52 protein-coding genes and 4 tRNA genes (2 of these 56 only partly in view) are annotated in these 55,932 nt (G+C 67.4%); 15 read left to right on the top strand and 41 right to left on the bottom strand.

All coding sequences use genetic code 11. From position 1 onward, the window contains the following. Positions 1 to 1,909 carry the 3' portion of a phosphocholine-specific phospholipase C gene (locus B7P44_RS06040; protein ID WP_084901769.1) on the top strand. 251 nt of this gene lie to the left of the window's left edge, so 1,909 of the gene's 2,160 nt are visible here — the last part of the coding sequence; its start codon lies beyond the left edge, outside the window; the stop codon is at positions 1,907 to 1,909. A 316-nt stretch (positions 1,910 to 2,225) separates the two neighbouring features. Next, positions 2,226 to 3,374: a branched-chain amino acid ABC transporter substrate-binding protein gene (locus tag B7P44_RS06035; RefSeq protein WP_084901767.1), complete on the top strand. Its 1,149-nt coding sequence runs from the start codon at positions 2,226 to 2,228 to the stop codon at positions 3,372 to 3,374. Between the two features lie 154 nt (positions 3,375 to 3,528). On the opposite strand, the gene B7P44_RS06030 is transcribed toward B7P44_RS06035, so the two are convergent. Then, entirely contained in the window at positions 3,529 to 4,290 is a 762-nt protein-coding gene (locus tag B7P44_RS06030) for a FadR/GntR family transcriptional regulator (protein WP_084901764.1), read from the bottom strand. A 339-nt stretch (positions 4,291 to 4,629) separates the two neighbouring features. On the opposite strand from B7P44_RS06030, the gene gudD reads away from it, so the two are divergent. After that, positions 4,630 to 5,982, top strand: coding sequence for a glucarate dehydratase (gene gudD, locus B7P44_RS06020; RefSeq protein WP_084901758.1), 1,353 nt, complete (start codon positions 4,630 to 4,632; stop codon positions 5,980 to 5,982). Between the two features lie 41 nt (positions 5,983 to 6,023). Here gudD and B7P44_RS06015 read toward each other — a convergent pair whose 3' ends face one another. The 3 genes from B7P44_RS06015 to B7P44_RS06005 all read right to left on the bottom strand — a co-directional run bounded on the left by B7P44_RS06015 (position 6,024) and on the right by B7P44_RS06005 (position 8,663). Next, the gene (locus B7P44_RS06015; RefSeq protein ID WP_084901755.1) at positions 6,024 to 6,503 is read right to left on the bottom strand and encodes a DUF2214 family protein; all 480 of its coding nucleotides are present in this window, start codon (positions 6,501 to 6,503) and stop codon (positions 6,024 to 6,026) included. A 40-nt stretch (positions 6,504 to 6,543) separates the two neighbouring features. Next, positions 6,544 to 7,359, bottom strand: a complete 816-nt coding sequence (locus B7P44_RS06010) for a hypothetical protein (protein WP_084901753.1) — start codon at positions 7,357 to 7,359, stop codon at positions 6,544 to 6,546. A gap of 239 nt (positions 7,360 to 7,598) precedes the next feature. Continuing rightward, entirely contained in the window at positions 7,599 to 8,663 is a 1,065-nt protein-coding gene (locus tag B7P44_RS06005; protein ID WP_084901750.1) for a glycosyltransferase family 4 protein, read from the bottom strand. Positions 8,664 to 9,238: 575 nt separating this feature from the next. Between B7P44_RS06005 and B7P44_RS06000 the strand changes: the two genes are divergently transcribed. Beyond that, positions 9,239 to 11,071, top strand: a complete 1,833-nt coding sequence (locus tag B7P44_RS06000) for an ABC transporter ATP-binding protein (protein ID WP_084901748.1) — start codon at positions 9,239 to 9,241, stop codon at positions 11,069 to 11,071. A gap of 86 nt (positions 11,072 to 11,157) precedes the next feature. Here B7P44_RS06000 and otsA read toward each other — a convergent pair whose 3' ends face one another. Continuing rightward, on the bottom strand, positions 11,158 to 12,546 hold the full coding sequence (gene otsA, locus B7P44_RS05995) for an alpha,alpha-trehalose-phosphate synthase (UDP-forming) (protein WP_084901745.1): 1,389 nt from the start codon (positions 12,544 to 12,546) through the stop codon (positions 11,158 to 11,160). After that, on the bottom strand, positions 12,543 to 13,295 hold the full coding sequence (otsB, locus tag B7P44_RS05990; protein WP_084901743.1) for a trehalose-phosphatase: 753 nt from the start codon (positions 13,293 to 13,295) through the stop codon (positions 12,543 to 12,545). Before otsB ends, otsA begins: the two co-directional genes overlap by 4 nt. Positions 13,296 to 13,563: 268 nt before the next feature. Between otsB and B7P44_RS05985 the strand changes: the two genes are divergently transcribed. Genes B7P44_RS05985 through B7P44_RS05975 form a run of 3 tightly spaced genes read left to right on the top strand, consistent with a single transcriptional unit; the run spans position 13,564 to position 15,555 of the window. Then, complete coding sequence (locus tag B7P44_RS05985) at positions 13,564 to 14,217, top strand: SCO family protein (RefSeq protein ID WP_084901740.1); 654 nt, start codon at positions 13,564 to 13,566, stop codon at positions 14,215 to 14,217. 9 nt (positions 14,218 to 14,226) lie between these two features. Then, positions 14,227 to 14,667, top strand: a complete 441-nt coding sequence (locus B7P44_RS05980) for a copper chaperone PCu(A)C (RefSeq protein WP_059757352.1) — start codon at positions 14,227 to 14,229, stop codon at positions 14,665 to 14,667. Positions 14,668 to 14,676: 9 nt separating this feature from the next. Next, positions 14,677 to 15,555: a cytochrome c oxidase assembly protein gene (locus tag B7P44_RS05975; protein ID WP_084901737.1), complete on the top strand. Its 879-nt coding sequence runs from the start codon at positions 14,677 to 14,679 to the stop codon at positions 15,553 to 15,555. Between the two features lie 19 nt (positions 15,556 to 15,574). On the opposite strand, the gene B7P44_RS05970 is transcribed toward B7P44_RS05975, so the two are convergent. Beyond that, positions 15,575 to 16,069, bottom strand: a complete 495-nt coding sequence (locus B7P44_RS05970; protein WP_084906450.1) for a GNAT family N-acetyltransferase — start codon at positions 16,067 to 16,069, stop codon at positions 15,575 to 15,577. A gap of 125 nt (positions 16,070 to 16,194) precedes the next feature. After that, positions 16,195 to 17,067 carry a pirin family protein gene (locus B7P44_RS05965; RefSeq protein WP_084906448.1) on the bottom strand — a complete coding sequence of 291 codons (873 nt, stop codon included), beginning with the start codon at positions 17,065 to 17,067 and terminating at the stop codon, positions 16,195 to 16,197. A 109-nt stretch (positions 17,068 to 17,176) separates the two neighbouring features. Here B7P44_RS05965 and B7P44_RS05960 point away from each other — a divergent pair, with 109 nt between their 5' ends. Then, complete coding sequence (locus B7P44_RS05960; RefSeq protein ID WP_084901735.1) at positions 17,177 to 18,094, top strand: LysR family transcriptional regulator; 918 nt, start codon at positions 17,177 to 17,179, stop codon at positions 18,092 to 18,094. A 140-nt stretch (positions 18,095 to 18,234) separates the two neighbouring features. Then, complete coding sequence (locus tag B7P44_RS05955) at positions 18,235 to 18,738, top strand: GAF domain-containing protein (protein ID WP_084901733.1); 504 nt, start codon at positions 18,235 to 18,237, stop codon at positions 18,736 to 18,738. A 278-nt stretch (positions 18,739 to 19,016) separates the two neighbouring features. On the opposite strand, the gene B7P44_RS05950 is transcribed toward B7P44_RS05955, so the two are convergent. From B7P44_RS05950 to uvrC, 7 genes are all read right to left on the bottom strand, one after another. Further along, the gene (locus B7P44_RS05950) at positions 19,017 to 20,960 is read right to left on the bottom strand and encodes a collagenase (RefSeq protein ID WP_084901731.1); all 1,944 of its coding nucleotides are present in this window, start codon (positions 20,958 to 20,960) and stop codon (positions 19,017 to 19,019) included. Positions 20,961 to 21,376: 416 nt separating this feature from the next. Next, positions 21,377 to 21,450: transfer RNA gene (locus tag B7P44_RS05945), tRNA-Cys, on the bottom strand. A gap of 98 nt (positions 21,451 to 21,548) precedes the next feature. Beyond that, positions 21,549 to 21,624, bottom strand: a tRNA-Gly gene (locus tag B7P44_RS05940). Between the two features lie 49 nt (positions 21,625 to 21,673). Then, a tRNA-Gly gene (locus B7P44_RS05935) sits at positions 21,674 to 21,749 on the bottom strand. A 48-nt stretch (positions 21,750 to 21,797) separates the two neighbouring features. After that, positions 21,798 to 21,873, bottom strand: a tRNA-Gly gene (locus tag B7P44_RS05930). 135 nt (positions 21,874 to 22,008) lie between these two features. Beyond that, positions 22,009 to 22,596: a CDP-diacylglycerol--glycerol-3-phosphate 3-phosphatidyltransferase gene (gene pgsA / locus B7P44_RS05925; protein ID WP_084901730.1), complete on the bottom strand. Its 588-nt coding sequence runs from the start codon at positions 22,594 to 22,596 to the stop codon at positions 22,009 to 22,011. Between the two features lie 81 nt (positions 22,597 to 22,677). Continuing rightward, a complete protein-coding gene (gene uvrC, locus B7P44_RS05920; RefSeq protein WP_084901727.1) occupies positions 22,678 to 24,690 on the bottom strand; it encodes an excinuclease ABC subunit UvrC in 2,013 nt (670 codons plus the stop codon). A gap of 78 nt (positions 24,691 to 24,768) precedes the next feature. Here uvrC and earP point away from each other — a divergent pair, with 78 nt between their 5' ends. From earP to B7P44_RS05905, 3 genes are all read left to right on the top strand, one after another. Continuing rightward, positions 24,769 to 25,962: an elongation factor P maturation arginine rhamnosyltransferase EarP gene (gene earP, locus B7P44_RS05915; protein ID WP_084901725.1), complete on the top strand. Its 1,194-nt coding sequence runs from the start codon at positions 24,769 to 24,771 to the stop codon at positions 25,960 to 25,962. Between the two features lie 130 nt (positions 25,963 to 26,092). Beyond that, positions 26,093 to 26,650, top strand: a complete 558-nt coding sequence (gene efp / locus B7P44_RS05910) for an elongation factor P (RefSeq protein WP_084901722.1) — start codon at positions 26,093 to 26,095, stop codon at positions 26,648 to 26,650. A gap of 270 nt (positions 26,651 to 26,920) precedes the next feature. Continuing rightward, on the top strand, positions 26,921 to 28,306 hold the full coding sequence (locus tag B7P44_RS05905; RefSeq protein WP_084901720.1) for a sigma-54-dependent transcriptional regulator: 1,386 nt from the start codon (positions 26,921 to 26,923) through the stop codon (positions 28,304 to 28,306). Positions 28,307 to 28,417: 111 nt separating this feature from the next. On the opposite strand, the gene nagZ is transcribed toward B7P44_RS05905, so the two are convergent. The 22 genes from nagZ to B7P44_RS05790 form a co-directional block, all read right to left on the bottom strand. Beyond that, a complete protein-coding gene (gene nagZ / locus B7P44_RS05900; RefSeq protein WP_084901717.1) occupies positions 28,418 to 29,446 on the bottom strand; it encodes a beta-N-acetylhexosaminidase in 1,029 nt (342 codons plus the stop codon). A 15-nt stretch (positions 29,447 to 29,461) separates the two neighbouring features. Then, on the bottom strand, positions 29,462 to 29,911 hold the full coding sequence (acpS, locus tag B7P44_RS05895) for a holo-ACP synthase (protein WP_084901714.1): 450 nt from the start codon (positions 29,909 to 29,911) through the stop codon (positions 29,462 to 29,464). A gap of 84 nt (positions 29,912 to 29,995) precedes the next feature. Continuing rightward, positions 29,996 to 30,769: a pyridoxine 5'-phosphate synthase gene (gene pdxJ / locus B7P44_RS05890; protein ID WP_076481645.1), complete on the bottom strand. Its 774-nt coding sequence runs from the start codon at positions 30,767 to 30,769 to the stop codon at positions 29,996 to 29,998. Beyond that, entirely contained in the window at positions 30,766 to 31,605 is an 840-nt protein-coding gene (gene recO, locus B7P44_RS05885) for a DNA repair protein RecO (RefSeq protein ID WP_084901712.1), read from the bottom strand. Before recO ends, pdxJ begins: the two co-directional genes overlap by 4 nt. Then, entirely contained in the window at positions 31,592 to 32,491 is a 900-nt protein-coding gene (era, locus tag B7P44_RS05880; RefSeq protein WP_059757398.1) for a GTPase Era, read from the bottom strand. Before era ends, recO begins: the two co-directional genes overlap by 14 nt. Positions 32,492 to 32,551: 60 nt before the next feature. After that, positions 32,552 to 33,763: a ribonuclease III gene (gene rnc / locus B7P44_RS05875; protein WP_084901709.1), complete on the bottom strand. Its 1,212-nt coding sequence runs from the start codon at positions 33,761 to 33,763 to the stop codon at positions 32,552 to 32,554. Positions 33,764 to 33,917: 154 nt separating this feature from the next. Continuing rightward, positions 33,918 to 34,811 carry a signal peptidase I gene (gene lepB, locus B7P44_RS05870; RefSeq protein WP_084901708.1) on the bottom strand — a complete coding sequence of 298 codons (894 nt, stop codon included), beginning with the start codon at positions 34,809 to 34,811 and terminating at the stop codon, positions 33,918 to 33,920. A 16-nt stretch (positions 34,812 to 34,827) separates the two neighbouring features. Beyond that, positions 34,828 to 36,621 carry a translation elongation factor 4 gene (lepA, locus tag B7P44_RS05865; protein ID WP_084901705.1) on the bottom strand — a complete coding sequence of 598 codons (1,794 nt, stop codon included), beginning with the start codon at positions 36,619 to 36,621 and terminating at the stop codon, positions 34,828 to 34,830. A gap of 134 nt (positions 36,622 to 36,755) precedes the next feature. After that, complete coding sequence (locus B7P44_RS05855; RefSeq protein ID WP_084901700.1) at positions 36,756 to 36,992, bottom strand: glutaredoxin family protein; 237 nt, start codon at positions 36,990 to 36,992, stop codon at positions 36,756 to 36,758. A gap of 10 nt (positions 36,993 to 37,002) precedes the next feature. Next, the gene (locus B7P44_RS05850; RefSeq protein WP_084901698.1) at positions 37,003 to 38,475 is read right to left on the bottom strand and encodes a DegQ family serine endoprotease; all 1,473 of its coding nucleotides are present in this window, start codon (positions 38,473 to 38,475) and stop codon (positions 37,003 to 37,005) included. A 17-nt stretch (positions 38,476 to 38,492) separates the two neighbouring features. Further along, a complete protein-coding gene (locus tag B7P44_RS05845) occupies positions 38,493 to 39,548 on the bottom strand; it encodes a MucB/RseB C-terminal domain-containing protein (RefSeq protein WP_084901695.1) in 1,056 nt (351 codons plus the stop codon). Between the two features lie 4 nt (positions 39,549 to 39,552). Continuing rightward, positions 39,553 to 40,173, bottom strand: coding sequence for a sigma-E factor negative regulatory protein (locus tag B7P44_RS05840; protein ID WP_084906446.1), 621 nt, complete (start codon positions 40,171 to 40,173; stop codon positions 39,553 to 39,555). Between the two features lie 84 nt (positions 40,174 to 40,257). Further along, positions 40,258 to 40,857, bottom strand: coding sequence for an RNA polymerase sigma factor RpoE (rpoE, locus tag B7P44_RS05835; RefSeq protein ID WP_010091835.1), 600 nt, complete (start codon positions 40,855 to 40,857; stop codon positions 40,258 to 40,260). A 91-nt stretch (positions 40,858 to 40,948) separates the two neighbouring features. Continuing rightward, entirely contained in the window at positions 40,949 to 41,350 is a 402-nt protein-coding gene (locus tag B7P44_RS05830) for a hypothetical protein (RefSeq protein WP_407924011.1), read from the bottom strand. A 74-nt stretch (positions 41,351 to 41,424) separates the two neighbouring features. Beyond that, positions 41,425 to 42,657 carry a beta-ketoacyl-ACP synthase II gene (fabF, locus tag B7P44_RS05825; protein ID WP_084901690.1) on the bottom strand — a complete coding sequence of 411 codons (1,233 nt, stop codon included), beginning with the start codon at positions 42,655 to 42,657 and terminating at the stop codon, positions 41,425 to 41,427. 150 nt (positions 42,658 to 42,807) lie between these two features. After that, positions 42,808 to 43,047, bottom strand: coding sequence for an acyl carrier protein (gene acpP / locus B7P44_RS05820; protein ID WP_004197638.1), 240 nt, complete (start codon positions 43,045 to 43,047; stop codon positions 42,808 to 42,810). Between the two features lie 143 nt (positions 43,048 to 43,190). Then, positions 43,191 to 43,940 carry a 3-oxoacyl-ACP reductase FabG gene (fabG, locus tag B7P44_RS05815; protein ID WP_084901688.1) on the bottom strand — a complete coding sequence of 250 codons (750 nt, stop codon included), beginning with the start codon at positions 43,938 to 43,940 and terminating at the stop codon, positions 43,191 to 43,193. Positions 43,941 to 43,979: 39 nt separating this feature from the next. Further along, positions 43,980 to 44,912 (bottom strand): ACP S-malonyltransferase, encoded by a 933-nt coding sequence (gene fabD, locus B7P44_RS05810; protein ID WP_084901685.1) that lies wholly within the window; start codon positions 44,910 to 44,912, stop codon positions 43,980 to 43,982. Between the two features lie 96 nt (positions 44,913 to 45,008). Beyond that, on the bottom strand, positions 45,009 to 45,998 hold the full coding sequence (locus B7P44_RS05805; RefSeq protein ID WP_084901682.1) for a beta-ketoacyl-ACP synthase III: 990 nt from the start codon (positions 45,996 to 45,998) through the stop codon (positions 45,009 to 45,011). After that, positions 45,999 to 47,105, bottom strand: coding sequence for a phosphate acyltransferase PlsX (gene plsX, locus B7P44_RS05800; RefSeq protein WP_084901680.1), 1,107 nt, complete (start codon positions 47,103 to 47,105; stop codon positions 45,999 to 46,001). It abuts the gene before it with no gap. 124 nt (positions 47,106 to 47,229) lie between these two features. Next, positions 47,230 to 47,409 (bottom strand): 50S ribosomal protein L32, encoded by a 180-nt coding sequence (gene rpmF, locus B7P44_RS05795; RefSeq protein ID WP_084901677.1) that lies wholly within the window; start codon positions 47,407 to 47,409, stop codon positions 47,230 to 47,232. Positions 47,410 to 47,504: 95 nt separating this feature from the next. Continuing rightward, the gene (locus B7P44_RS05790; protein ID WP_084901674.1) at positions 47,505 to 48,140 is read right to left on the bottom strand and encodes a DUF177 domain-containing protein; all 636 of its coding nucleotides are present in this window, start codon (positions 48,138 to 48,140) and stop codon (positions 47,505 to 47,507) included. A gap of 185 nt (positions 48,141 to 48,325) precedes the next feature. On the opposite strand from B7P44_RS05790, the gene B7P44_RS05785 reads away from it, so the two are divergent. Next, a complete protein-coding gene (locus B7P44_RS05785) occupies positions 48,326 to 48,955 on the top strand; it encodes a Maf-like protein (RefSeq protein WP_084901671.1) in 630 nt (209 codons plus the stop codon). Then, positions 48,952 to 49,674 carry an SAM-dependent methyltransferase gene (locus tag B7P44_RS05780; RefSeq protein WP_084901668.1) on the top strand — a complete coding sequence of 241 codons (723 nt, stop codon included), beginning with the start codon at positions 48,952 to 48,954 and terminating at the stop codon, positions 49,672 to 49,674. Before B7P44_RS05785 ends, B7P44_RS05780 begins: the two co-directional genes overlap by 4 nt. A gap of 124 nt (positions 49,675 to 49,798) precedes the next feature. Here the strand turns inward: B7P44_RS05780 and B7P44_RS05775 are convergent, their stop codons facing one another. From B7P44_RS05775 to B7P44_RS05760, 4 genes are read right to left on the bottom strand one after another with little or no spacing between them, the layout of a single operon-like run. After that, the gene (locus B7P44_RS05775) at positions 49,799 to 50,788 is read right to left on the bottom strand and encodes a S49 family peptidase (protein ID WP_084901666.1); all 990 of its coding nucleotides are present in this window, start codon (positions 50,786 to 50,788) and stop codon (positions 49,799 to 49,801) included. 12 nt (positions 50,789 to 50,800) lie between these two features. After that, the gene (locus B7P44_RS05770; protein WP_084901664.1) at positions 50,801 to 51,202 is read right to left on the bottom strand and encodes a Rieske (2Fe-2S) protein; all 402 of its coding nucleotides are present in this window, start codon (positions 51,200 to 51,202) and stop codon (positions 50,801 to 50,803) included. Next, complete coding sequence (locus B7P44_RS05765) at positions 51,199 to 51,858, bottom strand: HAD-IA family hydrolase (RefSeq protein WP_084901662.1); 660 nt, start codon at positions 51,856 to 51,858, stop codon at positions 51,199 to 51,201. Before B7P44_RS05765 ends, B7P44_RS05770 begins: the two co-directional genes overlap by 4 nt. A 5-nt stretch (positions 51,859 to 51,863) precedes the next feature. Next, a complete protein-coding gene (locus tag B7P44_RS05760) occupies positions 51,864 to 52,868 on the bottom strand; it encodes an RluA family pseudouridine synthase (RefSeq protein WP_084901659.1) in 1,005 nt (334 codons plus the stop codon). 719 nt (positions 52,869 to 53,587) lie between these two features. Between B7P44_RS05760 and B7P44_RS05750 the strand changes: the two genes are divergently transcribed. After that, positions 53,588 to 55,932: the 5' portion of an Rne/Rng family ribonuclease gene (locus tag B7P44_RS05750; protein WP_084906444.1), read on the top strand. Its footprint extends 808 nt past the window's final position; only the first 2,345 of its 3,153 coding nucleotides appear in the window; it begins with the start codon at positions 53,588 to 53,590; the stop codon falls past the right edge of the window.

Raw genomic sequence — 55,932 nt, 5'->3', positions numbered from 1 at the left:
CAAGTCGGTGTTCCACCAGCCGGTCGGCCTCGGGGAACTGCTGCCGTTCCATCCGCGCGCCGACAAGCTCGGCATGCAGTTCCTGCAGGACCTGCCGCACGGCTGGCAGGACATGCACGCCGCATGGAACAAGGGCCGCTATGACCAGTGGGTGCCGAACAAGGGCACGACGACGATGGCGTACCTGAAGCGCGACGACATCCCGTTCCACTACCAGCTCGCCGACGCGTTCACGATCTGCGACGCGTACCACTGCGCGATCCCGAGCTCGACCGATCCGAACCGCTACTACATGTGGACCGGCTACGTCGGCAACGACGGCGCCGGCGGCGGCCCGGTGCTCGGCAACGAGGAGAAGGGCTACGGCTGGAGCACCTATCCGGAAGTGCTCGAGCAGGCCGGCGTGTCGTGGAAGATCTATCAGGACGTCGGCACGGGCCTCGACGCGAACGGCTCGTGGGGCTGGACGCAGAACCCGTACATCGGCAACTACGGCGACAACGCGCTGCTCTACTTCAACCAGTACCGCACCGCGCAGCCCGGCTCGCCGCTCTACGAGAAGGCGCGCACCGGCACCAACATCAGCGCGGGCGGCACGCTGTTCGACGTGCTGCAGCAGGACGTGACGAACGGCACCCTGCCGCAGGTGTCGTGGATCTGCGCGCCGGAAGCGTATTCGGAGCACCCGAACTGGCCCGCGAACTACGGCGCGTGGTACATCGAGCAGGTGCTGAAGGCGCTCGTGTCGAACCCGGAGGTGTGGAGCAAGACCGCGCTCTTCATCACCTACGACGAGAACGACGGCTTCTTCGACCACGTGCCGCCGCCGTTCGCGCCGCAGTCGCGCGACAACGGGCTGTCGACGGTCGCGACCACCAACGAAGTGTTCCCCGGCGACGCGTCGCACATGGCCGGCCCGTACGGCCTCGGCCCGCGCGTGCCGATGCTCGTCGTGTCGCCGTGGACGAAAGGCGGCTGGGTCTGCTCGCAGACGTTCGATCACACGTCGCTGCTGCAATTCATCGAGGCGCGCTTCGGCGCGCAGTACGCGGTGACGGCCGGCAACGTGTCGCCGTGGCGGCGCACGGTGTGCGGCGACCTGACGTCCGCGTTCGACTTCGGGTCGTCCGACGCGAGCTGGCCGCAACTGCCGGACACGAGCGGCTACGCGCCGCCCGACCGCAACCGCCATCCCGACTACGTCCCGGTCCCGCCGCTCGCGCAGAAGCTGCCGAAGCAGGAGCCCGGCCTGCGGCCGGCGCGGGCGCTGCCGTACGAGCTGTTTGCGTACGGCCGGATCGACAACGCGAGCGGCCAGTTCCGGCTGACCTTCGCGAACACCGGCCGCGCGGGCGCGGCGTTCCAGGTCCAGGCGCGCAATCGCGTCGACGGCCCGTGGACCTACACGGCGGAAGCCGGCAAGCGCATCTCCGACACGTGGAGCCCCGCGCCGTCGCTCGGCCTGTACGACCTCGACGTGTACGGCCCGAACGGCTTCTACTGCCACTTCCGCACCCCGGCGGCGCCGGCGGTCGGCCCGGCGAGCGTCAACCCCGAAGTGATCTACGGCTACGACGTCGCGAACGGCAACATCACGCTGCGCCTGATGAACCGCGGCCACCGGGCGGTGCGCCTCAAGGTGACGAGCGCCTACGGCCACGCGCATCCGCGCGTGTTCGACCTGGCGCCCGGCGCGCGCGTCGACGACTACTGGGACCTGCGCGGCAGCCACGGCTGGTACGACCTGACCGTCAGCGACGGCAAGCCGCTCGGCTTCGTGCGCCGCTTCGCCGGCCACGTCGAGACAGGCCGCCCGAGCACGAGCGATCCGCTGATCCGCACCGAGCCGGCATCCGTATCCGCCGCGGACGACGCGGCCGTGGCCGAGTCCGAGTCCGAGTCCGAGTAACGCCAACGCCATCGCGCTGCGCCGGCCGTTCGATGCGGCCGGCGCCCGCTTCCCACCGCTGCGGGCGCGGCATCTGCCGCCGCGCCCGCCCCGCCGCCGCCCGGCGCGGGAATTCCCTCATCGCCGCTTTCCCTTGTCGCGCCGATGCTGTGCGGAAATCCGCATGTTTCGTGCGCCAAATCGACAAGACTCGTCCAATTTGGCCCCCTATAACTCGTCGTCAGACGCTCGGACCGGCCTTCGGCCGCGCTCGCAGAAGCGTCGCCCGCGCGCGCCGTTGCGCGCGTTTTCGTGTCTCGCCGCCCAAGGAATGAATATGAAATTCCGCCCATCGCTGCTGTCCGTCTCGCTCGCCGCGGCACTTGCCGTCCTCTCGCATCAGGCCGCGCAGGCGGCCGGCGACGCCGACATCAAGGTCGGCTTCGCCGCCCCGCTCACCGGCGTCAACGCCGGCTACGGCAAGGATCTGCAGAACGGCGTCCAGCTCGCGCTCGACGACGCCGTCGCGCAGAAGATCCAGATTGCCGGCAAGCCGGCGCGCTTCGATCTCGTCGTGCAGGACGACCAGGCCGACCCGCGGATCGGCGTGCAGGCCGCGCAAAGCCTCGTCGACCAGAACGTGTCGGTCGTCGTCGGCCACTTCAACTCGGGCACGACGATTCCGGCGTCGGTCGTCTACGACAAGGCCGGCATCCCCGTGATCGATCCGGCCGCGACCAACCCGACGCTGACCGCGCGCGGGCTCGCCAACATGTTCATGGTGATCGCGACCGACGGCCAGAACGCCGGCAATGCGGGCCGCTATGCGGTCGACGTGACGAAGGCGAAGCGCATCGCGATCGTCGACGACCGCACCGCGTTCGGCCAGGGCGAAGCGGACGAATTCGAGAAGGCGGTGAAGGCGGCCGGCGGCGCGATCGTCGCGCGCGAATTCACGAGCAACCAGGCGGTCGACTTCCGCGCGCAGATCACCAGCCTGAAAGGCAAGAACCCCGACCTGATCTTCTTCGGCGGCCTCGATTCGCTCGCCGCCAACTTCATCAAGCAGATGCGCCAGCTCGGGCTGAACGCGCAGTTCGTCGGCGGCGGCGGCGTGAAGGACAACGAGTTCATCAAGATCGCCGGCCCCGCCGCGGAAGGTGCGATGGCGTGGGAATACGGCCGGCCGCTCGACGAGCTGCCGCAAGGGAAGGATTTCGAGCAGCGCTTCAGGAAGCGCTTCGGCGTCGACGTGCTGTCGTATGCGCAGTTCGGCTACGACGCGACCTGGGCCGCGATCAAGGCGATGCAGGCGGCCGGCTCGACCGATCCGAAGGTCTATCGGCCGGCGCTCAAGAAGGTCGACTTCGAGGGCATCACCGGCCGCATCTCGTTCGCGAACGACGGCTCGCTGAAGAGCGGCATGTCGACGCTTTACCAGGTGAAGAGCGGCGCCTGGAAGACGATCGTGACGAAGGGGGGTTGAGGCGGTTGATTGCAAAACGCCCGCGCCGGCCTTGCGTCGGCGGCGCGGGCGTCGTCATTCCATGGGATGCGCGACGCAATCATACGATGACTGATATTTGACGGAACCACCGACGCGCCGAACCCTGACGGCGCGCGTCGGCGGAAAGGCGGGCCTACCCGGCGTGCGCGTCCCGCTCCGCTTCAGCCGCCTCGTGCGCGCGGCGCAGCCGCTCCCGGCTGTTGGTCAGGTGCGTGCGCATTGCGGCACGCGCCGCTTCCGGGTCGTGGCGCGCGATCGCCTCGTAGATGTCCTCGTGCTCGTGGTTCAGCCGGCCCACGTAGCGCTCCAGATCGTCGCCCGCGAAACGCGCGGAATTCACCCGCGTGCGCGGAATGATCGACGTGCCGAGCTGCGTCATGATGTCGACGAAATAGCGGTTGCCGGTCGATTGCGCGATCTGCAGGTGGAACTGGTAGTCGAGTTGCGCGGTGTCGCGGCCGCCGCCCGCCCCCGTCGCGATCGCGTCGAGCGCGCGCCGCAGCGCCGCGAGGTCCGCGTCGTTCGCGCGCTGCGCGGCAAGGCTCGCGCACTCGCTCTCGAGGCTGATGCGCAGCTCGAGCACCGCGAGCACGTCGCGCAGCGTCGTGATCGTCGCGGGATCGATGCCGAGCGCCTGGCGGCGCGACGGCTCGAGCACGAAGCTGCCGATGCCGTGGCGCGTCTCGACCAGGCCGCTCGCCTGCATCCGTGAGATCGCCTCGCGCACGACCGTGCGGCTCACGCCCTGCGTCGCCATCACTTCGGTTTCGGTCGGCAGCTTGTCGCCGGGACGCAACGTGCCGTTTTCGATCTGCGCGGTCAGCGCGTCGACGACATCTTGTGCGAGGCTGCGCGCGCGACGACGCGGCGCTGCGGGGAGCGTGGGCACGGACATGAGGCCGGTTCCTTTTTGAATATCGTATCGGTAAGCCGAGGGTTTACGCGGGGTTTGAGCGAAAGCCGTCGATTCATTATACTGCGTCACAAGTCATCCGACGACTGATGATCGCTCGATTTGTCTCCTGTGGCGATCGGAGCTGGCGCTTCAGCGCCGACTCTGATCCCATCCAACGCTGGCATCGGACGATTCGCACGGCTATCGTGGATTCATCGCGTCGCTGCCGCGGCCGTTGCCGTTCCGCGCACGTCGGTTGTCGAATGATCGCACCTCCTGCCGCGCCCGGCAAAGCTTTTGCGGGGCGCGGCGCCGCCCACCCATTTGCCATCGCCGCCCATGAACGCCGCCACTTCCACGCCCCGACACGACACGCCGCGCATCGTCGACCTGCAAGCGATCCCGGTTGCCGGCCACGACAGCATGCTGCTCAACCTGAGCGGCGCGCACGGTCCGTTCTTTACCCGCAACCTGGTGATCCTGAAGGACAGCGCGGGGCGCACCGGCGTCGGCGAAGTGCCGGGCGGCGAGAGCATCCGCCGCACGCTCGACGACGCGCGCGCGCTCGTCGTCGGCCAGCCGGTCGGCAATTACCACGCGGTGCTCAACGACGTGCGCCGCCGCTTCGCGGACCGCGACGCGGGCGGCCGCGGCCTGCAGACCTTCGACCTGCGCACGACGATCCACGCGGTCACCGCGCTCGAAGCCGCGCTGCTCGACCTGCTCGGCCAGCATCTCGGCGTGCCCGTCGCCGCGCTGCTCGGCGAAGGCCAGCAGCGCGAGCGGGTCGAAATGCTCGGCTACCTGTTCTACGTCGGCGACCGCACGCAGACCGCGCTGCCCTACCGCGACAGCAGCAGCGCGACCGACGACTGGACGCGCGTGCGCAACGAGCCCGCGCTGACGCCGGAGGCCGTCGTGCGGCTCGCCGAGGCCGCGCACGCGCGCTACGGCTTCAACGACTTCAAGCTGAAAGGCGGCGTGTTCGAGGGCGCGCGCGAGATCGAGGCGGTGACCGCGCTGGCCGAGCGCTTCCCCGACGCGCGCGTGACGCTCGACCCGAACGGCGCGTGGTCGCTCGACGAGGCCGTGCGGCTGTGCCGCGACCTCCATCACGTGCTGGCGTATGCGGAAGACCCGTGCGGTGCGGAACACGGCTACTCGGGCCGCGAGGTGATGGCGGAATTCCGCCGCGCGACGGGGCTGTCGACGGCGACCAACATGATCGCGACCGACTGGCGGCAGATGGGCCACGCGGTGCAGTTGCACGCGGTCGACATCCCGCTCGCCGATCCGCATTTCTGGACGATGCAGGGCTCGGTGCGCGTCGCGCAGATGTGCCGCGACTGGGATCTGACGTGGGGTTCGCACTCGAACAACCACTTCGACGTGTCGCTCGCGATGTTCACGCACGTCGCGGCCGCGGCGCCCGGCAAGGTCACGGCGATCGACACGCACTGGATCTGGCAGGATGGCGAGCGGCTCACGCGGGAACCGCTGAAGATCGAGAACGGGTTGGTGGACGTGCCGAAGCGGCCGGGGCTCGGGGTCGAGATCGACATGGACGCGGTCGCGGCTGCGCATGAGCTGTACAAGCAGCACGGCCTCGGCGCGCGCGACGATGCGGCGGCGATGCAGTACCTGATTCCAGGCTGGACGTTCGACAACAAGCGTCCGTGCCTGGTGCGCTGAGCGGCGGGCGGGCGCTGCCCGCCAGACCTGGCCGGCCGCGCCTACGCGGCCGCACCTACCCGGCCGGCCCAATCCCCCTCGCCATCCCCGGACGCGGCGAACACGATCAGGATCACGAGCACCGCCTGCAGATGGCCGATGTGGACATACGTGCGGGCTCGGCCCAGGTCCGGCATCTGCCGCTGGCGCGCAGCGACGCGCCAGCGGATCAGCCCGATCATCGGCACGAGTTCGAGCAGCAGGATCAGCACGAGCGCAGCCATCTTGACGTGAAAGAGCGGCTCGTGAAGGTAATACGCGCTGCCCTTCTCGAAGCCGCCGAAGGCGCGCGCGAGCCCGGTCGCGATCAGCACGAGCGCCGACAGCCCCCATATCGCGTCGGCCTTGAACAGGCCCGGCAGGTCGGCCGCCTGGGCCGACGCGATGACCCGGCGCAACGCGCGATTGCGCGCGGCGACCGCCGCGAAAGTGGCCCCGAACGCGCTTAAGTGGATGGCGGCCAGCAACCAGCGGACGATCATCGGTTCTCTCCGGTGTCGTCCGCGTGCTGCGCCGGACGTATCAGACGATCTGCTTGAGCGCCGCGTCGAGCGCGAGCACCGCGACGCGGTCACCCTCGGTCGCGAGCGGCGCGCGCATCACGATCTGCCGGTTATGGCCGACGGCCGCCGGCGAATCCCACAGCAGCTCGACCTTCGGCCGCTTGAACCAGTTGCCGCGGGGCAGCGTGACGGGCGGCGGGCAATCCTGCGGCGGGTCGCCCTGAACCGGGCCCGCCGCGCCGGCGCGGCGGCCGGGCCAGCGCACCGACAGCTCGCGCGCGTCGTATTGCCCGACCTTGCGGCTTTCCATCCAGACAATCACGGTGCGCGTGAGCGTATCGAGGGAGATCGCGTAGCGGCCGACCGCGAACCGCCGCGCGGCGACGTTGGTGCGCCACAGCGGCCGGGGCCGGCAGATCCAGACGATGGCCGCGTACAGCGCCGGCGCGGCGACGAGCCAGCCGTTGGTCGCGGTCACCGCATGCATCGCCCGGCGCCAGCCGGCCGCCCACACGTAGGCGCCGATCGACCAGACGGCGAACAGGAAACCGATCAGCGCGAAGAAACGAAGCGCCTGGCGCAGCCATTGCGGCAGCGGATGAAACGGACGCTCGGCGCGCGCCGCCGCGCCCGGCAATGCGAGCAGCAGGAAGATCAGCACCAGGTAGACGAACGCCCACGGCGACGACGCCATCGCCGACAACGACTCGCGGTAGCCCATCTGCGACATCGAGAACAGCCACCGCGCGAGCAGCACGAGACCGATCGCGCGCAACGCGAAGATCACGCCGGCGCCGGGGGCCGGGGCTGCGCGCGTGGGTTTCGTTCTCGCCAAGACTGCTCTCCTCTCGATGATCTGCGGGGCCGGATTTTACGGCACGGCCATTATAGGGACATTACCGGCTGGACAGACGAACAGCACGCGTGCGCGGACGCGTTCCGGCCCGTCGCGGCCGCCGGGCGCGGCGAGAATACAACAAATCGGCCATCGGCGCCGCAAATGCGACGACGCCCCGCCGGAAGACCCGGACGGGGCGTCGCCGTGAAGCCGGCCGCCGAGGCGGCCGGCCGGATTCAGCCTGCGTTGACTTCGCGCAGCACGGTGCGGCGCTTCTGGCGCAGCAGCTCTTCGTAGCCCTTCACGTAGTTCCGCGCCATCACCTTCGACGAGAAGCGCGCTTCGAACGCGGCGCGGACCTTCTCGCGCGGCAGCGTGTCCAGGCGCTTGAGCGCCGCGACGGCCGACAGCTCGTCCTCGACGACGAAGCCCGACACGCCGTTCTCGATGACTTCCGGCACCGAGCCGCGCTTGAACGCGATCACCGGCGTGCCGCATGCCATCGCCTCGATCATCACCAGGCCGAACGGCTCCGGCCAGTCGATCGGGAACAGCAGCGCATGCGCATTGCCGAGGAATTCGGTCTTTTCGGATTCGCTGATTTCACCGATGTACTCGACGTGCGGAAGCGAGAACAGCGGCTTGATCTTTTCTTCGTAGTACGCGCGGTCGGCCTTGTCCAGCTTCGCGGCGATCTTGATCGGCAGGCCGGCCTGCTCGGCGATGCGGATCGCCGTGTCGACGCGCTTCTCCGGCGAGATGCGGCCGAGGAACGCGAGGTAGCTCGGCTTCACGTTCGGGATCGGCGTCAGCAGGTTTTCCGGCAGGCCGTGGTAGACGGTCGACAGCCAGTTCGCCTGCGGCAGCGGGATGCGCTGGTTGTCGGAGATCGACACGACCGGCACGTCGCTGAACGCGTTGAAGATCGGCTGGAGTTCCGGCAGGTCGAGGCGGCCGTGCATCGTCGTCAGATGCGGCACCGGCTGGCGCGAGAACAGCGAGAACGGGTAGTAGTCGATGTGGCAGTGCAGGACATCGAATTCTTCCGCGCGGCGGCGCACCTGCTCGAGGAGCAGCATGTGCGGCGCCATCACGTCGCGGATCGTCGGGTCGAGGCGCAGCGCCTGCGGCCAGCAGGCTTCGAGCTTCGCGGAGGTTTGCGAATCGCCGCTCGCGAAGAGCGTGACGTCATGCCCCATCTCGACGAGTGCTTCGGTCAGGTAGGACACCACCCGTTCGGTACCACCATACAGCTTCGGGGGAACCGCTTCGTGCAACGGAGCGATTTGGGCGATTCGCATGCGTAACTCCTAAAAAATCGGCAATAAACCAAGCGTTGGGTCAGCAGCCTGCCGGCGATCCTGGCTGGACGCATCTCGTCCGACAATCGGACGAATCGGCCTGCTGGCGGCGTCGGACCCGCGCTGCTCAAGGAGCGTCGGCGACGCGACAGGCATAGAACGTTTGAAACGAAGACCCGTTGACAGGGGTTCGTAAAAATAGCAAGGCGCGAACCCGGAGCCGATTATCTAGGGTTAATCCTGATACGGCGCACAACATTTCAAACTCTTTACTTTGTTACAAAGCGGCAACACTTTGCAACCCGCGGACTTTGGTGTCCGTTCTAGAGTGGAAGGCCCGTTTTTGGCATTCCTCGCCGCCATTCGCACGACCGGGACCGCGAACACGGTCCCCGCCGCACGGCGCGGGATGCCGGATTCTATCCCAAAATTAACGGGGTATCCCCCGCCTTCGGCAAGATTCGCGCAGCGCGAGGCACGGCCTTGTTTACAATGCCGGATTACGTTGCGTCCGGCCGCAGGTCGGCATCCGGTCCGGCCGCGACGTTCAACCACCGATTCACCGCACGCATATTTTGGAAGCTCTCACCCCTGCCCAGCGCAACGCCTACAACGCGAAGCTGTCGAGCTACGCGCACCGGCCACTCGCGTTCCTGTTCCGTTACATCCGCCTGCATCCGGTCGCGCACCTCGTCGTGCTCGTCAGCGTGCTGGCCGCCGTCGGCTGCGCGCTCGGCTCGCAATACGCGATCAAGCACCTGATCGACGTCCTCGCGACCGGCCGCCACCACCCGGGCCCGCTGTGGAGCGCATTCGCGCTGCTCGTCGGCCTGATCGCCGCCGACAACCTGCTGTGGCGCGTCGGCGGCTGGTTCGCCGCCCACACGTTCGTCGCGGTCACGGGCGACCTGCGGCGCGACCTGTTCCAGTACCTGATCGGCCACTCGCCGACGTACTACGCGGAAAAGCAGCCCGGCACGCTCGCGAGCCGCATCACCGCGACGTCGAACGCCGTCTACACGTCGGAGAACACGATGGCGTGGAACGTGCTGCCGCCGTGCATCGCGGTGATGGGCGCGATCCTGATGATCATCGTCGTCAACCCGCTGATGGCGGCCGGCCTGCTCGGCTGCTCGGCGGTGCTCTCCGTCGTGCTGTTCAAGCTCGCCGGACGCGGCTCCGCGCGCCATCACACCTTCGCGGCGAAAGCCGCCGCGGTCGACGGCGAGCTCGTCGACGTGATCGGCAACATGGGCCTCGTGCGCGCGTTCGGCATGACGCTGCGCGAGCAGAAGCGCTTCGGCGCGACGGTCAAGGCCGAGATGGACGCGCGCCAGCAGAGCCTGCTCTATCTTGAAAAGCTGCGGCTGCTGCACGCGGTGATCACCGCGATGCTGTCCGCCGGCCTGCTCGGCTGGGCGCTGTGGCTGTGGGACCAGGGCAAGGCGACGTCGGGCGACATCGTGCTGGTCAGCTCGCTCGGCTTCACGATCCTGCACGGCACGCGCGACCTCGCGGTTGCGCTCGTCGACGTCACGCAGCACATCGCGCGCCTCGCCGAAGCCGTGAAGACGCTGCTCGAGCCGCACGGGATGCCGGACCGCTCCGATGCGGTGCCGCTCGCCGCATCCGGCGGCCGCGTCGACTTCGAGCGCGTGACCTTCGCGTATCCGCACCGCCGCCCGATCCTCGACCACTTCGAGCTGCACATCGAGCCGGGCCAGCGCGTCGGCCTGATCGGCAAGTCCGGCGCCGGCAAGTCGACCGTGCTCGCGCTGCTGCAGCGCTTCTACGACACGCAGGACGGCGTCGTGAAGGTCGACGGCCAGGACGTGAAGTCGATCACGCAGGACAGCCTGCGCCATGCGATCGCGCTCGTTCCGCAGGACATCTCGCTGATGCACCGGTCGATCTACGACAACATCGCGTACGGCCGCCCCGACGCGTCGCGCGACGAAGTGCTCGCCGCCGCGCGCGACGCGCGCTGCGCGGAGTTCATCGAGGCGATGCCCGAAGGCTACGACACGATCGTCGGCGACCGCGGCGTCAAGCTGTCGGGCGGCCAGCGCCAGCGCATCGCGATCGCGCGCGCGATCCTGAAGAACGCGCCGATCCTGCTGCTCGACGAGGCGACGTCCGCGCTCGACAGCGCGTCAGAGGAAGCGATCCAGAGCGCGCTCGACCGCCTGATGGTCGGCCGCACGGTGATCGCGATCGCGCACCGCCTGTCGACGCTGCGCAATTTCGACCGGATCATCGTGATGAGCAGCGGCAAGGTGATCGACGACGGCAGCCCGGAAGTCCTGCGCAACCGCCCCGGCCTGTACCGCGACCTGCTCGCGAAACAGCACGGCCGCCATCATGCGGCGCCCGACGGCGGCCCGGCGCCCGGCGAACGCGTCGCCTGACGCGCGGCGCATCCGCCCAAAAACAAAGCCGCAGTGCATCGCGCACTGCGGCTTTTTTCATTTCCGGCGCCGCCGCGGGCGGCGGCTCAAGCGCGCTGCAGGTCGCGCAGGAAGTTGTCGCGCCACACCGACACGTTGTTCTCGCGCAGTTGCGCGATCATGTCCGCATAGCGCGCGCGCCGCTCGGCGAGCGGCATCGACAGCGCCCGCGACAGCGCTTCGGCCATCCCCGCGATATCGATCGGATTGACGATCAGCGCGCCCGTCAGCTCGCGCGCGGCGCCCGCGAAACGCGACAGCACCAGCACGCCGGGATCATCGGGATCCTGCGCGGACACGTATTCCTTCGCGACGAGGTTCATCCCGTCGCGCAGCGGCGTCACGTAGCCGACGCGCGCGAGCCGGTACAGCGCAGCGAGCAGCTGGCGGTCGTACTGGCGGTGGATATAGAGGATCGGCGCCCAGTCGAGCTCCGCAAAGCGTCCGTTGATGCGGCCCGACTCCGCTTCGAGCTGCAGGCGGATGTCCTGGTACGCGCGCAGTTCCGCGCGGGTCGACGGCGCGATCTGCAGGAACGACACGCGGTTGCGGTGCGACGGTTCGTGCTCGAGCAGCTTTTCGAACGCGCGGAAACGCTCGACGAGCCCCTTCGAGTAATCGAGCCGGTCGACGCTCATGATCAGCTGGCGGCCGCGCAGCGACGTCGCGAGCGTGCGCACCGCCTTGCCGTGCTCGCCCGCCTGCGCGAGCGACGCGATCTCGTCCGGATGCACACCGATCGGGTACGCGGCCGCGCGCAGCGTCTGGCCGAATGCACGCACGGTCACCGCGCGAGCGTCACGCCCATCGCGCTCGACCGCACCGTCCGCCTCGGATTCGATGTAATCGCAGAACGCGCGCAGGTCGGGTTCGGTCTGGAAACCGAGCAGGTCGAACGCGCACAGCGCCTCGACGAGCTCGCGATGCGGCGGCACGTTGACGAGCACCTGCGCCGCCGGAAACGGAATGTGCAGGAAAAAGCCGATGCGGTTCTTCACGCCGGCCGCGCGCAGTGCACGGGCGAACGGGATCAGGTGATAGTCGTGCACCCAGATCACGTCGTCGTCCTGCAGCAGCGGCACCAGCTGCTGCGCGAGCCACACGTTCACGCGGCCGTAGCCTTCGAACTCGTGGCGGTCGTACTGGATCAGGTCCGCGCGGTAGTGGAACGCGGGCCACAGCGTCGCGTTCGAGAAGCCGCGGTAGTACTGGTCATAGTCGCGGCGCGACAGGCCGACCGTCGCGAACGTGACCGGCCCGTGCTCCTCGACGCGGATCTGCGGCGCGCCGGACGCGACGACCTCGCCGCTCCATCCGAACCACATGCCGCCGGTTTCCTTCAGCGCGTCGTACACGCCGATTGCAAGCCCGCCCGCCGCCGGCTCGCCTTCGGAAATCGGCGCGACGCGGTTTGAAACGATGATGAGACGGCTCATGCGTGCTGCGGCTCCACGTCGAGCCAGCGGCGGATTTGCGCGTGCAGCGCATCGACCGAGTCGAGCCGCACGCGCGCCGACGTCTCGCCCGCGCCGACCTTGATCGACAGGCCGCCGCGCGCATTGACGACCGCGAACCCCTTCTCGTCGGTCAGGTCGTCGCCCGCGAATACCGGCGTGCGGCCCGCGAACGGCGGCTCGTTGAGGAAGGCCGCGAGCGCGCGCCCCTTGTCGACGCCCTTCGGCTTGATCTCGAACACCATCTTGCCCGGCTGCAGCACATAGGCGTCCGCATATTCGGCGACGAGCCGCTCGGTCGCCTCGCGCGCGATCGCCTCGCGCTCGGGCGCGTTGCGGTAATGCAGCGCGACCGCCGCGCCCTTGATTTCGAGCAGCATGCCCGGATAGCGGTCGACGACGTCCGCGAGCTCGCGCTCGATGCGCAGCAGGCGCGCGTCGTTGAAGCCGACGCGCTGCGTGTCGCCGTTGGCGTCGCGCCGCTCCGCGCCGTGCAGGCCGGCGACCGGCAGGTCGGGCATCTTCAGGTACTGGTCGATGTTGTCGATGGCGCGGCCGGACAGGATCGCGACCGCGCCGTGCGAGCGGCGCCGCAGCGCGTCGAGCAGCGCGAGCAGCGATGGCGGCACCTGAATGCTGTCGGGCGTCGGCGCCAGTTCGACGAGCGTGCCGTCGAAGTCGAAAAAGAACGCGGTATCGGTCAGGGACAGGGAAGCCGGGACGGATTGCATCGAGTCGATTAGTCTGAGCGGTGGCCCGCAAGACCGCCGCTGCACGAGAGGAATTGTGCGCATCTTACCGCGCCTTGGCGTCCGGATGGGCGAAACCGGCGCGCGGCGCGAACGATGCGGCCTCTGCGACATATTGCCCCGCCCCGGCGCGTCGCCCGCGTTTCGCCGGGACGATCGCGGGCGAATTGCGCTACAGTCGCAACCGCCGGCCGCGCGACGCTTGGCGTCGCGTCGGCCGTGCGTCCGTTCCGTCCGATCGAGCCCCTGGATGTCGCCTGCCCCGCCAGTCCCGCCTGCCCATTACGCCCCGCACCGGCGCCTCTCCCGCGTCGCCCGCACGGCCGCGGCACTCGCCGCCGCCGTGGCGCTCGCCGCCTGCACGCGCGGCGAACCGCCCTGGCGCCTGACCGACGTCACCGGCCACCTGCCCGACCTGTCGTTCACGCTGACGGGCGGCAACGGCCGGCCGGTCGACGCGTCCGCGTTCCGCGGCCGTGTCTCGCTCGTCTATTTCGGCTACACGCACTGCCCGGACGTCTGCCCGGAAACGATGGCGCGGCTGATGGAAGTCCTCGCGCAACTCGGCCCGCAGGCGCGCGACGTGCGCATCCTGTTCGTGTCGGTCGACCCCGCGCGCGACACGCCGCAGGCGATGCAGTCGTATGTGGCCGCTTTCGACGCCGAGCACGCGCGCGGCCTGACGGGCACCGACCGCCAGATCGAATCGCTCGCGAAACGCTATCGGGTCGCGTACCAGATGGAACAACGCGATCCGTCGGGCGGCTACGAAGTGACGCACAGCTCGGCGGTCTACATCTTCGACGCGAACGGCCGCGCGCGTCTGCTCGCGACCGACCGCGACAAGCCCGACGCCATCGCCGCCGATGTGCGCCGGATCCTCGACTCCGCTTCCTCCACCTGAGCCCGACTCATGACAACGAAACTCAAGACGCTCGCCCTCCTCGCCGCACTGTCCGTCGGCGCCCACGCCTACGCCGCCGGCGCGATCTCCGCGCAGAACGGCTGGGTGCGCTGGCTGCCGAACAAGCTTCCCGCGGGCGGCTACGTGACGCTCGTCAACACGAGCGACAAGCCGGTCGACCTCGTCGACGTCGACAGCCCCGACTATGGAATGGCGATGCTGCACCAGACCGTCTCGAACGGCTCGACGCAAAAGATGGAGATGGTCGACAAGCTGACGATTCCCGCGCGCGGCAAGGTCGACATCGCGCCGGGCGGCTACCACTTCATGCTCGAGGAGCCGAAGCACGCGATCAAGCCCGGCGACACGGTGCGCATGCGCCTGAAATTCTCCGACGGCGAGACGCTCGACACGCCGTTCGCGGTGAAGTCGCCGGCCCAGGCGAAGTAACGCCGCGCGATGGATCTCCTGTACTGGCTCGATCCGTGGGAACCGTCGCCGACCGTGGTCGTCGCGGTGCTGGCGGCCGGCGTGCTGTTCGCGCGCGGCGTGAAGAAGGCCAAGGTCACGCCGCTGCGGCAATTCTCGTTCTGGCTCGGGCTGACGGCGCTGTACGTCGCGCTGCACACGCGGCTCGACTACTTCTTCGAGCACGAGTTCTTCCTGCATCGCGCGCAGCACCTCGTGCTGCACCACCTCGGGCCGTTCTTCATCGCGCTCGCCTATCCGGGCGCGGCGATCCGCGCGGGCATTCCGTTCCGCTGGCGGCAGCGCTTCGTGCGCCCCGCGCTCGCGTGGCGGCCGGTGCGCGCGACGCTCGACGTCGTGTTCAACCCGGTCGTCGCGGTCGTGCTGTTCGTCGGGCTGATCTATTTCTGGCTGCTGTCGCCGATCCACTTCGTCGCGATGCTCGACTGGCGCCTCTATCGCGTGATGAACTGGAGCATGGTGATCGACGGCCTGCTGTTCTGGTGGCTCGTCGTCGATCCGCGCCCGGCGCCGCCCGCGCGGCTCGCGCCGGGGCGCCGGATCCTGATCGTCGTCGCGGCGATCCCGCCGCAGATCGTGCTCGGCGCGATGATCTTCTTCACGCCGCAGGAGCTGTATCCGATCTACTCGATCTGCGGACGCGCTTTCACGTGGCTAAGCCCGCTGCGCGACCAGCAGATCGGCGGCCTGCTGCTGTGGATTCCGGGCTCGATGATGAGCGTGATCGGCGCGGTGATTGCACTGCGCCACTGGCTGAGGCTGTCCGCGCGCGGACGGCTGCTGGACGAACGCGCGGCGAAGCGCGAGGCCGGCCAGGCGGTCGCGCACCCCGTGCACACCGCTCCCTGACGCGGCGCGCGCCGCCGCGTCAGGCGCGCGCGCTGCGCATCCACACGTGCGGGATGCCGTCCTCGTCGTGCACGTCGGAACTCGGCGCGAAGCCGAACGCACCGTAGAAGCGCTGCAGGTGGGCCTGCGCATGCAGGCTGACCGCCGTATCGGGCCATTGCGCGCGGATGTGCTCGAGCGCGCGCGACAGCAGCGTATTGCCGAGGCCCGCGCCGCGGAACGCGGCGGTCGTCAGCACGCGACCGATCCGGATGTCGGGATCCTGCGCATCGGGCAGCAGTACGCGCAGGTAGCCGGCCAGCCGGCCCGCTTCGTCATACGCGGCCAGGTGCCACGCCGCCTGGTCCGCGTCGTCGATGTCGCGGTACACGCAATTCTGTTCTACGACGAACACCGCGCTGCGTGCGTCGAGGATCGTATAGACCTCGCGCGCCGACAGCGCGTCGAAGGCTTTCCAGCGCCATTCGAGCGCGTCGGTGGCGGACGGGTTTGCGGCGGTTACGGGTGCATTCATGTGCGGTCCTGATTCGGGCGCGCCGGCGGGCGCGCGGCAATCGACGATTATGCCTTGAAGCGCAAGCATCGCGCGACCGCCCTGCACGCACGAAAACGGGCCCCGCATCGCGCGGGGCCCGTCCGTCACGCCGGCATCCTGCCGAAGCGGCCGCTGTTGAAGTCGTCGATCGCTTCGCGAATCTCCGCTTGCGAGTTCATCACGAACGGCCCGTAGCCGACGACCGGCTCGTCGATCGGTTCGCCGCTCAGGATCAGCAGCTTCGCGTCGCCGTTCGCTTCGAGCTCGACGTCACGACCGTCGCGGCTCAACTGCACGAACTGCGCTTCGCGCGCGACCGTTTCGCCGTTCACGAGCACCGCGCCGCTCAGCACGACCACCGCGAGCGTGCGCCCTTCCGCGACCGGAAACCGCGCGCGACCGCCCGCCGCGAGCCGCACGTCCCACACGTCGATCGGCGTGTGCGTGCGGGCCGGACCGCGCCGCCCATCGAGTTCGCCCGCGATGATCCGCGCACGACCCGCGCCTTCCGGCAGCTCGACCACCGGGATGTCGGCGTTCAGCAGTTCCTGGTAGCCGGGCGCGCCCATCTTGTCAGCAGCGGGCAGGTTCACCCACAGCTGCACCATTTCGAGCGGCCCGCCGCGCTTCGTGAACGCCTCCGAGTGGAACTCCTCATGCAGGATCCCGCTCGCGGCCGTCATCCACTGCACATCGCCGGGACCGATCACGCCGCCCGCACCCGTCGAGTCGCGGTGTGCGACCTCGCCGTCATAGACGATCGTGACCGTCTCGAACCCGCGGTGCGGATGCTGGCCGACGCCGCGTGGCGCCGAGGACGAACCCGGCTCGAACGTCGCCGGGCCGGCGTAATCGAGCAGCAGGAACGGACTCAGATGCGCGCCATGCGACTGGTAGCTGAACATCGAGCGCACCGGAAACCCGTCGCCGACCCAATGGCCGCGCGGCGCACTGTACACACCCTGGATCTTCTTCATCATCCTCTCCGAATTGCGGCGAAACCCGTGTTTCGCATCATGGATAGGAATATAGAATCAGAACGATCGATCCGGTAGACTGCGAAAATCGCACTCAGCGTTCTATTTGATGAACGATAACCAGCGGGATCTGAACGATCTCTACTACTTCGTGCAGGTGGTCGACCACGGCGGCTTCGCGCCGGCGGGCCGTGCGCTGAACATGCCGAAATCGAAGCTGAGCCGGCGCATCGCGCTGCTCGAGGCGCGCGTCGGCATGCGGCTGATCCAGCGCTCGACGCGCCGCTTCACGGTGACCGAAGTGGGCCAGACCTACTACGCGCATTGCCGCGCGATGCTCGTCGAGGCCGACGCCGCCGACGAGGCGATCGCGCTGCTGCACGAGGAGCCGCGCGGCATCGTGCGGGTCACGTGCCCTGTCGCGCTGCTCGACTCGCTCGTCGGCGGAATGATCGCGGCGTTCATGAACGCGTGCCCGCACGTCGAGATTCATCTGGAAGCGACCAACCGGCGGGTCGACGTGGTCGGCGAAGGGATCGACGTCGCGTTGCGCGTGCGCCCGCCGCCGCTCGAGGACAGCGATCTCGCGTTGCGCGTGCTGGCCGAGCGCGGGCAGTGTCTGGTCGCGAGCCCGGCGCTGCTGCGCGAGCGCGGCATGCCGGAAGTGCCCGCCGACCTCGCGCGCCTGCCGAGCCTGGACCTCGGCGCGCCGCAGGGCGCCCACGTGTGGCGGCTGCAGGGGCCCGACGGTGCGCGCGCGGAGATTCATCACCAGCCGCGACTCGTCACGGGCGGGATGCTCGCGTTGCGCGCGGCCGCGGTCGCCGGCGTCGGCATCGTGCAGTTGCCGACGATGATGGTGCGCGACGAGATCGCGCAGGGCGCGCTGACCGCCGTGCTGCCGGCTTGGGCGCCCCGCCGCGAGATCGTGCATGCGGTGTTCGCATCGCGCCGCGGCTTGCTGCCGGCGGTGCGCGCGCTGCTGGATTTCCTGGCGCAGCGCTTTGGCGAGCTCGAGCCCGACTGAAGCCGCGGCGCGCGCTTGCGCATTCGCGTGCGCGATGACGCGCGAACCGTCGTCAACGCGCGCTGCACATCGGCGGCATGTGCCGTAGACTGCCGCATGCGCGCATCGCGCATTTTCGACAACCCTTCCGCATTCCAGCCATGTTCACGCTGTCCAACGACCCGCACGCCTCCAAGGCCGATCAATACGCGACGCTCGTCGAGCAGGCCCGCTCGCTCGTCGAGTCGGAACGCGACCTGATCGCCAACGCAGCGAACTTGGCCGCGCTCGTCTATCACGCGCTCGACCGGCTCAACTGGGCCGGCTTCTATTTCTTCGACGGCGCCGAGCTCGTGGTCGGCCCGTTCCAGGGCAAGCCCGCGTGCGTGCGGATCGCGCTCGGCAAGGGCGTGTGCGGCACGGCCGCGCAGACGCGCGAGACGCAGGTGGTGCGCGACGTGCACGCGTTCCCCGGCCACATCGCATGCGACGCGGCGTCCGAATCCGAGATCGTCGTGCCGCTCGTCGCGAGCGACGGCACGCTGATCGGCGTATGGGATGTCGACAGCCCGGTCGCCGCGCGTTTCGATGACGAAGACCGGCTAGGGATGGAAGCGTTGTGCCGCGTGTTCGTCGAGCACGCATGGGAGAAGGCGCAAGGCTGAGTTGCGCGCGTATTCCTGCGCGTTCGCGTCCCGGCAATGCGCGCGCGTAACCGTCAATGACGCGTTGCGAAGCAGGAAAAAGAGAAAGCCCCGAAGCATCGGGGCTTTGCGTGGCGTGCGAGCCGGAGTCGACCTCGCCTGAACGGCTTTGCAGATCAACGAGCTGCTCTTGTCAATGGGCAGACTACCGAGAACCGAAAACGATCGTCGCCAACAGCCGGGGCCGCATCGTACGCGTCGCCGTCATCCCGCACCTGGACGCAGGCGACCGCGCTTGATCATCGCGCCGTCGGCAGCGGCGGCTCGCCCGACGTCGTTGCATTGCGCGCCCAATCGACGAACTCGCTGTCGTAGCGGCGGCCGATGTACGCGACATAGTTCTCATAGCCGTCGTAATCGCCCGCGCGGAAGCGAGAAACGATCGTGTCGACATCGGCGCGATGGCGCTCGAACATGAAGCGCGTCGCCATATAGCCCCACCGGTATGCGCGCGCGACGTAGTCGCTCGACGAGTAACGCGTCTCGAGCACGTCCGAGAAGCGGTATGCGCCCGTGTGCGCGACGTCGATCGATTCCTGATTGTCGTTCTTTCTCGACAGATATTCGGCAACGCCTTCGATCCACCAGACGGTCGGCTTCGCGGTGCTCGCCGTGAAGTCGCCCGCCATGTCGTAGCGGCCGTCAAGGTAATGCGTGAACTCGTGCTCGAGGTTCCACACCTTGAACTCCGGTCGCAGCCACGACGCCTCGTGGGCGATGAAGCGCGCCTGATTGCCGGGCGCCGACGGATCGCCTTCGAGATACATGCCGCCGTTGTCGGTGCTGATTCCGTAGATCACCGACGCGTACTTGCGATAGTTCGCGTAGTCGTCGAAGACGACGAGCTCGATTGTGTCGTTGCGATCGCCCGCGACCGGCTTGCGTCCGGTCTTCATCATCCGGTGAAAGTAATCGTCCTGTCGAGCGACCGCCGTGCATACCGACTGCAACTGCGGCACCGTCATGTCCTGCGCGAGAATGCGCACGCTCGCGCTGCACGCGTAACGATGCGTCAGCACCGCGTCGGCCAGACGCTTCTTGTAGTCGCACGTGCCGTACTCCGCGCAGTTGCCGGGGTCACCGTAGTCGACCGCTTCCGCCGCTGCGAGCCACAGATCGCTGTCCGCGCCCGTCATGCTCGCCGACGCGAGCATGTCCTGGATCATCTTCTTCACGCGCGGCTTCTGCGTCGGATAACGGAGAAAGCGGTAAGTCTCACGCGCCGCGTCGGCGAGCTGATACGCGGCGCTCGTGTTCGACAGGCTCGCGCGGTTCGCGGTGACGAAGCGATTGAGCGTCTCCGGCAGCGTCGCGTCGCTGTCGAGCATCTGCTGCGCGCCGCTGCGCTGATGCGCGTAGAAGAACACCGTCAGCAAGCCGGTGAAACCGCCCGCCGCGCTCCGCTGCAGCAGCGGCGCCGCCGCCTGCGGATTCGTCGCGCTCGCCGTGTAGAAGGCAACACGGTTCTTCAGTGACGGCAGGTAGTACGCCTCGTCCCTCATGTTCGTGATGAGCTTCATCAGCTCGTTCGCGGTGCTCGGCGCACGCGAATTCTCGCGATAGAGTGCATCACCCTCGAGGCTTTGCTTGATATACGGACGCAGCTGCACCGCGAGATTCGGAATCGGATTGGCGATGCCCGATACATCATACTGATAATATGCGGAACGCAGATAAATCAGCAAATTGACCAAAATCAAATTGCTTGCGTCATATCGATATACCTCCTGCACGAAACGACTCGCGACGGCGTGCACATTTTCGGCATTAAAAATCTGCGCGGCCAACGCTTTATCGACTGAAAACAGGCCGTAATGGCATTCGTAATCGGGAAGATTCGCGATGTAGTCGGCGAGTGCCGCGCCGCGATACTGAGTCATCGCCGACATGTCGCGGCAATCGACACCCGATGCGCTGCGTTTGCTGCGCTTGAGCGACTGCTTCTGCTGCGAAGGCTTGGTCAGCACCGCGCGATCCTGCTCGCTGAGCGGCAGGTTGTACTCGGCCTGTTCAGGTGACACCGGCAGGTTCTGCGGCATGCGCGGCATGCGCGGCATGCGCGCCTGCTTTTGCTGCGTCGGCTGCGTGTTGGCCGACGCAGTGCCGACCAGCCCCGCGAATACCGACAACGCCACGGCGGCCGACCAGCGACGGGTTTTTCGAGACACCTCACTTATTAGCATTTTCTTACCCTCGGTTATTTTTATCGAGAAAATATAATAACATTATCTCGATAAATTCAGGGTAATTTCATGTCAAAGTATATATAAGCGCAATAATTTCAATATACACATATAATGCATCTCGCCTTTCAACAAATAGCAGCATTTTTGTCAGTTCATTGGCGCGAGACCAGATCGATCAGTCCTGGGTGGAATTGACCTCTGGTTGTCCTGCTTTTTGGGGCGGCGGTCGTTCGCTCCAACGTCATTCGGGCACCGATGCGCGACGCAGATACTCGCGAATGGCGTCCAGCGTCGTCGAGATCGTTTCCCGTTGCGCGACGCGAGCGACATACGCGTCGACAGGAACGTCAGGGAGTGGCTTAGGGAGAAACGGCGCAGAAAAAAGAAAAGCCCCGCCTGAGCGGGGCTTTTTCTGGAGGCGCGAGCCGGAGTCGAACCGGCCTAAACGGCTTTGCAGGCCGCTGCATAACCGCTTTGCTATCGCGCCGTAAGCGGACTGTTCACTCGCCATGCCGGCAAGCAACAGATTTATTTGATGACCGTCGGTTCATCAAACAAAAAGGGAAGCGTTGCTTCCCCAGTGTCTGGAGCGGGAGACGAGTCTCGAACTCGCGACCTCAACCTTGGCAAGGTTGCGCTCTACCAACTGAGCTACTCCCGCGTTGCCCTGCAATTGCAGCGCTTGCCGTACAACACGCCGCCAAAAAACCTGGAGCGGGAGACGAGTCTCGAACTCGCGACCTCAACCTTGGCAAGGTTGCGCTCTACCAACTGAGCTACTCCCGCGTTGCCCTGCAATTGCAGCGCTTGCCGTACAACGCGCCGCCAGAAACCTGGAGCGGGAGACGAGTCTCGAACTCGCGACCTCAACCTTGGCAAGGTTGCGCTCTACCAACTGAGCTACTCCCGCATGCTGCTTCTGCTTCGCCACACTCACTTCGTCGTGCAGCGGAGAAGCGAGATTATGTCGAAGGCGCATTCGGGTGTCAAGGGTTTTTCGCGCCCTTTTTCCAAAAAATTCTCCGCCCCGGCATCGCAAGCCGCGTCACACGCGGCTGCGCTCGCGAATCTGCGGCCACGCGAGCTTCATGTAGTACAGCATCGACCAGATCGTCAGCACTGCCGCGAGATACATCAACCACTCGCCCCATACGCGCGTGTCGAGCGTCGCGAAACCGAGCGGCAGCGGCCCGTAGTACAGCAGCATCGGAATCGCGACCATCTGGCATGCGGTCTTGAACTTGCCGAGCTGGTTCACCGCGACGCTCTTCGATGCGCCGATCTGCGCCATCCATTCGCGCAGCGCCGAGATCGCGATTTCGCGGCCGACGATCACGAGCGCGATCGCCGCGTCGACGCGTGAAATCTGCACGAGGATCAGCAGCGCGGCCGTCACCATCAGCTTGTCCGCGACCGGGTCGAGGAACGCGCCGAACGACGACGTCTGATTCCATTTGCGGGCCAGGTAACCGTCGAACCAGTCCGTCAGCGCGGCGAGGATGAAGATCAGCGCCGCCGCGAGGTTGCGGTGCGCGCCGCCCATCACCGTGTCCGGCAGATAGAACACGCCGACGACGAGCGGAATCAGCACGATCCGCACCCACGTCAGGAAAATCGGGAAATTGAACGGCATGGCATCCGGGACAGTAAAGGATTCGCAATTGTGCCGCGTCGACCGCCCTGCCACAAGCGAGGCGGGCGGCCGCGACGCCGGTCAGTGCAGTTGCCTGTAGATCTGCTCGGCGAGCGCGCGCGAGATGCCCTCGACGCTCGCGAGTTCGTCCACGCTCGCCGCGACGACGCCGCGCAGCCCGCCGAAGCGGGCGAGCAGCCGCTGCCGGCGTTTCGCGCCGACCCCTTCGAGCTCCTCGAGCCGCGACGTCTGGCGGGCCTTCGCCCGCTTCGCGCGCATTCCGGTGATCGCAAACCGGTGCGCCTCGTCGCGGATCTGCGCGACGAGCATCAGCGCGGCGCTCTCCTTGCCGAGCTCGAGCGGCGCGCGGCCGTCGGCGAACACGAGCGTCTCGAGCCCGACCTTGCGCCCCTCGCCCTTCGCGACGCCGACCAGCATCGACGTGTCGAGGCCCAGCTCGGTGAACACCTGCCGCGCGATCTCGACCTGCCCCTTGCCGCCGTCGATCAGCACGATGTTCGGCAACAGGCTCGCGGCCTCGGCCTGGCGCGTCGTCTCGCCGTCGATGCCGGCCGCGTCGTCGACCGCCGCCGCCTGCGCCGCCTGCTCGACCATCTTCTCGTAGCGGCGCGTCAGCACCTGCCGCATCGCCGCGTAATCGTCGCCGGGCGTGATGCCGGTGATGTTGTAGCGGCGGTATTCGCCGGACTGCATCTTGTGGTGGTGATAGACGACGCACGATGCCTGCGTCGCCTCGCCCATCGTGTGGCTGATGTCGAAGCACTCGATCCGCAGATGCGCGAGGTCGTCGTTCTCGAAGCTGAGCGTGTCGGCAAGCGCGCGCGTGCGCGCCTGCTGCGAGCCCTGCTCGGACAGCAGCCGTGCGAGCGCGAGGCCCGCGTTCTGCTCGGCCATCGACAGCCACGCGCGCCGCTGGCCCTGCGGCTGCCGCACCAGGGCCACCTTGTGGCCGGCCTGCTCGGACAGCAGGTCGAGCAGGTCGCGGCTCGCGGGCGCATGGCTCACGACGAGCACCGGCGGCACGCGGTTGCCGAGGTAATGCTGCGCGATGAACGCGTCGAGCACCTCGGCCTCGACCGACGCCTGCGCATGGCGCGCGCCGGCTGCGTCTTCCTCCGGCTGGTCGGGCAACGCCTCGACCGCCGGCTCGGCCTCGACCTCGAGCCCGCCTTCCGCAAGCGTCAGCGCGCTCTCGACGTGCGTCGGGAAATACGCCTTGTCGCCGAGATGCCGGCCGCCGCGCACCATCGCGAGGTTCACGCACACGCGCCCGCCCTGCGCGACCACCGCGAGGATGTCGACGTCGCTATCGCTGCCGACCTCGATCGCCTGCTGATGCAGCACGGTCGCAAGCGAGCTCATCTGGTTGCGCACGGCCGCCGCCTGCTCGAACTTCAGCTCCGCCGCGAACCCGTGCATCTTCTGTTCGAGCTCCTTCATCACTTCGGACTGCCGGCCGAGCAGGAAGCGCGCGGCGTTCGACACGTCGCGCGCATAGTCCTCATCGGAGATCGCGCCGACGCACGGCGCGGTGCAGCGCCCGATCTGGTGCAGCAGGCACGGCCGCGTGCGGTTGTTGAACACCGAATCCTCGCAGGTGCGCAGCTGGAACACGCGCTGCAGGATCTGGATGCTCTCGCGCACGGCCCACGCGCTCGGGAACGGCCCGAAATACTGGTTCTGCTTGTCGACCGCGCCGCGGTAATACGCCATCCGCGGAAAGCGGTGCGCGGTCAGCTTCAGGTACGGATACGACTTGTCGTCGCGAAACAGGATGTTGTAGCGCGGCGCAAGCGCCTTGATCAGGTTGTTCTCTAGCAGCAGCGCTTCGGCCTCCGAGCGCGTGACGGTCGTCTCGACGCGCGCGATGCGCGTGACCATCATCGCGATGCGCGGCGACAGCTGCGTCTTCGTGAAATAGCTCGACACGCGCTTCTTCAGGTCGCGCGCCTTGCCGACGTAGAGCACCGCGCCGGCCGCGTCGTAATAGCGGTAGACGCCGGGCAGGTGCGGCAGCTGCGCGAGGATCTTCTTCGGTTCGAACGGGGCTTCGGGGGCTTCTGGGGATGTCATGCGTGATCCGGGCGCCGCGAGGCGCGCGAACGGGTCTATTAGAATCGCCAGTTTAGAGCATTCCACCTGCCCGCTTCGATGCCACGCACCGCCCCCCGCCCCCACGACCCGACGCCGCGCGCGCCGGACGAAACCGTCGCCTGCGACATCTTCTGCACCGTCGTCGACAACTTCGGCGACATCGGCGTGTGCTGGCGCCTCGCGCGCCAGCTCGCGCACGAGCACGGCTGGCAGGTGCGGCTCATCGTCGACGACCTGCGCACGTTCGCGCGCCTCTTGCCCGGCGTCGAGCCCGACGCGCTGCGGCAGACCGCCGACGGGGTCGTGATAGAACACTGGCACGCCGAGGTCGGCGACGCGATCGAGATCGCCGACGTCGTGATCGAGGCGTTCGCGTGCGAGTTGCCGGCCCCGTATCTCGCGGCGATGGCGCGCCGCGAGCGCCGGCCCGTGTGGATCAACCTCGAATACCTGAGCGCCGAGGACTGGGTCGCCGACTTCCATCTGCGGCCGTCGCCGCATCCGCGCTACCCGCTCGTCAAGACGTTCTTCTTCCCCGGCCTGTCGGCCGGCACCGGCGGCGTGCTGAAGGAACGCGACCTCGACGCGCGCCGCGCGGCCTTCGACGCCGACACGCACGCGCGTGCCGCCTGGTGGCGGCGCGCGACGGGCGACGCGCCGCCCGCGCCGGGCACGACGGTCATCAGCCTGTTCGCGTACGAGAACCCGGCCGTCGACGCGCTCCTCGCGCAGTGGCGCGACAGCCCGTCGCCGGTCGTCGCGCTCGTGCCGGAGGGGCGCGTATCGCCCGCCGTCGCGCGTTTTTTCGGGGTCGAGTCGTTCGGCGCCGGCGCTCGGGCGAGCCGCGGCAATCTCGCCGCGTACGGGCTCGCATTCGTCCCGCAGTCGGACTACGATCCGCTGCTGTGGGTCGGCGACCTGAACCTCGTGCGCGGCGAGGATTCGTTCGTCCGCGCGCAATGGGCGCGCAAGCCGTTCGTGTGGCACATCTATCCGCAGGCCGACGACGCGCACCTGCCGAAGCTCGACGCCGCGCTCGCGCATGTCGGCGCCGGCCTCGCCGACGCGCCGCGCGACGCGCTCGCCCGCTTCTGGCACGCCTGGAACGGCGCGGGCACGCCCGACTGGGCCGATTTCTGGCAGCATCGCGCGGCGCTGCAGGCGAATGCGGACCACTGGGCCGACGCGCTGGCGGCCGTCGGCGATCTCGCCGGAAAGCTGGCCGAATATGCAAAATCTCAGTTAAAATAAGCGGTTATCCGACGGCTGACCACGCAAGCGCTTGCTTTTGGCGCCCGCCCGGAACGCACCTGCTTGCGCCGTCAGCCGTTGCGCAACGCTCAGGCACCTATTTATTTGATTTGATCAGGACAGTTTTTTTATGAAAACCGCACAGGAACTCCGCGTAGGCAACGTCGTGCAGATCGGCAGCGACGCTTGGGTCATCGCGAAAACGGAATACAACAAGTCGGGCCGTAACGCCGCCGTCGTCAAGATGAAGATGAAGAACCTGCTGACCAACGCAGGCCAGGAGTCGGTCTACAAGGCCGACGACAAGTTCGACGTCGTCGTGCTCGACCGCAAGGAAGTGACGTACTCGTACTTCGCCGACCCGATGTACGTGTTCATGGACGCCGACTACAACCAGTTCGAAGTCGAAGCGGAAATGATGGGCGACGCGCTCCACTACCTCGAAGACGGCATGGCTTGCGAAGTCGTGTTCTACAACGAGAAGGCGATCTCGGTCGAACTGCCGACGATCCTCGTGCGCGAAATCACCTACACCGAGCCGGCCGTCAAGGGCGACACGTCGTCGGGCAAGGTGCTGAAGAACGCGAAGCTCGCAACCGGTTTCGAACTGCAGGTTCCGCTGTTCTGCAACACCGGCGACAAGATCGAAATCGACACGCGTACGCACGAATACCGCAGCCGCGCGTAATCGCCGGGCGGTATCCGCATCGAACAAAGCGCCCTTCGGGGCGCTTTTGTTTTGTCGGCGCCAACGGCACGCCCCTGCCCGACACCGGAATGCACCACAAAAGCGACGCATAAAGATATTCAATTTGTATCATCGGTAACTGTTTTATAGCGATGGAGAAATAATCTTCGTTACGCGTTCGCCGGGGCATAAAATCAGTTTTTAATCTCGAAATGCGGCTGCGGATTTTTGGCCGATGGCCCGCCTCTCTTGACACGACACGCGTCCACCATGCCACACGCCCTGATTGTCGAAGACGATCCCAACAGTCTGTCCGGCCTCACCGCGCTCCTCGCTGCGGACGGCTTCTCGGTCGACACGGCCACGTCGCTCGCCGAAGCGCGCACCGCGCTCGGCCGCTCGATCCCCGATGTCGTCCTCGTCGACCTGAACCTGCCGGACGGCAGCGGGTTCGACCTGCTTCAGCACCTGCCGCAGCAGCAGCCGAACGGCTCGCTGCCGGTCATCGTGCTGACCGGCAACGCGACGGTCGAAAGCGCGATCGAAGGCCTGCGCCACGGAATCTGGGACTACCTCCTCAAGCCGATCAACATTCCGCGCCTGCGCAGCCTGCTCGCGCGCATTCCCCGGCCCTACGAACTGATCGACGAAGTGCAGTCGCTGCGCGCGTCGCTGCGGCACCTCGGCCGCTTCGGCGCGCTGGTCGGCCGCAGCGAAGCCATGCAGCACGTGTGCGACATGATCGAGCACAACGCGCGCACCGAAACGGCCGTGCTGTTCTCGGGCGAGGCCGGCACCGGCAAGAAGCTGGCCGCGCGCACGCTGCATGACCTGAGCCGCCGCCGCAAGGGGCCGTTCGTCGCGTTCGACTGCCGCACGCTCGCGCAGGTCGAGCACCACGGCGCGGCGCTCGACAGCGTGCTGTTCGGCCACGAGCGCGGCGCATACGACGGCGCCGAGCGGCGCGAGTCCGGCCTGTTCGAGCAGGCGAGCGGCGGCACGCTGTTCCTCGACGAGATCACCGCGCTGCCGCTCGTGCTGCAGGAAGCGCTGCTGCAGGCGCTCGACTCGCAGAACTTCATGCGCATCGGCGGCACGAGCCCGGTCGCGAGCGACTTCCGGCTGATCGCCGCCACGCGCCGCCCGGCGCGCGAAGCGGTCGCGAGCGGCACGCTGCGTGAAGATCTGTGGCTGCGCCTCGACGCGGCGTCGATCACGATGCCGCCGCTGCGCGAACGCGACGGCGATGCGCTGTCGATCGCCGATGCGCTGATCGACGAACTGAACCGCGAAGCGCGCGCGACCGGCCGCAGCACGACCGACAAGCGCGCCGCACCGGGTTTCGTGCGCGAATGCCTGTCCTACGAGTGGCCGGGCAACGTGCGCGAGCTGCAGGAGCGCGTGCGCTTCGCGTACGACGCGTCCGGCGACTTCATCGACACGCTGCGCGCCGGCGAAGCGAGCTTCTCGGCGGGCGCCGCGCTGAACGGCAGCAGCGTGCAGATCAAGGTCGGCACGCCGCTGTCGGACGTCGAGGACCTGCTGATCCGCGCGACGCTCGATGCGGTCGGCGGCACGCGCCATCGCGCGGCGACGCTGCTCGGTATCAGCCCGAAGACGCTGTACAACAAGCTGCAGCGGATGAAGGTGAACTGAGCCGCCGCACATGAAACAGCCCGAATCGGCGTCTGCCGATCGGGCTGCTCCGGTCAGCCTGACCGGCATCCTGAAGCCGCGCGCGTTGCGCGGCTTTTTCGTTTCTCGCGCTTACGCGAACGCGTCGCGCAGCAGCGCCTGCGCACCCAGATACTCGGGCTGCGCGATCAGCTTGTCCCACCTGGCCGGCTTGCCGCGCGCGCGCATCCGCTTGAGGCGTCGCACCGAGTCCGCCGACGGCTGCGCCTTCAAGCCGTTCAGCACGGTTTCGGCCGCCTCCGGCTGGTTGCAGACGAGCACCATGTCGCACCCGGCCGCGAGCGCGGCTTCGGCCGCCTGCGTCAGCGTGCCGCCCTCGCGCGCGGCCTCCATCGACAGGTCGTCGCTGAAGATCGCGCCGGTGAAGCCGAGCCGGCCGCGCAGGATGTCCTGCAGCCAGACCCGCGAGAAGCCGGCCGGCCGCGCGTCGACCTGCGTATAGATCACGTGCGCCGGAATCACCGCCGCCAGCGACAGGCCGAGCCAGTCGTAAGGCGCGACGTCCTGCTTGAGGATCGTGTCGAGCGGCCGGTCGTCGGTGGGCAGCGCGACGTGCGAATCGGCTTCCGCAAAACCGTGCCCGGGGAAATGCTTGCCGCAGTTCGCCATCCCCGCGAGCGAGAGCCCGTGGTTCACGCTCTTCGCGAGCATCGTCACGACGCGCGGGTCGCGATGGAACGCGCGATCGCCGATCACCTTCGAGTGGCCGTAGTCGAGGTCGAGCACGGGCGTGAAGCTCATGTCGATTCCGCACGCGCGCAGCTCCGCGGCGAGGATGTAGCCGACCGCGGTCGCGACCTTCGTCGCCCGCAGCACGTCCTGGTCCCACAGCTCGCCGAGGCGGCGCATTGCGGGCAGCACCGTGAAGCCGTCGGTGCGAAAGCGCTGCACGCGGCCGCCCTCGTGATCGACGGCAATCAGCACGTCCTCGCGGATCGCGCGAATTGCATCGGTCAGCGCGGTCAGCTGCGCACGATTCTGGAAGTGCCGCGCGAACAGGATCACGCCGCCGGTGTTCGGATGCGCGAGACGGCGCGCATCGTCGCGCGTCAGGGCCGTGCCGACGACGTCGAGCATGACCGGGCCGGGAGTCGTTTTCATCGAATCGGGAATCCGTCAGGAAGAAGATCGTGGAACCGGCGGGGTCGCCGCGGGCAAGTCGGCTGCCCGCATGCCGGTCTCGGCGATCACGAACGACACCGCGTAGTCGCGCTCGTCGCTGACCGTCACGCGGGCGGTGATGCCGCGCGCCGCAAGCCAGTCGGCCAGCTCGCCGGACGCGACGACATACGGCTCGCCGCTCGGTTGATTGAGGGTCTGCAGCGCGCGCCACGTCATCGGCCAGTGCATCCCGAGCCCGATCGCCTTCGAGAACGCTTCCTTCGCGGAAAAGCGCGTCGCGAGAAACGCGATGCCGCGCGCCTCGGAGCGTGCGCGGCGCGCGTGGAACACGCGCAGCTCGTCAGGCCCGAGCACTTTCTCGGCGAACCGGCCGCCGGTGCGCTCGAGCACCGCCGCGATCCGGCTCACCTGGACGATGTCGGTGCCGATGCCGTAGATCGCCATGTCAGTACCCGCCGGGCCGCCCCAAGGGTGCTGACGGCCCCCTCGGGGGGCAGCGAACGAAGCGAGCGTGGGGGCAGTTCATCGTCAGCGTGCGCCGTGCAGCGCCGCGACGCGCGCCGCGACCATGATCGCCTTCATCTCGCGCACCGCGTTGTCCCAGCCCGCGAAGATCGCATGCGCGACGATCGCGTGGCCGATGTTCAGCTCGACGATGCCGTCGATCGCGGCGATCTGCTGCACGTTCGTGTAATGCAGGCCGTGCCCCGCGTTGACCTTCAGGCCGAGCTGCGCGCCCGCCTGCACGCCCGCGACGATCCGCTCGTATTCGCGCTGCTGCTCGGCCGCGTCGTGCGCGTCGGCATAGCGGCCCGTGTGCAGTTCGATCACCGGCGCGCCCGCTTCGTGCGCGGCGCGGATCTGCGTCTCGTCCGGATCGATGAACAGCGACACGCGCACGCCGGCGTCGGCAAGCTGCTTGCATGCGGCGCGCACGGCCTCGAAGCGGCCCGCGACGTCGAGACCGCCTTCGGTCGTCAGCTCCTCGCGCTTTTCCGGCACGAGGCACGCGTCGTGCGGCTTGACCTCGCACGCGATGTCGAGCATCTCGGCCGTCACCGCGCACTCGAGGTTCATGCGCGTCTTCAGGAGCGGGCGCAGCTTGCGCACGTCCGCGTCGACGATGTGCCGGCGGTCCTCGCGCAGATGCAGCGTGATCGCGTCGGCGCCTGCCTCTTCGGCGGCGAGCGCCGCGCGGATCGGATCGGGATAGGTCGTGCCGCGCGCATTGCGCAGCGTCGCGACGTGGTCGATGTTGACGCCGAGATCGATGGCGGTGGGCGAAGTCAGGAAGAAGCTCATAGATTTTGCAGGTCGATCAGGATCTGGCGCGTCGCGAGCGGCGTGCCGCCGAGATAGGTGTTCAGCAGGAAGCGCATCAGCGTCTTGCTTTGCGCGACGGTCTGGACTCGATGGTAATCGTCCTGCTCCATGTCGAGCAACGTCTGTCCGGAAACCACCGGCCAGTGCGACGGCACGTCGTCGTCCGCGCCGCGCACGCCGCGCTCGGGATCGAACACGTACAGGCGGTCGGCCTCGACCGCGCGACGCGCGACCGTGCGGTTCAGCGCCATCGCATAGCCCGTTTCGCGCAGCAGCACGCGCTCGAACGAGCGCAGCACCTGCACCGCGGGCTCGCCATGCGCGAGGCGCGTGAGCGTCACGACGTAATGATTGAAGAGCGGCGGCTGCGGATCCTCGCGCGCACAGAACTTGACGAGCAATTCGTTCGCGTAGAAGCCGCACAGCAGCGCGTCGCCGGCGAGCGGCAGCATCCCGCCGACCCACTCCGCGCCCGTCAGCGTGCGCATCTCGGACTTGCCGGACCACGACAGCAGCAGCGGCTGGAACGTCTGCAGCACGCCGCGCAGCGCGGAATGCGGGCGCTTCGCGCCTTTCGCGACGAGCGCGAGCCGGCCGTGATCGCGCGTCAGCACGTCGATGATCAGGCTCGTTTCACGATAGGGATAGCTGTGCAGCACGAACGCCGGCTGCTCGGCGACACGGAAATCGGACGTGCGCGAGGTCGCGCGCCGTGCCTTGCGCGGCGGTGCGGGGGGCGCGGCAGGCGGCGGCGCGTCGTCCGCGCCGGGCGCTACCGCGTCTTCGGTCGACGTCAGTGCGTCATTCGTACCCATAGGCACGAAGCCCCGCTTCGTTGTCGGCCCAGCCGCTCTTCACCTTGACGAAGGTCTCGAGATAGACGGGGCCGTCGAACAGCTTTTCCATGTCCATCCGCGCCTCGGTGCTGATCTGCTTGAGCTTCGCGCCCTTCTTGCCGATCACCATCGCCTTGTGCGTATCGCGCTCGACGAGGATCGTCGCGAAGACGCGCTTCAGCCGCCCTTCCTCCTCGAACTTGTCGATGATGACCGTGCTCGTGTAAGGCAGCTCGTCGCCGGTCCAGCGGAACACCTTCTCGCGCAGGATCTCGGCGGCGAGAAAGCGCGAGCTGCGGTCCGTCAGGTCGTCCTCGCCGTAGATCGGCTCGCCTTCCGGCAGGTACGGCTTGACCGTCTGCATCAGGCGCTGGATGTCTTCGACGTGCTTCGCCGACAGCGGCACGATTTCCGTGAACTCGCGCAGCGCGCTCACCTGCTGCATGAACGGGTACAGCGTCGTCTTGTCGTTCACGCGGTCGAGCTTGTTCGCGATCAGGAGCGTCGGGACGCCGGGCGGGATCAGGTCGAGCACCTTCTGGTCGTCCGGCCCGAAGCGGCCCGCTTCGATCACGAACAGGATCGCGTCGACCGACGTCAGCGTCGACGTGACCGCGCGGTTCAGCGAGCGGTTCAGCGCGGTGCTGTGGCGGGTCTGGAAGCCCGGCGTATCGACGAAGATGAATTGCGCGTCTTCGGTCGTGTTGATGCCGGTGATGCGGTGGCGGGTCGTCTGCGCCTTGCGGGACGTGATGCTGATCTTCTGGCCGACGAGCGCGTTCATCAGCGTCGACTTGCCGACGTTCGGACGGCCCACGATCGCGATCATGCCGCAGCGGAAACCAGTGGGAGCGGTAGCGTTCATATCGATTGGGAGACAGGTTCGGAACCGGCCGCGCGGCGCGCGGCACGATCGATGGGCAATTCAGTGACCGGCATCGGCCACGCGCGCCGACGCAGCGGCGAGGCTCGTTTCGCCGGACGACGCGTCCTGGCCGGGCGTCACGTCGCGCACGCGCAGCGTGGCGCGCTCGGCGGCCTTGTCGGCCGCGTGAGGCGCGGTGTCGGCGCGGTCGGCAGGCTTGTCGGCTGCACGCGGCGCGGCATCGGTCCGCTCGACGGCCTTGTCGGCGGGTTTCGGGGCGGCATCGGCGCGGTCGGCAGGCTTGTCGGCCGCCGGCTTCGCCACCCGCTCGACCTTGTCCGCGCCGTGCTCGACATGCGCGGCGCGAATCGCGGCCACCGGCGCCTGCACCGCACGCTCGACCGCCTCCGCCACGCCGCTCGCGGCGGCCGGAACCGCCGCGGCCTTCGCTTCGGTGCGCGCCGCGGCACGCTCCTTCCGCTCGGGCGAGCGCAAGTCGAGCGCTTCCTGCACGCCTTTCACGCCGGGTACGATTTCCGGCTCGACGTGCTTGGCCGCGCGGGCGTTCTTCGAACGTTTCGGCTTCGCGGCGAGCATCGGCGCGGCCGCCATCACCTCGTCGAGCGCCTTCTTCGCGGCGGCCTGCTCGGCCGCACGACGGCTCGCGCCGGAACCGGACACCTTGACGTCCAGCTTCGGCACCGTGCATTCGACCTCGAACTGCTGATTGTGCGCCGCACCATGCGTCGCGACGACCGTGTAGGTCGGCAGCGCGATCTTGTGCCCCTGCAGGTATTCCTGCAGCAGCGTCTTCGCGTCCTTGCCGAGCGTACGCGGATCGATGTGGTCGAGAATCGGGATGTAGAGCCGCTTGATCACCCCTTGGGCGGCTTCGAAGCCGCCATCGAGGAACACGGCCCCGATGATGGCTTCGAACGCGTCCGCGAGAATCGACGGCCGGCGGAACCCGCCGCTGCGCAGCTCGCCCTCGCCCAGCCTCAGCCCGTCCGAGATATTCAGGGCCTGAGCAATTTCGTACAGCGACTGCTGTTTGACGAGGTTCGCCCGCACCCGCGACAGATCGCCTTCGTCCAGCTTGCTGAAACGCTGGAACAAAAGGGCGGCCACCGCGCAATTGAGAACGGAATCGCCGAGAAACTCGAGCCGCTCGTTGTGCGTGGCACTGTGACTGCGATGGGTCAAAGCCTGGCGCAGCAATTCCGCATTGCGAAATTCATAGCGCAGCCGGCTTTCCAACTGAGATAGGGGCATGTGCAGGAGTATAACGCGGGCGCCGGTCGCGCCGAAACGACGCGGGCCGGCCCCGAAAAGGCATGACGAGGCGGTGTTACCGCCGGTTCTTAAAGTCGTTCGGCAATACGCGACGCGGCCCGGGCGTCGCGTGTTGCGCGTGCATCGATCGGGATCAGTTGAAGGAGCCGATCCGCTTCAGGTCGCTGAAGTTCATCCAGATGAAGAACGCGCGACCGACGATGTTCTGGTCCGGCACGAAGCCCCAGTAGCGGCTGTCCGCGCTGTTGTCGCGGTTGTCGCCCATCATGAAGTAGTGGCCTGCCGGCACCTTGCAGATCACGCCGCGGCTGTTGTACGTGCAATTGTCGCGATACGGGTAGTCGTACGCGCCCATCACGAACGGCGGAACTGCAGGGTTGTTGAGGATCGCGTTCTTGCGACCGCCGAGCGACTCCTCGAACTGCTTCGCGTAGTTCTGCCGCTCGTCGTCGAAGAAGTCGGCCAGCGGCGTTTCGGGCACCGGCTTGCCGTTGATCGTCAGCTGCTTGTCCTGGTAAGCGACCGTGTCGCCCGGCAGGCCGATCACGCGCTTGATGTAGTCGACCGACTCGTCCTTCGGATAGCGGAACACGACGACGTCGCCGCGCTCGAGCGGACGGCCTTGCGTGATCTTCGTGTTCGTGATCGGCATGCGCAGGCCGTAGTCGAACTTGTTGACGAGGATGAAGTCTCCGACGAGCAGCGTCGGCACCATCGAGCCCGACGGAATCTTGAACGGCTCGACGATGAACGAACGCACGACGAACACCGCGAGGATCACCGGGAAGAAGCTTGCGGTGTACTCGAGCCACCACGGCTGGCGCAGCTTCTCGTCGCGCAGCTTCGAGCGGGTCTGCACCGCGTTCTCGTCGGCGAAACGCTTGTCGATGCGCGACTGCTGCTGGTCGAACGCGTCGATCGCCGCATCGGCCGCCCGCCGGCGCTGCGGCAGGAACACCATCTTGTCTGCAACCCACGCCACGCCCGTCAGTGCGACGAGCACAAAAAGAATCAGCGCAAAATTCATAAAAGGATCAGTCCTGTTATTTGTCTTCGACGCGCAAGATCGCCAGGAACGCTTCCTGCGGAATCTCGACCGAACCCACCTGCTTCATCCGCTTCTTGCCTTCCTTCTGCTTCTCGAGCAGCTTCTTCTTCCGCGTGATGTCGCCGCCGTAGCACTTCGCGAGCACGTTCTTGCGCAGCGCCTTGATGTTCTCGCGCGCGATGATGTGCGCGCCGATCGCGGCCTGGATCGCCACGTCGTACATCTGGCGCGGAATGATCTCGCGCATCTTCGCGGCGACTTCGCGGCCGCGGTACTGAGACTGCGAACGGTGCACGATGATCGACAGCGCGTCGACCTTGTCGCCGTTGATCAGCATGTCGACCTTCACGACGTCCGCCGAGCGGTATTCCTTGAACTCGTAGTCCATCGACGCATAGCCGCGCGACACCGACTTCAGGCGGTCGAAGAAGTCGAGCACGATCTCGGCCATCGGGATTTCGTACGTGAGCTGCACCTGGCGGCCGTGGTACTGCATGTTGATCTGCACGCCGCGCTTCTGCTCGCACAGCGTGATCACCGAGCCGACATAGTCCTGCGGCATGTACAGGTTCACGGTGACGATCGGCTCGCGAATCTCGCCGATCCGCGCGGGCTCAGGCATCTTCGCCGGGTTCTCGACCATGATCGTCGTGCCGTCGCTCTGCACGACCTCGTAGACCACGGTGGGCGCGGTCGTGATGAGGTCCATGTCGAACTCGCGCTCGAGCCGCTCCTGCACGATCTCCATGTGCAGCAGGCCGAGGAAGCCGCAGCGGAAGCCGAAGCCGAGCGCCTGCGACACTTCCGGCTCGTACTGCAGCGACGCGTCGTTGAGCTTCAGCTTTTCCAGCGATTCGCGCAGCGCGTCGTACTGGTTCGCCTCGACCGGGTACAGGCCCGCGAACACCTGCGGCTTCACTTCCTTGAAGCCTGGCAGCGGCTCGGCGGCCGACTTGGCCGCATGCGTGACCGTGTCGCCCACCTTCGCGGCGTTCAGTTCCTTGATGCCGGCGATGATGAAGCCCACCTGCCCCGCCGACAGCGATTCGAGATTGCGCGACTTCGGCGTGAACACGCCGACGTGCTCGACCGGGTATTGCGCGCCGGTCGCCATCAGCTTGATCTTTTCCTTCGGACGCAGCGTGCCGTTGACGATGCGCACGAGCATCACGACGCCGACGTAGTTGTCGAACCACGAGTCGATGATCAGTGCCTGCAGCGGCGCGGCCGGATCGCCCTTCGGCGGCGGCACCTTCGCGATCAGCGCTTCGAGCACGTCCTCGACGCCGAGGCCCGTCTTCGCGCTGCAGCGCGTCGCATCCATCGCGTCGATGCCGATCACGTCCTCGATCTCCTCGATCGCGTTCTCGGGGTTCGCGGCCGGCAGGTCGATCTTGTTCAGCACCGGCACGACCTCGACGCCCAGTTCGATTGCCGTGTAGCAGTTCGCGACCGTCTGCGCCTCGACGCCCTGGCTCGCGTCGACCACGAGCAGCGCGCCTTCGCACGCGGACAGCGAGCGGCTGACTTCGTACGAGAAGTCGACGTGCCCCGGGGTGTCGATCAGGTTCAGGTTGTACACCTTGCCGTCGCGCGCACGATACGACAGCGCGGCAGTCTGCGCCTTGATCGTGATGCCGCGCTCGCGCTCGATATCCATCGAGTCGAGCACCTGCGCTTCCATTTCACGGTCGGCGAGCCCGCCGCATACCTGGATGATGCGATCCGCGAGCGTCGACTTGCCATGGTCGATGTGCGCGATGATCGAGAAGTTGCGAATATGATCCATTCAGTGCCGATCAAGCGAAAAAGGCGCGCTCGACGACCGCGGAGCACGCCTTGTAAGTCGGTGAAAAAACGGCTTATTTTAGCCGAAAAGCCCCCCCGCCGGGCGGCATTTTGGCGACCGGCCTCTGCCGGGCCTCAGCGCCGGGCGGCGAGCGCGTTCCGCACCCGTATCTCGTCGAAGCGGTGACGGCACACTTCCGCGCCATCCAGCAGCAGCACCGGCACGTCCTCGTCATAGCGGGCGACGAGCGCCGCGTCCGCGTCGATGTCGACATAGTCGACCGCGACGCCGAATTCGGCCGCCACCGGCGCCAGTGCGTCGCGCATGTCGTCGCACAGGTGGCACCAGCCGCGGCCGTAGAGCGTGAACATCGGCGGCGCGTTATTTCTGGCGCGGACGCAGCGGGAAGTACTGCGTATTGTCGCCGCGCCGCACCAGCACCGCGACCGCCTTCTGCGGATCGAGCTGGGCGGTGACGTCGGCGAACTGCTTCGCGCTCGTGATGTCGGTGTCGCCGACGCGCAGCACGATGTCGCCGCGCTGCAGCCCCGCGCGCGCCGCCGGACCGTCGACGCCGTCGACCTGCACGCCGCTCTTCAGCTTCAGCGCCTTCAGCTGGTCGGCCGAAATGTCGCTGACCGTCAAGCCGAGCGCATTGCTCTGGCGCGGCTTCTGCGGCGTCTTCTTGCCCGGATCGGCCTTCGCGGCCGTATCGGCCGGCGTCTCGGCGATCATGATCGGCAAATCGCGCGCCTGACCCTTGCGCCACACGCTGATCGTCGCCTTCACGCCCGGCTTCGTGTCGCCGACCATGCGCGGCAGGTCCGACGCCGTGTCGACCGGCTTGCCGTTGAACTTCAGGATGATGTCGCCCGGCTGGACGCCCGCCTTGTCGGCCGGCCCGCCCGGCTCGACGCTGCTGACGAGCGCGCCTTCCGCCTTCGGCAGGCCGATCGAGTCGGCCACGTCCTTCGTCACCTCGCCGATCGCCACCGCGATCCGGCCGCGCGTGACCTTGCCGGTCGCCTTCAGCTGGTCGGCCACGCGCATCGCCTCGTCGATCGGAATCGCGAACGAGATGCCCATGAAACCGCCCGTGCGGCTGTAGATCTGCGAATTGATGCCGATCACCTCGCCCTGCATGTTGATCAGCGGGCCGCCGGAGTTGCCGGGGTTCACGGCCACGTCGGTCTGGATGAACGGCAGGTAGTCGCCCGTGTTGCGGCTCTTCGAGCTGACGATGCCGGCCGTCACCGTGTTGTCGAGGCCGAACGGCGAGCCGATCGCGACGACCCACTCGCCGACGCGCACCTTGTTCGAATCGCCGATCGCGACGACCGGCAGATTCGACGCCTGGATCTTGACGACCGCGACGTCGGTGCGGTCGTCGACGCCGATCAGCTTCGCCTTGAACTCGCGCTTGTCGGTCAGCGTCACGTAGATCGTGTCGGCGTCGTCGACGACGTGCGCATTGGTCATCACGTAGCCGTCGGCCGACACGATGAAGCCCGAGCCGACGCCGCGATTCTGCTCGGTGTCAGGCGGATTGTCGGGCTGCTGGGGTGCGTTCTTCGGGTTGCCGGGCGCCTGCGGCAGCGGAATGCCGAAGAAGCGGCGGAAGAATTCCGACATGTCGCCATTGTCGAAACCCGGCGGGAGCACGCCGCGCGGGCCGCCCGTCGGCACGTTGGCGGTCGTCCGGATGTTCACGACGGCCGGCCCGACCTTTTCGACCAGGTCCGCGAAATCGGGAAGGCTGGCGGCGGGCGCCGCCGCCGCGGAATGCGGCATGAGCGGCAGGCAAGCCGCCACCGCCGCAACGGCCAGCCATTTGCGCAGCGTGAGTTTCATCATGTCGGAAAGGGAAAGCGTTACTTGGAAGACTTGTATTCTATGGCAGACGCGAACTGCTGCAACGTGGCCGGCGGCACTTCGCCGAGCACGGTGATCCAGTAGCCCCCGCGCCGCTTCACAAGCACGTGCGTCGCGCCGGTGCTGCCCGCGCCTTCCTTGCGCGTATTCTTCTCGGCTGGTTCGACGAACACCGAAACCGTCGCGAGCCCGTCGGTAAAGACGGCCTGATCGACCGGAATCGGCGGGTCGCCCGCATCGCGCGCGGCCATCGGCCGCCGCACCTCACGGATCTTCTGGAAGCCGGCGATGCTCGGCGCGAGCTGCCAGCCCTGCGCCTCCATGTCGACCGGCGCCACCGGCGGGCGCACGACCGTCCAGCCGCCCAGGTTGCGCATGCCGGACATGATCGCCGACTTGTCGGCCGCGCCCGCGCCGCCCATCTGCAACTGCGAGAACGCGATCTGCTCGAGCACGTGGTCGCTCGCGTCGAGCGTCTGCGAGCGCAGCAGCAGGCCGGTGCGGGCATCGGCCCACAGCTTGTAGGTGAAGCGGTACCCGTCCTTCGGCGCCAGTTCGACGACCTGGGCATCGAGCCCCGCCACGCGATCCTTGCCGAGCAGCTTCGCATCGTAGACCGACATCACGTGCTCGCCGCTCGCGCCGAGCAGCGCGGGGAACGAGTCGCGGGCCTGCCGGCGCTCGACGACGCACAGCTTGCGCTCGGGCACGAACGTGTACAGCTCGTCGTTATGCCGCAGCAGCTTGCGGGGCTTGCCGTCAAGACTCTCGATCCGCTCGAATTCGCCGTCGCGGGCGGCGACATGCGCAATCCGCGACGACTGCACGTATCCGCCGCGCTGGTAGACGAACGTGCCTTCGTAACTCTGCTGCTGCGCCGCCTGCTGGATGCGGTCGAGCCAGTCCGCGACGGCCTTGCGGGTCGCGACGGGATCGTCCGGCTGCTGAGCGTTGGCTTGAAGGGATTGAACGGACAACAACGCGGCTGCGCAAAGCAGGAGGGCCGGCAGCCGCTTCCATCCGGAGATGGTGTGATTCAACCGCAATGTCCGCATCGGGTTATTGGCTTGGCGTCGTCGTGGTCACGGCAGCGCGAATCAGCGGCATCGAGCCCGTGACGACGGGCTGCTGCGCGAATTGCTGATGCGCTTCAAGGTATTGGTCGAGGCTTGCGTCACGGATGATGTTCGCCTCCTGCAGCCCCTGCTGCGACGGCGCCTGCGCGACCGTCACGCGCTGCAGGCCGTTCTGCTGCGGCGCACCGGCCGATGCGACCTGGACGGCGCCCGGCGCGCTGGCCGTCTGCATCTGCGGGACGACGATCCACGTCAGCGTCGCGGCGGCCGCGGCGACCGCGAAGGCCGGCACGACCCGCCGGCGCAACGACAGCAGCCTGCGGGAAACCGGCGCAGCAGCCGGCGCGAGCAGGTGCGGCTCGGCTTCGAGTCGCACCGACAGGCGCGCGGTGAACGATGCGCTCATCGCCGGCGCCAGCGCCAGCTCGTCCGAGCGCAACGCGTCGCCGATCAGGTGGTAGTGGGCCCACGCAGCGCGATCCGCGCGATCGAGCTCAGCCAGAAACTGCCCGTGATCCGGGCCGTCGAACATTTCTCCGTCGACCAGAGCGGAAAGGCGTTCGCCGCGCGGGCACGCCTGCGACTGCGTATTGACCGACCCCATGATGCTCCCCATCTTGCACACCCCGTCGTGACTTCACGACTCTATCGTAACTAGACCCCGACCGCGCCGGCCCGCCCGATGCGCTTACCAGCGCTTGCCTTCGGGCGTATCGAGCAGCGGACGCAATTTTGCCGCGATTGCCTCGCGCGCCCGGAAGATCCGCGAGCGGACCGTCCCGATCGGGCAGCCCATCATTTCCGCGATTTCCTCGTAGCTCAGGCCTTCGATCTCGCGCAGCGTGATCGCCTGGCGCAGCTCCTCGGGCAGAACGGCCATTGCAGCATTGACCGTCTCGGCAATCTGCTTGCTCATCAACATCGACTCAGGCGTGTTGATATCCCTTAGTTGGTCTGCGTCGGAGAAAGTTTCCGCTTCCTCGGCATCCGCCTCGGTCGAGGTCGGCGCCCGGCGGCCCTGCGTCGCAAGGTAGTTCTTCGCCGTGTTCACGGCAATCCGGTACAACCACGTGTAGAACGCGGACTCGCCGCGGAACTGCGGCAGCGCACGGTACGCCTTGATGAACGCGTCCTGGGCCACATCCTCGACCTCGGCGGGATCCCGCACGAGGCGCGAGATCAGCCGAATGATCTTGCGGTGGTATTTGGAGACCAGGAGTTCGAACGCTGCCTTGTCGCCTTTCTGAACGCGCTCGACCAGAACCTGATCGATTTCTTTTTCACTCACCTGACAAATCCGTTAACTAGGGATGCAACGCGGAAGGCTATTGTAGCGTTCCCGCGCCGGCCGCTGGTTACGATGCGTAACCGTGGCGCCGTCACGCCGGCCGCTCCGCCGTCGCGGTTCTCGCCAGCACGGACAGCGCGCTGAACGACGGCGCGTCGAGCGCATCGGCCGGAAGCAGCAACGGCCGCGCGCGGCGCCCGCCCTGCCCGACCGACAGCACGAGCAACAGGCTGCTCCAGTGAGCGTAACCGGTCACGCGGCCGCGCGCGAGCAATTGCCCGGCGCGACCGAATGCCGCAACCTCGCCGAACGCATCGACCCGCAACTCGGCCGGCAGCCGTCGCGCACAGGCCCGCACCGTGCCGAAGGCCAGCAGCGCCGCCGTCGCGGCCATCGCACCCGCCCCGGCCGCGACACCGGCGCGCGGCGCGACGAACAGGTGCACCGCCACTGCAGCCGACGCGACGAAAACGGCAAGCACCACGTACAACACGGCCGAGGCCCGCAGCGTGAAACGCTGCGGGCACCCGGCCGTGATTCCGACAGGATTCGTCAAGCGATTCCGCGTCAGGCGCGCTTGAACACCAGCGTGCCGTTGGTTCCGCCGAAGCCGAAATTGTTCTTCACGGCCACGTCGATCTTCATGTCACGCGCGGTGTTCGCGCAGTAATCGAGATCGCACTCCGGATCCTGGTTGAAGATGTTGATCGTCGGCGGCGACACGTTGTTGTGCAGCGCCAGCACCGTAAACACCGATTCGAGGCCGCCCGCGCCGCCCAGAAGGTGGCCCGTCATCGACTTCGTCGAGTTCACGACGAGCTTGTACGCGTGGTCGCCGAACGCGGCCTTGACGGCATCGGACTCGTTCTTGTCGCCCAGCGGCGTCGACGTGCCGTGCGCGTTCAGGTACTGAACTTCGTCCGGGTTCATGCCGGCGTCGCGCAGCGCCGCGACCATGCAGCGGCGCGGACCGTCCATGTTCGGCGCGGTCATGTGGTACGCGTCGCCCGTCATGCCGAAGCCCGCGACTTCCGCGTAGATCTTCGCGCCACGCGCTTTCGCCGACTCGTACTCTTCCAGCACCATCACGCCGGCGCCCTCGCCCAGCACGAAGCCGTCGCGGTCCTTGTCCCACGGACGGGACGCGGTCGCCGGATCATCGTTGCGGGTCGACAGCGCACGCGCCGCCGCGAAGCCGCCGATGCCGAGCGGCGACACCGTCGATTCGGCGCCGCCCGCGACCATCACGTCGGCGTCGCCGGCCTGGATCAGGCGCGCGGCGAGGCCGATGCTGTGCAGGCCGGTCGTGCAGGCCGTGACGGCCGCGAGGTTCGGGCCCTTCAGGCCGAACATGATGCTCAGGTGGCCCGAGATCATGTTGATGATCGAACCCGGCACGAAGAACGGCGAAATCCGGCGCGCGCCGCGATCGATGTAGGTCTGGTGGGTATCCTCGATCATCGGCAGGCCGCCGATGCCGGAGCCGACCATGACGCCGATGCGTTCCGCATTGGCTTCGGTCACTTCCAGCCCGCTGTCCTTGAACGCCTGCACGCCGGCGGCAATGCCGTAATGGATGAAGGTATCCATGTTGCGGGCTTCCTTCGCCGGGATGTACTCCTCGGCGCTGAAGCCCTTCACCTCGCCTGCGAAATGCACGGCCAGGTTCGACGGATCGAATTTGGTGACGGTGGCGATGCCGGACTTGCCGGCGACGAGATTGGCCCAGCCGTCGGCAACACTATTGCCAACAGGCGAAATTAGCCCCAGGCCTGTAACGACAACACGACGGCGGCTCACGGTAACCTCTTTTCCATTGGATGACAAAAACAAAAGCCACAGCGGCCACAGGAACCAGCCCTGCAAGCCCTGTGGCTGTTACTCCGTCCGGCGATGATGCCGGCAGGATGGCGCGTCAAATGCGACAGTCGCGAAAAGCGCGGACGGCGCTTACGCCTTGACGTTTGCGCGAGCGTAGTCGATCGCTTGCTGAACCGTCGTGATCTTTTCGGCTTCTTCGTCCGGGATTTCCATGCCGAACTCGTCTTCCAGCGCCATCACCAGTTCAACCGTGTCGAGCGAGTCAGCGCCCAGGTCGTTCACGAACGAAGCTTCGTTCTTGATCTCGGCTTCTGCGACGCCCAGTTGCTCAGCGACGATCTTCTTGACACGTTGTTCGATGTTGTCCATTACCCCTCCGAGGGAAAGTTCAGATTTACAAGTGCGCGCATTTTATCAGGTTTGGTGCCGGCCAAAACGCGCGTTGGCTTGATGGTCGATCAAGCGCCGATCCGCCAATAACCGGATACGGCGCGGATGGTAAACGAAAATCCTTACGACATGTACATGCCGCCGTTCACGTGCAACGTCGTGCCGGTGATGTAACCGGCCTGCGGCGACGCAAGGAACGCGACGGCATGGGCGATGTCTTCCGGGCTGCCGAGGCGGCCAAGCGGAATCTGGGTCTTGAGCGCGGCCTGCTGTTCTTCCGGCAGCGTCTTCGTCATGTCGGTGTCGATGAAGCCCGGCGCCACGCAGTTGACCGTGATGCCGCGGCTGCCGATCTCGCGCGCGAGCGCGCGGGTCATGCCCGCGACGCCGGCCTTCGCGGCCGCGTAGTTCGCCTGGCCGGGGTTGCCGGCCGAGCCGACCACCGACGTGATGTTGATGATGCGGCCGCCGCGCGCCTTCATCATCGGGCGCAGCACCGCGCGCGACAGGCGGAACACCGACTTCAGGTTGGTGTCGATCACGGCGTCCCAGTCCTCGTCCTTCATGCGCATCGCGAGTTGGTCCTGCGTGATGCCTGCGTTGTTGACGAGCACGTGCAGCGCGCCGAATTCCTTGACCGTCGCGTCGATCAGCGCTTCGGCCGCCGCCGCGTCGTTGACGTTCAGCACCGCGCCGCGGCCCGTGACGCCCGCTTCCGCGAACGTCGCGGTGATGGCGGACGCGCCCGATTCGCTCGTGGCCGTGCCGATCACCATCGCGCCAAGGCGCGCCAGCTCGAGCGCGATCGCCCGGCCGATGCCGCGCGACGCGCCGGTCACGATCGCAACCTGTTTATCGAGAGTCTTTTCCATGGATCGAATATCCGTCTCTGGTGGAAAGGCGCCGCCGGGTCAGGCAGCCGCCAGCTTGAGCGCTTCGTCGAGCGACGCCGGATCGAACACCGACGCACCCGTCAGATTGGCGTCGATGCGCTTCGTCAGGCCCGCGAGCACCTTGCCCGGACCGCATTCGATCACGTGCGTGACGCCGGTGCCGGCGATGTGCCGCACGCACTCGACCCAGCGCACCGGGCCCGCGGCCTGGCGCACCAGCGCGTCCTTGATCGCGGCCGGATCGCTCACGACCGCGACATCGATGTTGTTGACCACCGGGATCTGCGGCGCCTTCACGTCGACGTTCGCAAGGTAGTCGCGCAGCTGGTCCGATGCCGGCTTCAGCAGCGACGAGTGGAACGGCGCCGACACCGGCAGCGGCAGCGCGCGCTTCGCGCCCTTCGCCTTCGCGATCTCGCAGGCCTTCTCGACGGCTGCCTTGTTGCCGGCGATGACGACCTGCGCCGGCGCGTTGAAGTTCACCGCTTCGACGACGCCCGCTTCCGCGGCTTCGGCGCACACCGCGCGCACCGTGTCGTCGTCGAGGCCGAGGATCGCGGCCATGCCGCCCTGACCGACCGGCACCGCGGTCTGCATCGCCTGCGCGCGGAAGCGCACGAGCGGCACCGCGTCCTTGAACGCGATCGCGCCGGCGGCAACCAGCGCCGTGTATTCGCCGAGGCTGTGGCCGGCGACGATCGACGGCGCCGGGCCGCCCGCCTGCTGCCATGCGCGGTAGCACGCGTACGCGGCCGTCAGCATCACGGGCTGGGTGTTGGTGGTGAGATTCAGCTCTTCAGCCGGACCTTCGGCGATCAGCTTGCCGAGATCCTGGTTGAGCGCATCGGACGCTTCCTGGAGCGTTTCGCGCACGACAGCCAGATCGGCGAATGCATTGAGCATGCCGACCGACTGCGAGCCCTGCCCCGGAAAAACGAACGCAAATTTCATATCGTCCCCAATTGAATCGATTCAGACGGCGCGCGCGAGCGGCGCGCCGGATGGGAGCACGCGCAGCAGACACGCGCAGGAGTCGCGTGTGACGGATCAGAAGCGGAACACCGACGCGCCCCATGTGAAGCCGCCGCCGACGCCCTCGATCAGCACGTGCTGGCCGCGCTTGATGCGGCCGTCGCGCACCGCGACGTCGAGCGCGAGCGGGATCGACGCGGCCGACGTGTTGCCGTGCTCGCCGACCGTCACGACCATGCGCTCCTGCGGCAGGCCCAGCTTGCGGCAAGTGCTCGTCATGATGCGGATGTTCGCCTGGTGCGGAATCAGCCAGTCGACCTGCTCGGGCGCGAGGTTCGCCTTGGCGAGCGCCTCGATCGCGACCTTCTCGAGCACGTTGACCGCGAGCTTGAACACGGCCTGGCCGTCCATCTGCAGGAACGCGCTGCCTTCGATCACGCCGCGATTGACGTTGCCCGGCGTGCACAGGATGTTCGAGTAGCTGCCGTCCGCGTGCAGCGCGCTGCCGAGCACGCCCGGCTCTTCCGACGCGGACAGGATCACCGCGCCCGCGCCGTCGCCGAACAGCACGCAGGTCGTGCGGTCCTTGAAGTCGAGGATGCGCGAGAACGTCTCCGCGCCGACGACGAGCGCCGTGCGGTGCTGACCGCTGCGGATGAAGCTGTCGGCCGTCGCCACCGCGTACGCGAAGCCGGAACACACGGCCTGCACGTCGAACGCGGCACCGCCGTTCTTGATGCCGAGCTTGTTCTGCAGCAGGCACGCGGTGCTCGGGAACACGAAATCAGGGGTCGAAGTCGCGACGATGATCAGGTCGATCGACTGCGGATCGATATCAGCCGCCTCGATCGCACGCCGTGACGCCTCAAGCGCGAGGTCGCTCGTCGTGACGTCCGGTGCGGCGAAATGGCGCGCATGGATGCCCGTGCGCGCAACGATCCACTCGTCGCTCGTCTCGATGCCGTCCTTCGCGAGACGATCGGCCAGCTGCTGGTTCGTGACCCGGTCGGGCGGCAGGAAGCTGCCCGTGCCAAGCACGCGGGAATAGAGAGTCGATTGGGCCATTTATGCCTTAGAGGATAGCGCAGCGGAAGGCTCGGCGTGCTGGCCTGCGGCGGGACTCGCCTGGCCCGCGCCGCTCGCGTCATGCCCGGTGTCGCCGAGCGATCCGGAATTGTCCGCCATCGCACGCGCGAGTCGCTCCAGGACGCCATTTTTGACGGCATCATACCCGCGTTTGATCGCCCACTCAAACGCGTAAGCGTCCGCGGAACCGTGACTCTTGATCACGAGGCTCTTCAGGCCCAGCAGCGCCGCGCCGTTGTACTGGCGGTGGTCGACGCGCCTCTTGAAGCGCAGCAGCACCGGCAGCGCGAGCACGGCCATCAGCTTCGACAGCAGCGAGCGGCCGAACTCCTCGCGGATGATGTCGGACAGCATCTGCGCGAGGCCTTCCGACGTCTTCAGCGCGACATTGCCGACGAAGCCGTCGCAGACGATCACGTCGACCGTGCCCTTGTAGATGTCGTTGCCCTCGACGTTGCCGCGGAAATTGAGCGTGCTGGCGCGCAGCAGTTCGCCCGCGCGCTTGATCGTCTCGTTGCCCTTGATGACTTCTTCGCCGATGTTCAGCAGGCCGATGGTCGGCCGCTCCTTGCCCTCGAGCGCCGCCACGAGCGCGTGCCCCATCTCTGCGAACTGCAGCAGGTGCTGCGGCTCGCAGTCGACGTTCGCGCCGAGGTCCAGCATCATCGTGTAGCCCGTCGGGTTCGGCAGCGCGAACGCGATCGCGGGCCGCTCGATGCCGGGCAGCGTCTTGAGCACGTAACGGGAGACGGCCATCAGCGCGCCGGTGTTGCCGGCGGAGATGCAGGCCTGGGCCTGGCCTTCCTTGACTTGGTTGAGGGCGACGCGCATCGAAGAATCCTTCTTCTTGCGCAATGCCACTTCGACCGGATCGTCCATCGCCACGACTTCGGTGGCGGGCACGATGGTGAGCGCAGGGTCGTCGAGCGCCTTGCACTTCTTCAACTGCGTACGGATCGCACTCTCGATGCCGACGAGCATCAGGTGCGCATCGGGGTGCGCGCGAACGAACTTGACTGCCGCGGGAACGGTCACGGACGGGCCGTGGTCGCCTCCCATGCAATCGATTGTGAGCTTTACAGTCATGGAATGCGACGAATTTCAGGCACAAAAAAGCGGCAGTTGAATGCCGCCTTTTTGTCGAGCCAGGAAAGTGTCAAGCGAACCAGTGGTCACGCGAACGGCGATCGCACCACGCGTGACATGACGCTTAGTCGTTCTTCGTCTTGACGACTTTCTTGCCGCGATAGTAGCCGTTCGGGCTGATGTGGTGACGCAGATGCACTTCACCCGTGCTCGACTCGACTGCCAGCGGCGCTGCCGTCAGGAAATCGTGCGAACGATGCATGCCGCGCTTCGACGGCGACTTCTTGTTTTGCTGGACTGCCATGACTAACTCCTAAAAATTTTCCGGATTCTAACACAGCCCGATCCGGCGCTTAACTACCCTGGCCCACGGCCCTACGCCTTCCCGCGCCACACTGCTCAGTGTTTCTTGTTGCCGTCCCCGCCCTTCTTCAGCGCTTCGAGCGCCGCGAACGGATTCGGCTGTTTGCCTTCGTCCCCGTCTTCTTCGGACATTTCGTCCGTTTCGGCCGTGGGACCGCTCGCACCCGACACGAGGCTTTCGTGAACCGCCGGGCAAACCTCGTGCTTGGGCACGAGCGGCAGCGAAAGCAGCAGCTCCTCCTCGATCAAGTCGACGAGATCGAACTGGCGCGAGCCCACGATCACATCGGCTTCATCCTCGTCGAGCGGGAATTCTTCAGCTTCTTCTTCGGTCGCGACGATCCGGTACGTCATGTCGACGTCGAACGCCTGATCGCACGGGCTCATGCAGCGCTGGCACGTGAGCCACGCATGGCCGTGCAGCGCAAGGCGCAGATACGGCTGCTGCCCCTCGGCGCCATCGTCCTGCAGCTCGTTCTGGGTGAACCCTTCCGCCTGCCAGGTGAAGACCGTGTCGCGATCTGGCGCGTCCGCCGGCACTTCGTTTAACATGCGCGGCAGCTGCGAAAGGCGCACCGCGCCGGCCGCCTGCCGCCCGCTGCGGGCGAATTCGAACAGGTCGACCGCGTGCGGATCGAGCAAAACAGCAGGTTTGCCAGAAGAGGTGCTCATGTGCGCTCCTGCGTATCGATCCGGCCGTGCGCCGTGAACTTCCGAAGACCCGGCAGACGCCCAATCAGGAGCCTGCCGATGAAAAGCGGGAAAGCATACCCGTTTTACCTTTTCCGGTCAATCACTTAAGCTTACGCCCGCGCGCGCCGTCGCGCCGCGTCCCGACGACTCATCTCCAACCGACCATGCCGGACACCTTTTGCCGCTCGCCGCGGCTGATTCTCGCCTCCAGTTCCCGTTACCGCCGCGCGCTGCTCGAGCGGCTCTGCGTGCCGTTCGACGTCATGTCGCCCGACCTCGACGAAACCCCGCGGCCCGGCGAGACGCCCGCCGCGACCGCGCTGCGCCTCGCCGGCGCGAAGGCGCGCGCGGTTGCCGCCGCGATCGATGCGCCGGACGGCGTGCTCGTGATCGGCTCCGATCAGGTCGCGACCTTCGACGGCCTGCAGATCGGCAAGCCCGGCACGCACGAGCGCGCGCTCGCGCAGCTCGTCGCGATGCAGGGCCGCGAGGTCGAGTTCCACAGCGCGCTCAGCCTGTACGACAGCCGCACCGGCGAATCGCAGGATGAGGATGTCGTGACGCGCGTGCGCTTCCGCTCGCTGCCCGAGGCCGAACTCGACGCCTACCTGCGGGCGGAGACGCCCTACGACGTCGCCGGCAGCGCGAAGTCCGAGGGGCTCGGCATCGCGCTGCTCGACGCGATCGACTCGGACGACCCGACCGCGCTCGTCGGGCTGCCGCTGATCGCGCTGACGCGGATGCTGCGCGCCGCGCACTTCCCGTTGTTCGCCGCCCGCGGAGACCGCGCATGACGGCCGGCACGCTCTATCTGGTGCCGAACACGCTCGGCGACGGCGACGCATCGACGCTGGCCTCCGTGCTGCCCGCCGCAGTGCAGGCGCAAGCCGGCGCGCTCGGCTACTACATCGGCGAAAACGCGAAAACGACGCGCGCGTTCCTGAAGAAGATCGGCACGACGCGGCCGATCCAGGAAATCGAGATCCGTGAACTGAACGTCAACACGCCGGCCGGCGAGATCGACCGGCTGCTCGCGCCGGTGCTGGCCGGCGCGGACGCCGGGCTCGTGTCGGAGGCCGGCTGCCCGGCCGTCGCCGACCCGGGCGCGCTGCTGGTGCGCCGCGCGCACGAGCGCGGCGTGAAGGTCGTGCCGCTCGTCGGGCCGAGCTCGATCCTGCTGGCGCTGATGGCGTCCGGCCTGAACGGCCAGAGCTTCGCGTTCAACGGCTACCTGCCGGTCGACGCCGGTGCGCGCGCGAAGCGGCTGCGCGAACTCGAGCAGCTGTCGCGCAAGGCGCGTCAGACGCAGATCTTCATCGAGACGCCGTACCGCAATCACGCGATGCTCGACACGCTCGTCGCGACCTGCGCGCCGTCGACGCTGATCTGCGTCGCGGCCGACCTGACGCTCGCGACCGAGACCATCGCGAGCCGCACCGTGGCGGAATGGAAAAAGGCGCCTGTGCCCGATCTGCACAAGCGCCCTGCGATCTTCCTGTTGCTGGCGAACTGACGGCGGAACCCGCCCCCGGCGGGCGGCGCATGGCCGTGCCGGGGTGCCGGGGTGCCGGGGTGCCGGGGTGCCGGGGTGCCGGGGTGCCGGGGTGCCGGGGTGCCGGGGTGCCGGGGTGCCGGGCCTAGCGCAGGCTGAGCTGCGCGCCCGCGGCCAGCGCCTTCATCGCAGCGTTGCCGACGGCTGCGCCGAACTTGCGCGCGACGCGGTTCGTCAGGCTCTCCTTCACCGTGTAGTCGACGAGGTCGGGCGCCTTCAGCACGTCGCGCGCGACCGAGTCGGTCGTGCCGAAGCCGTCCGCGAGCCCGAGCTCGACGCCCTTCTCGCCGGTCCAGAACAGGCCCGAGAACATGTCCGGCGTCTCGTGCAGGCGCGCGCCGCGCCCGTCCCTCACTGCCTTGATGAATTGCGCGTGCACCTGATCGAGCAGCGCCTGCGCGTGCGTGTCCATCTTCGGGGTTTCCGGCGAGAACGGATCGTAAAAGCCCTTGTTCTCGCCCGACGTATGCAGGCGCCGCTGGATGCCGAGCTTGTTCATCAGGCCGGTGAAGCCGAAACCGTCCATCAGCACGCCGATCGAGCCGACGATGCTCGCCTTGTCGACGTAGATCCGGTCGGCCGCCGCCGCGATGTAATAGCCGCCCGATGCGCACATGTCGGTCACGACCACGTACAGGGGCTTGCTCGGGTATTTCGCGCGCAGGCGCTTGATCTCGTCGTAGACCATGCCCGCCTGCACCGGGCTGCCGCCCGGGCTGTTGATCTGCAGCACGACGCCGACCGTGCCGTCGTCGTCGAACGCGGCGTTGAGCGCCGTGTTGATGTCGTCGGCGTTCGCGTTGACGCCGGCCGCGATTTCGCCGTCGATCGTCACGACAGCCGTGTGCCGGCCGCTCGTCGAGAACTTCGAATCGCTCGAGAAATCGATCAGCGCAAACGCGAGCAGCAGGAACACGCCGAGGAACGCGAAGCGGAAGAAGATCTTCCAGCGCCGTGCCGCGCGCTGCTCCTTCACCGCCGCGAGCGCGATCCGCTCGAGCGCCGCGCGCTCCCAGTTCGGTTCGCGGCCGTCGGGGCGGGAGGAGGAATCGGGAGGGGTCGGTTGGTCGGCCATGCGTGGTTGTAGTCAGTCAGTCGTGGCGGGACGCAAATCGGCGTCGGGCACCCAGAATATCGCGCGGCCGTCGGGCGTGTCTCGCTCGTCGACCTCGACCGGCCGCAGGCGGCCGCCGCGGCACGGGCCGCCGACGCATTTGCCGGTGTCCGGCGCATAGATCGCGCCATGCGTCGCGCACATCAAGTATAAGCCCGACGATTCGAAGAACTGGCCCTCGGCCCAGTCGAGCTCCATCGGCACGTGCGCGCAGCGGTTCAGGTAGCCGTACGCGCGACCGTCGTAACGCACGAAGAACACGACGGCCTGCTCGCCGCGCAGCGTCGCGTCGACGCGCACGCCAGCGCCGCCGTCGGCCAGCGCGTCCGATGCGCAGACGCGCACCGCGTCCGGGGCGGGAACGTCGGCGCTCATGCGAACTCGCGCAGCCAGCCGGCCAGCGCCTCGACGTCCGATGCGACGAAACGCGGCGCCAGCGCGGCGAGCGCGTCGGCCGAATGCGCGCCGTACGCGACGCCGATGCCGGCCGCGCCCGCGCTGGCCGCCATCTGCAGGTCGTGAGTCGTGTCGCCGATCATCACGGTGCGCGCCAGATCCTGCCCCAGTTCCCGGCACAGTTCCTGAAGCATCGCCGGATGCGGCTTCGAGAACGTCTCGTCCGCGCAGCGCGTCGCGTCGAACAGGCTCGTCAGCTTCGCCTGGTCGAGTGCGCGATTCAGCCCGACCCGGCCCTTGCCGGTCGCGACAGCCAGCAGGTAGCCGGTGTCGCGCAGCTCGGCGAGCAGTTCGCGCACGCCGGCGAACAGCTCGATGCGCTGGTCCTTGATCAGGTAGTGATAGCGGTAGCGCTCGGCGAGCCGCGGATAGTCGGACGGATCGAGGGTCGGAGCCGTGATCTGCAGCGCGTCGCGCAGGCCGAGGCCGATCACGTAACGGGCCGCCTCGTCGGACGGCGCAGGCAGGCCGAGATCGCGGCATGCCGCCTGGATACTGAAGGCGATGTGCGCCGTCGAATCCATCAGCGTGCCGTCCCAGTCGAAGACGATCAGGTCAAATTGCTGTCGTGCCATGCGGTTCAAGCGGTATCGCGCAATGCGCTCAGTTGGTCGAGGAAACGCCGGCATTCGTCCGGCAGCGGCGCGTCGAACTGCAACGCCTCGCCGGTCAGCGGATGCGCGAGCCGCAGCCGGTGCGCATGCAGGAACATGCGCTTCAGCGACGGCTGCGCGTTCGCGCGCGACAGCGCCTTGTTCAGTGCGAAATCGCCATATTTGGCGTCGCCGGCGATCGGCAGGCCGAGATGCGCGAGGTGCACGCGAATCTGATGGGTCCGACCCGTTTTGAGTTCCGCTTCGACGAGTGCATAGTCGGGCCAGCGCTCGACGAGGTTGAATACGGTATGCGACGGCAGGCCGTCGTCCTGCACCCGCACCCGGCGCTCCCCTTCCGGGGTCGTGTACTTGAACAGCGGCGCCTTCACTGCGCGGCGGCGGCCCCAGTCGGACTGCCACTCGCCGTGCACGCACGCGAAATAGCGCTTGTCCATCCGGTTCTCGCGGATCATCTCGTGCAGGCCGACGAGCGCGGCGCGCTTCTTCGCGAGCATCAGGACGCCGGACGTCTCGCGGTCGAGACGATGCACGAGTTCGAGGAATTTCGCGCGCGGGCGCGCCTGGCGCAACTGCTCGATCACGCCGAACGCGACGCCGCTGCCGCCGTGCACCGCGACGCCGGCCGGCTTGTTGATCACGAGCATCGCGTCGTCCTCGAACAGCACGTCGAAATGCGCGGGCGGCACGACCGGCGTGTCGGCGCGCGCCAGGTCGGCCGCGGCCATCCGCACGGGCGGCACCCGTACGATATCGCCGTACGCGAGTCGATACTGCGCGTCGACCCGACCCTTGTTCACGCGCACTTCCCCGCTGCGCAGGATCCGGTAAATATGGCTTTTCGGCACGCCTTTACAGACGCGCAACAGGAAATTGTCGATCCGCTGACCGGCTGAACTTTCGTCGATCTCGACCATCGAGACCTGGCCGCTTGCGACCGAATTCTGGGATATTTTGCCTAACTCATTCATACTGAATATAATTTTGCCCAGCCTGACGTAGCGGGCGGCCTGATCGGCCAACCCGGACGGATTGGGCAAGGCGCAAGCGCAAACCGTCATTTTACTTGCGCCGGGGGCTGGCTGCTCGCCCCGAACAAAGAGAAGCAGCAAGTTGCACGCACGGCGCCGGCCGCCGGCAGGGATCCCGCCCACAGGCGGATTCGGTCGGCAAGGCGCCGCGGTAACGGAAAGTTGGTTGAAAAGAATTTAATTGGCAGCCGGGCGGCGCGATGCGCCCGACCCGGCTGCCGGTTGCGAAAAACGGCGTTGCGCCCGATTTGGCCCCGCGAAGCGTGCGGGGACTGGCGACGTCAAGCAAAGGAAGAACACCCCAGGCGGGAAAGTCGGGCTGGATTCGATACTCCCCGCTGCGGCCCAAGCCGCAGCATCTGCCGCCCGTCGGCGCGCGCGACTTTCTGTGCGCGCCCGCGGCAGTGCCCGGTCTGAGGCTTAGCGCGCTTGTGCAGCGTGCGGAGTGTCGACGCCGTGCTTTGAAGCCGTATTCGCAGGTGCCCTATGGCCGCCGGCCCCGTCGTTCGGGACCCAAGCGCCTCTTCAGGCAATTCTCCCCGCCATCGTTCCCGCTCCAGCGTGCTTGTGACAACACAACAAGGCGCGGCCTGCCGTCGTTCCCGCCCTTGCGGCTGACAACCGCGAGGCGCCGGCAGCAGAGCCGCCTGGAGTCGTTCATGAAACGCATGTTGTTCAACGCGACGCAGCAGGAAGAACTGCGCGTCGCCATCGTCGATGGGCAAAAACTCATCGACATCGATATCGAAACCGCCGGACGCGAACAACGCAAAGGCAATATCTACAAAGGCATCATCACCCGCATCGAGCCGTCGCTCGAAGCCTGCTTCGTCAACTACGGCGAAGACCGCCACGGCTTCCTGCCGTTCAAGGAAGTCGCCCGCCAGTACTTCAAGGAAGGCATCGACATGCGCTCCGCGCGCATCCAGGATGCGCTGCGCGAAGGCCAGGAGCTGATCGTCCAGGTCGAGAAGGAAGAGCGCGGCAACAAGGGCGCGGCGCTCACGACGTTCATCTCGCTCGCCGGCCGCTACCTCGTGCTGATGCCGAACAACCCGCGCGGCGGCGGCGTGTCGCGCCGCATCGAGGGCGACGAGCGCCAGGAGCTGCGCGAAACGATGGCGCAGCTGCAGATTCCGGACGGCATGAGCATGATCGCCCGCACCGCGGGCATCGGCCGCAGCGCCGAGGAACTGCAGTGGGACCTGAACTACCTGCTGCAGCTGTGGCGCGCGATCGAAGCCGCGTCGCAGAGCGGCCGCTCGGGCGAGCCGATGCTGATCTACCTGGAATCGAGCCTCGTGATCCGCGCGATCCGGGACTATTTCCAGCCTGACATCGGCGAAATCCTGATCGACACGACCGAGATCCACGATCAGGCCCGTGCGTTCATGGACATCGTGATGCCGGACAACGTGTCGAAGGTGAAGCGCTACCACGACGACGTGCCCCTCTTCTCCCGCTTCCAGATCGAGCACCAGATCGAGACCGCGTATTCGCGCACGGTGCCGCTGCCGTCGGGCGGCGCGATCGTGATCGACCACACCGAGGCGCTCGTCGCGATCGACGTGAACTCGGCGCGCGCGACCAAGGGCGCGGACATCGAGGAAACGGCGACCCGCACCAACCTCGAGGCGGCCGACGAAGTCGCCCGCCAGCTGCGCCTGCGCGACCTCGGCGGCCTGATCGTGATCGATTTCATCGACATGGAATCGGCCAAGAGCCAGCGCGAGGTCGAGCAGCGCCTGAAGGACGCGCTCAAGCATGACCGCGCCCGCGTGCAGATGGGCAAGATCTCGCGCTTCGGCCTGATGGAGCTGTCGCGCCAGCGGCTGCGCCCGGCGCTGTCCGAGGGCAGCCACGTGACCTGCCCGCGCTGCAACGGCACCGGCCACATCCGCGACACCGAATCGTCCGCGCTGCAAGTCCTGCGGATCATTCAGGAAGAAGCGATGAAGGAAAACACCGCGGCGATCCACTGCCAGGTGCCGGTCGAGGTGACCGCCTTCCTGCTCAACGAAAAGCGCCAGGAAATCAACAAGATCGAGTCGCGCTTCAAGGTCGGCATCGTGCTGATCCCGAACAAGCACCTCGATACGCCGCACTACAAGCTCGAGCGCCTGCGTCACGACGACGCGCGCCTCGACGATCCGCGCGCATCGTGGAAGATGGCCGAGGAAGCCGCCCGCGAGCTGGAATCGGAAACCGGCTACAGCAAGCGCGCCGCCGAAGTGAAGCCGAAGCAGGAAGCCGCGGTCAAGGGCATCACGCCCGAGCGCCCGGCGCCGAGCCCGGCTCCGCAGCGTCCGGTCGAGCCGACGCCCCCGCCCGTCCCGGTCGCCGCTGCAAGCGGCGGCATCATCGGCTGGCTGAAGGGCCTGTTCGGCATCCAGCCGGCACCCGCGCCTGCCCCGGCTCCGGCCCCCGTGAAGGAACAGGCCGCCCGCCCGGCCCGCGAGCGCACCGAGAAGTCCGAGCAGCGCGGCGAACGCGGCGGCGATCGCAATCGCAACCGCCGCGGCGGCGCCCAGCAGCCGCAAGGCGGCCGCGACCAGGCCGCAGCCGGCCGCGGTGGCCAGCCGCAGCGTGCGGAACGCGAAGGCAAGGAAGCACGCGAGCCGCGTGAAGGCCGTGAGGCTCGTGAAGGTCGCGAGACTCGCGAAGGTCGCGAAGGTCGCGAGAGCCGTGAAGGCCGCGAGGGCCGTGGCCAGCGCGAGCCGCGTGAAGCGCGCGAGGCCCGCGAAACCCGCGAGCCGCGTGAAAGCCGCGAGCCGCGCGAGCGTGTCGAGCAGCCGGAAGCCGTCGAGGCAGCCGGTCGCGGCGAGCGCCAGGAACGCGGCGAACGTCGCGAGCGTGGCGAGCGTCGCAAGCCGACCCAGCATGCGGCCACGCTCGAAACGGTCACCCGCGGCGAAAGCCATCCGGAACTCGAAGCCGACCAGGCCGCCGCTTCCGCCGCCCTGCCGGGCGCCGAGGTGACGGCCGACGCCGAAGCCGGCGCGCG

Source organism: Burkholderia ubonensis subsp. mesacidophila, assembly GCF_002097715.1.
Classification (GTDB): domain Bacteria; phylum Pseudomonadota; class Gammaproteobacteria; order Burkholderiales; family Burkholderiaceae; genus Burkholderia; species Burkholderia mesacidophila.
Note: the sequence above shows the minus strand (reverse complement) of the source record. Positions and strands in the feature narration are given on the sequence as shown.

What these genes read in the sequence shown, in the direction of transcription:
- B7P44_RS06035 (WP_084901767.1), top strand. Translation starts at nt 2,226, where the DNA reads ATGAAATTCCGCCCATCGCTGCTGTCCGTCTCGCTCGCCGCGGCACTT.
- B7P44_RS06030 (WP_084901764.1), bottom strand. Translation starts at nt 4,290, where the DNA reads ATGTCCGTGCCCACGCTCCCCGCAGCGCCGCGTCGTCGCGCGCGCAGC.
- gudD (WP_084901758.1), top strand. Translation starts at nt 4,630, where the DNA reads ATGAACGCCGCCACTTCCACGCCCCGACACGACACGCCGCGCATCGTC.
- B7P44_RS06015 (WP_084901755.1), bottom strand. Translation starts at nt 6,503, where the DNA reads ATGATCGTCCGCTGGTTGCTGGCCGCCATCCACTTAAGCGCGTTCGGG.
- B7P44_RS06005 (WP_084901750.1), bottom strand. Translation starts at nt 8,663, where the DNA reads ATGCGAATCGCCCAAATCGCTCCGTTGCACGAAGCGGTTCCCCCGAAG.
- otsA (WP_084901745.1), bottom strand. Translation starts at nt 12,546, where the DNA reads ATGAGCCGTCTCATCATCGTTTCAAACCGCGTCGCGCCGATTTCCGAA.
- otsB (WP_084901743.1), bottom strand. Translation starts at nt 13,295, where the DNA reads ATGCAATCCGTCCCGGCTTCCCTGTCCCTGACCGATACCGCGTTCTTT.
- B7P44_RS05985 (WP_084901740.1), top strand. Translation starts at nt 13,564, where the DNA reads ATGTCGCCTGCCCCGCCAGTCCCGCCTGCCCATTACGCCCCGCACCGG.
- B7P44_RS05980 (WP_059757352.1), top strand. Translation starts at nt 14,227, where the DNA reads ATGACAACGAAACTCAAGACGCTCGCCCTCCTCGCCGCACTGTCCGTC.
- B7P44_RS05975 (WP_084901737.1), top strand. Translation starts at nt 14,677, where the DNA reads ATGGATCTCCTGTACTGGCTCGATCCGTGGGAACCGTCGCCGACCGTG.
- B7P44_RS05970 (WP_084906450.1), bottom strand. Translation starts at nt 16,069, where the DNA reads ATGAATGCACCCGTAACCGCCGCAAACCCGTCCGCCACCGACGCGCTC.
- B7P44_RS05965 (WP_084906448.1), bottom strand. Translation starts at nt 17,067, where the DNA reads ATGAAGAAGATCCAGGGTGTGTACAGTGCGCCGCGCGGCCATTGGGTC.
- B7P44_RS05960 (WP_084901735.1), top strand. Translation starts at nt 17,177, where the DNA reads ATGAACGATAACCAGCGGGATCTGAACGATCTCTACTACTTCGTGCAG.
- B7P44_RS05955 (WP_084901733.1), top strand. Translation starts at nt 18,235, where the DNA reads ATGTTCACGCTGTCCAACGACCCGCACGCCTCCAAGGCCGATCAATAC.
- B7P44_RS05950 (WP_084901731.1), bottom strand. Translation starts at nt 20,960, where the DNA reads ATGCTAATAAGTGAGGTGTCTCGAAAAACCCGTCGCTGGTCGGCCGCC.
- pgsA (WP_084901730.1), bottom strand. Translation starts at nt 22,596, where the DNA reads ATGCCGTTCAATTTCCCGATTTTCCTGACGTGGGTGCGGATCGTGCTG.
- uvrC (WP_084901727.1), bottom strand. Translation starts at nt 24,690, where the DNA reads ATGACATCCCCAGAAGCCCCCGAAGCCCCGTTCGAACCGAAGAAGATC.
- earP (WP_084901725.1), top strand. Translation starts at nt 24,769, where the DNA reads ATGCCACGCACCGCCCCCCGCCCCCACGACCCGACGCCGCGCGCGCCG.
- efp (WP_084901722.1), top strand. Translation starts at nt 26,093, where the DNA reads ATGAAAACCGCACAGGAACTCCGCGTAGGCAACGTCGTGCAGATCGGC.
- B7P44_RS05905 (WP_084901720.1), top strand. Translation starts at nt 26,921, where the DNA reads ATGCCACACGCCCTGATTGTCGAAGACGATCCCAACAGTCTGTCCGGC.
- nagZ (WP_084901717.1), bottom strand. Translation starts at nt 29,446, where the DNA reads ATGAAAACGACTCCCGGCCCGGTCATGCTCGACGTCGTCGGCACGGCC.
- acpS (WP_084901714.1), bottom strand. Translation starts at nt 29,911, where the DNA reads ATGGCGATCTACGGCATCGGCACCGACATCGTCCAGGTGAGCCGGATC.
- pdxJ (WP_076481645.1), bottom strand. Translation starts at nt 30,769, where the DNA reads ATGAGCTTCTTCCTGACTTCGCCCACCGCCATCGATCTCGGCGTCAAC.
- recO (WP_084901712.1), bottom strand. Translation starts at nt 31,605, where the DNA reads ATGGGTACGAATGACGCACTGACGTCGACCGAAGACGCGGTAGCGCCC.
- era (WP_059757398.1), bottom strand. Translation starts at nt 32,491, where the DNA reads ATGAACGCTACCGCTCCCACTGGTTTCCGCTGCGGCATGATCGCGATC.
- rnc (WP_084901709.1), bottom strand. Translation starts at nt 33,763, where the DNA reads ATGCCCCTATCTCAGTTGGAAAGCCGGCTGCGCTATGAATTTCGCAAT.
- lepB (WP_084901708.1), bottom strand. Translation starts at nt 34,811, where the DNA reads ATGAATTTTGCGCTGATTCTTTTTGTGCTCGTCGCACTGACGGGCGTG.
- lepA (WP_084901705.1), bottom strand. Translation starts at nt 36,621, where the DNA reads ATGGATCATATTCGCAACTTCTCGATCATCGCGCACATCGACCATGGC.
- B7P44_RS05855 (WP_084901700.1), bottom strand. Translation starts at nt 36,992, where the DNA reads ATGTTCACGCTCTACGGCCGCGGCTGGTGCCACCTGTGCGACGACATG.
- B7P44_RS05850 (WP_084901698.1), bottom strand. Translation starts at nt 38,475, where the DNA reads ATGATGAAACTCACGCTGCGCAAATGGCTGGCCGTTGCGGCGGTGGCG.
- B7P44_RS05845 (WP_084901695.1), bottom strand. Translation starts at nt 39,548, where the DNA reads ATGCGGACATTGCGGTTGAATCACACCATCTCCGGATGGAAGCGGCTG.
- B7P44_RS05840 (WP_084906446.1), bottom strand. Translation starts at nt 40,173, where the DNA reads ATGGGGTCGGTCAATACGCAGTCGCAGGCGTGCCCGCGCGGCGAACGC.
- acpP (WP_004197638.1), bottom strand. Translation starts at nt 43,047, where the DNA reads ATGGACAACATCGAACAACGTGTCAAGAAGATCGTCGCTGAGCAACTG.
- fabG (WP_084901688.1), bottom strand. Translation starts at nt 43,940, where the DNA reads ATGGAAAAGACTCTCGATAAACAGGTTGCGATCGTGACCGGCGCGTCG.
- fabD (WP_084901685.1), bottom strand. Translation starts at nt 44,912, where the DNA reads ATGAAATTTGCGTTCGTTTTTCCGGGGCAGGGCTCGCAGTCGGTCGGC.
- B7P44_RS05805 (WP_084901682.1), bottom strand. Translation starts at nt 45,998, where the DNA reads ATGGCCCAATCGACTCTCTATTCCCGCGTGCTTGGCACGGGCAGCTTC.
- plsX (WP_084901680.1), bottom strand. Translation starts at nt 47,105, where the DNA reads ATGACTGTAAAGCTCACAATCGATTGCATGGGAGGCGACCACGGCCCG.
- rpmF (WP_084901677.1), bottom strand. Translation starts at nt 47,409, where the DNA reads ATGGCAGTCCAGCAAAACAAGAAGTCGCCGTCGAAGCGCGGCATGCAT.
- B7P44_RS05790 (WP_084901674.1), bottom strand. Translation starts at nt 48,140, where the DNA reads ATGAGCACCTCTTCTGGCAAACCTGCTGTTTTGCTCGATCCGCACGCG.
- B7P44_RS05785 (WP_084901671.1), top strand. Translation starts at nt 48,326, where the DNA reads ATGCCGGACACCTTTTGCCGCTCGCCGCGGCTGATTCTCGCCTCCAGT.
- B7P44_RS05780 (WP_084901668.1), top strand. Translation starts at nt 48,952, where the DNA reads ATGACGGCCGGCACGCTCTATCTGGTGCCGAACACGCTCGGCGACGGC.
- B7P44_RS05775 (WP_084901666.1), bottom strand. Translation starts at nt 50,788, where the DNA reads ATGGCCGACCAACCGACCCCTCCCGATTCCTCCTCCCGCCCCGACGGC.
- B7P44_RS05770 (WP_084901664.1), bottom strand. Translation starts at nt 51,202, where the DNA reads ATGAGCGCCGACGTTCCCGCCCCGGACGCGGTGCGCGTCTGCGCATCG.
- B7P44_RS05765 (WP_084901662.1), bottom strand. Translation starts at nt 51,858, where the DNA reads ATGGCACGACAGCAATTTGACCTGATCGTCTTCGACTGGGACGGCACG.
- B7P44_RS05760 (WP_084901659.1), bottom strand. Translation starts at nt 52,868, where the DNA reads ATGAATGAGTTAGGCAAAATATCCCAGAATTCGGTCGCAAGCGGCCAG.